This window comes from Streptomyces glaucescens (genome assembly GCF_002154375.1).
Lineage (GTDB): Bacteria > Actinomycetota > Actinomycetes > Streptomycetales > Streptomycetaceae > Streptomyces > Streptomyces glaucescens.
Window position 1 is genome coordinate 1 of record NZ_MUND01000058.1, and the last position, 54,325, is coordinate 54,325.

Genomic DNA, 54,325 nt, shown 5'->3' on the forward strand with positions numbered 1-54,325 from the left:
GGGCGTACGCCCCCCAGCAGCAGGAACCACACCACCGCGTACGCGAACGCCGCCTGCACCTGGGGGCCGGCCAGCCAGGACACCAGCACGAACAGGCCGCCCGTCAGCACCACGGTCAGCGCGCCGTACGCGTTGCGGATCATCACCAGCATCGCCAGCAGCAGCGCCGTCGCCAGCCACAGCAGCGACGTGATGCGCCCGGAGCCGAGGAGCGCCGCCCCGCCGAGGCCCAGCAGCGGGGGCGCGGTGTAGCCCGCGGCGGCCGTGAGGATCATGCCGAGGCCGTACGGCTTGCCGCGGCTGACGGTGAGGCCGCTGGTGTCGGAGTGCAGCCGTATGCCGGTGAGGGTGCGGCCGGTGAGCAGGGCGACCAGACCGTGGCCGCCCTCGTGGGCGATGGTGATCGCGTTGCGGGACAGCCGCCACAGGCCGTGCGGGACGATCACGGCGAGCGCGGCGACCAGGGTGGCGATCACCACCCACAGGTCGGGCTCGGGCTGGGTGCCGACGAGTTCGTCCCAGAGGGAGGTCGCTGTGGTGCTGTCCATGATGGCCGGTGTGCTCCCTGTGGTCGGGCGGAGTCTGGCAGTGTGGCACGTATGTGCGGACGGTATGCAGCGAGTCGTAGGCCCGAGGATCTCGCCGGGATCTTCGAGGTCGAGAAGTGGGAGCCCGAGGAGACCCTGGCGCCCGACTACAACGTGGCGCCGACCAAAGAGGTCTACGCCGTTCTCGACCGCCCTCTGAAAGACGCGGACGACCCCCGTCCGGTTCGGCAGCTGCGCACGCTCAAGTGGGGGCTCGTGCCGTCCTGGGCCAAGACCCCCGAGGGCGGCGCCCGGATGATCAACGCCCGCGCGGAGACCGTGCACGAGAAGCCCGCCTTCCGCCGCGCCTTCACCGCCCGGCGCTGCATCGTCCCCGCCGACGGCTACTACGAGTGGGTCACCGGCAGGCAGGAGCGGGACCTGGAGGTTGAGGGGAAGAAGAAACGGCCCCGCAAGCAGCCGTACTTCGTGCTGCCGGCCGACGGCTCGGTCTTCGCGATGGCCGGGATCTACGAGTTCTGGCGGGACCGCACCCTCCCCGACGACCACCCGCGGGCCTGGTGGGTCACCTGCTCGGTGATCACCACCGAGGCGGAGACGGACCCGCTCGCCGTCGCCCCCGCCGACGGCCCGCACGCGCTCGCCGAGATCCACCCCCGGATGCCGCTGATGCTGACCCCGGACCGCTGGGACGCCTGGCTGGACCCGTCCCGCACCGACCCGGACGACCTGCGCGAGCTGCTGGCACCGCCCCCGGCCGGCCTGATGCGCGCCTACCCGGTGAGCACGGCCGTCAGCAATGTCCGCAACAACGGGCCGGAGCTGCTGAAGGAACTGGAGGGCCCCGAGGAGGGCACACTCTTCTGATGTGACGACCGAGATCATCAGCACGGACGCGGGCGACGCCCGCGTCACCTGGCACCCGGCGCGCAAGGCCCGGCTCGTCCTCGCCGTGAGCCATGGCGCGGGCGGCGGCATCGAGGCCCGCGACCTCCAGGCGCTGGCCGCCGCGCTGCCCGGGCACGGGATCACCGTCGCCCTGGTGGAGCAGCCCTGGCGGGTGGCCGGGAAGAAGATGGCGCCCGCGCCGAAGACGCTGGACACCGGGTGGCGGGGCGTCTGGCCCGCTCTCGCCGGACAGGGCCTGCCGGTTGTCGCGGGCGGGCGCAGCGCGGGTGCCCGAGTGGCCTGCCGCACCGCCGCCGAGCTGGGCGCGGCCGGAGTGCTGGCGCTCGCCTTCCCGCTGCACCCGCCGGGCAAGCCGGAGAAGTCCCGCGCCGAGGAACTGCTGGGCGCGGGGGCGCCCACGCTCGTCGTGCAGGGCGGCAACGACCCGTGGGGGAGGCCCGCGGAGTTCCCCGACGGCGACTTCGAGCTGATCGAGGTGGCGTACGCCGATCACGGCCTCGCCGTGCCCAAGCGGGCGCCGCTGGATCAGGCGGAGGCGCTGGCGATGGTCACGGACGCGGTCGTGAAGTGGGCCGGCTCGCTCGGGTAGGGCACTCGGACAAGGGCGCGGGCGCGGCACTCGGGCGCGGGCGGGGCGCTCCGGTGAGCGCTCGGGCCCTCGGGCAGGGAACTCGGGCACGGCTTCGGAAGGAGTCCGGGAATGCTCCGCCCGCGGCCGCTGTTGAGGCGGACAGAAGTGCTGACCACCAGCACAGAAGTGCTGACCACCAGCACCGACGCCGTAGGAGAGGAAGTCCGCCGCATGGGTTCGACCTTCTGCCCGAGCCGCAGCAGCCGTGCCGACCTGGACTGGACGGTGCTGCATGCGGCCAAGACCGCCCCGATCCGGGCGGCGGGCGGACCGGATCGACAGGCGTCCCCGACCGTGGGTCGTCTATCCTCCGAAACGAGTGGGACCGGTTTGGGTCCCGTCCGGAACTTTCGGAGCTTTGAGGAGGTGGGTCCGGTCAGCGGTACCGACGCAGGGACCGACAACGGCCAGGCGGAGCTGCCCGAGGGCCAGGGCATCAGCGCGGACACGAACGCGGAGACCACCGCCGAGCGCAGCGCGCGCTTCGAGCGGGACGCGCTCGAATTCCTCGACCAGATGTACTCGGCCGCACTGCGCATGACGCGCAACCCGGCCGACGCCGAGGACCTGGTGCAGGAGACGTATGCCAAGGCGTACGCGTCCTTCCACCAGTTCCGCGAGGGCACCAACCTGAAGGCGTGGCTGTACCGGATCCTCACCAACACCTTCATCAACTCCTACCGCAAGAAGCAGCGGGAACCGCAGCGCAGCGCGGCCGAGGAGATCGAGGACTGGCAGCTCGCCCGTGCCGAGTCGCACATGTCGACGGGTCTGCGCTCCGCGGAGTCGCAGGCGCTCGACCACCTGCCCGACTCGGACGTGAAGGCAGCGCTCCAGGCGATCCCCGAGGAGTTCCGCATCGCCGTGTACCTGGCCGACGTAGAGGGCTTTGCGTACAAGGAGATCGCGGACATCATGGGGACACCCATCGGAACGGTGATGTCCCGGCTGCACCGGGGCCGCCGTCAACTGCGCGGCATGCTCGAGGACTACGCCCGCGAGCGCGGGCTGGTCCCGGCCGGCGCCGGAGAGTCGTCGAACGAAGCGAAAGGCTCGGGCTCATGAGCTGCGGAGAGCCGCACGAGACGGACTGCAGTGAGGTCCTGGACCACCTGTACGAGTTCCTCGACAGCGAGATGCCGCCCCTCGACCGGGACAAGTTCCAGCACCACTTCGAGGAGTGCTCTCCCTGCCTGGAGAAGTACGGGCTGGAGCAGGCAGTGAAGAAGCTGGTCAAGCGGTGCTGCGGGCACGACGAGGTGCCGACCGACCTGCGCGCCAAGGTCATGGGGCGGATCGAGCTGATCCGCTCCGGGCAGACCGTGCCCGAGCACGATGTGACGGCGACACCGCAGGACTCCTGAGCCTCGCCCCGTCCCGAGGGACCCCCCGCGCCGTCCCGAGGAACCCCGCACCGGTCCGCGTGGCACCCGGCGCGCGCCATCGCCGTCACCCGAACGTGCTAATCGGCCGACCATCGGTCCGCACCTTTCCCCCGGCCGTCCTAGGCTCCGAGCCAGGACGGCACGGACGGGGGCTGGGAGGGCGTCGGCATGGAGGCGGTTCCGGCTCGGGCACGGGTGTACGTCGCCGGTGTCGCCCTCGGCGCGCTGAGCTGTCTGGAACCGCTGTCCACGGGCCGCGCGCCCTGGTGGGCGATCGCGCTGCTGGCGGTGTTGCACGCCTGCGGTGAGCGGATCACCGGCCGTGGATCCCCCGGCACGTGCCACCCCGTACTGCTGGCCGGTGCCTTCCTGCTGTCGCCGCCCGCCGCCGCGCTGGTCGCGGTGCCGGGGGCGCTGCTGTCCCGGGTCGAACAGCGGCCCGTGCTGCTGCGCCGCGTCTGGCGGGCGGCCGAGCTGGTCCTCGCCGTCTGGGCCGCAGCCCGGGTGTTCCGGGCGCTGGGCGGGCCGGACGCGGTCGGGGCCGCCGACTTCCCGTACGCGCTGCTGCCCGCCGCGGCCGCGGTGCCGGTCTTCTGCGCGGTGCTCGCCTTCCTCGACGGCAGTGTCCTGGTGCTCGCCGAGCATGTGCCGCCCCGCCGGGCCTGGCGCGGGCTGTTCGCGCGCTCGCTCGCCCCGCTGGCCGTGCACGGGCTGGCCGGGCTGATGATGGCCGTGCTGTGGCGCAGCCCCTACGGGCCGGCCGCCGCGCTGCTGGTGCTGCTGCCGATGTGCGTCGCCTGGTGGGCCTTCGCCCAGTACCACCGGGAGCAGGCCGCCCACCAGGCCACCATCCGGGCCCTCGTACAGGCCGTCGACATCAAGGACGGCTACACCCGCGGCCACGGCGAGCGGGTCGGGCAGGCCTCGATGATGATCGCCCGCGAGCTGGGCATGGACGACGAGCGCGTCGAGGTCCTGCGGTTCGCGGGCATCCTGCACGACGTGGGCAAGCTCGGCGTCCCCACCCGGCTGCTGCGCAAGGACGGGCCGCTGACCCCCGAGGAGCGGCGGATCATCGAACTGCACCCGGAGTACGGGCACGAGATGGTGCGGGGCATCTCCTTCCTCGGCGAGGCCCGGGCCGCCGTGCTCCACCACCACGAGCGGATGGACGGCAGCGGCTACCCCTACGGGCTCGTCGGCAGCCAGATCCCCGAGTCCGCGCGGGTCGTCGCCGTCGCCGACGCCTTCGACGCCATGACCTCCACCCGGTCCTACCGGCGGGCCCGCCCGGTGCCGGCGGCGCTCGCGGAACTGGAGCGGTGCGCCGGGTCGCAGTTCGACCCCCGGATGGTCAAGGCGCTGGTCCAGGCCCTGGGCAAGTACGGCTGGCATCCCGCGGTGACCGCCGACGAGGTCCCGGCGCCCCGGCCTCCCGCTGCGTCCCTGCCCGGCCGGCAAAGGGCCCACCGGTGACGCCCGACGTGCCGGGAGGCGGACCGCCGGTGGCACCCGCCCTGCCGGGAGGCGGGCCCCGGGTGACACCCGCCCTGCCGCGCGTCCTGATCCACACCTGCGCCGCGCTGCTCGCCGCCGTCTCGCTCGCCGTCACGCTGCACTCCGGACTCGCCCAGCGCGGCGTCGCACTGGCGTTCGGCGCCTTGGTCGTGCTCGGTGAACTGACCAGGTGGACCGGGCCCGACCGGGTCCGCGAGGCGGCCCCGCTCGGTGCCGCGGGCGCGCTGTCGTACGCGCTGCTCGGCGAGCACGCCGGACGGCCCACCGGCCACGGCACCGCCCAGGTCGTCACGGTCGTCCTCACCGCCTCGCTGCTCGGCTCCGTCCCGCACCTCGCCCGCGGCCGGGGGCCGACCCACGACGACCTGGCCCGCCGCGTGCTCACCGCGGGCTTCGCCGCCGCCTGCTTCCAACCGCTCTACAACCGAGGCGTGTTCGACGGCTGGATCGGACCCGCCTACGCGCTGCTGCTGCTCGCGCTGCTCATCCTCACCGCGCTGTGCGACGCCGTGCTCGCCGCCGCGCTGGCCCACGCCCGCACCGGCTGGCCGTTCGGCCCGCTGCTCCGCGACGAGCTGCGGGCCATGCCCGGCGTCGGCTCCGCGGTGTGCGCCACCGGGGCCGTGATCGCGCTCGCCGTCGCGGTCGCCGGGCTGTGGGCGCTGCCGGTGTTCTGTGTGCCGCTGCTGCTCACCCAGGTCTCGCTGCGCCGGTACGCCGCCGTGCGCGCCACCTACCGGCAGACCATCGCCTCCCTTGCCCGCGCCACCGAGATCGCCGGCTACACCCCGGCCGGGCACGCCCGCCGGGTCGCCGCCCTCAGCCGCGCCGTCGGCCGGGACCTGGGCCTGTCCGGGCCCGAGCTGGCCGTGCTGGAGTACGCGGCGCTGATGCACGACATCGGGCAGCTCAGCCTGGTCGACCCGGTGCCGGCCGGGGCCACCGCCGTGCTGCCCGCCGCCGAGCAGCGCCGCATCGCGCTGCTCGGCGGGGCCGTCGTGCGGCAGACCGGGGGCAGCACGCAGGTCGCCGAGATCGTGGAGCGGCAGGCCGACCCGTGCGCGGAGCAGCCGCTCGCCGCGCGGATCGTGCGCGTGGTCAACGCCTACGAGGAGAAGGCCCGGGACGCCGGGCCCGGCGGACCCCTCACGGCCCTGGAGGAGCTGCGCCTCGCGACGGCGGGGGAGTACGCGCCGGAGGTGGTGGAAGCGCTCGCCCGGGTACTGTCCAGGGACGGTCTGACCCTGCCCATGAGTGGGTAACCCATGGGTAATGAGCGCCCCTGAAGGCGTACGTGGTTGGATGCGAAGGAGAGGGAGTCCGAGAGGCTGTCCGGGGGCACAGCCGGCCCACTCCACGGAACGGCAGGCGGGAATCGTGAGGATCTTCGGCAAGGGACGGCACCGGCCCTCCGCCTCCTGGCGGCAGGCCACCGACCGCGCGTTCACACTGATCGGCGACGGTCGGTACGAGGACGCGGGGGCGTTGCTGACACGGGCCGCCGACCTGGAACCCTGGCTGTCGGAGTCCTGGTTCAACCTCGCCCTGCTGCACAAGTTCCGGCACGACTGGGAGCAGGCCCGGGCCGCGGGCCTCAGGGCCGTCGCGCTGCTGGACCGGGAGACCGGGGCGCCCGACTGGTGGAACGTCGGGATCGCCGCCACCGCGCTCCAGGACTGGCCGCTGGCCCGGCGCGCCTGGCAGGCGTACGGGCTGCACGTGCCGGGGGGCAGCTCCCGGCCGAAGGCCGGGGGAGGCGCCACGGCCGCCGGCGAGCCCGTCGGCATGGATTTGGGCAGCGCGGCCGTACGGCTGTCGCCGGAGGGCGAGGCCGAGGTGGTGTGGGGGCGGCGGCTCGACCCCGCCCGGATAGAGGTGCTGTCCATCCCGCTGCCGTCGTCCGGGCGGCGCTGGGGCGAGGTCGTCCTGCACGACGGGGTGCCGCACGGGGAGCGGACCACGGCCGCGGGCCACTCCTATCCGGTCTTCGACGAGATCGAGCTGTGGGCGCCCTCGCCGGTCCCGACCTGGGTCGTGCTGCTGGAGGCGGCCACCGAGTCGGACCGGGACGCGCTGGAGCAACTGGCCGCGGAGGCCGGGTTCGCCGCGGAGGACTGGTCGTCGTCGGTGCGGCTGCTGTGCCGGATGTGCTCGGAGTCACGCATGCCGGCGGACGAGGGGGACGGGGAGCACCTGGATCCCCACGACCACAGCGAGCCCGGGCATCCGGGGCCGCTCGGGCATCGGACCGACGGACAGCTGTGGGTACCGGAGCGGGAGTGCGGCGTCGCCGCCCCGGCCTCCCTGGTACGGGGGCTGCTGGACGGGTGGGTCGCCGACAGCCCGGATTCGCGGGACTGGCGGGATCTCGAAGAAGTGTGCTGACGCCGCTGCCGGGGTGCGGGCCGTCCCGGGGCGATCGCGCAGTTCCCCGCGCCGCCGAGAGGCGCGTTGCCCGTACCCTGTAGTCGCATCGAACCCCTTGGTTTTTCTAGGAAGGCATACGTCGGTCATGGCGCAGCAGGACACCGATCAGCAGCACGTGGGCGTGCTCCCCGTGGACGACGAGGGCTTCGTCATCGACACGGAGGACTGCGAGGAGCGCGAGCAGGCGTACCGCGAGCGCGGCACCTCCCGGCCGATCACCGTCGTCGGTAACCCGGTGCTCCACAAGGAGTGCCAGGACGTCACCGAGTTCGACGACGAGCTGCGCAAGCTGGTCGACGACATGTTCGCCTCGCAGCGCACCGCCGAGGGCGTGGGCCTGGCCGCCAACCAGATCGGCGTGGACCGGAAGGTCTTCGTCTACGACTGCCCGGACGACGAGGGCGTGCGGCACGTCGGTGTGGTCTGCAACCCGAAACTGGTCGAGCTGCCCGCGGAGAAGCGCCGCCTGGACGACAGCAACGAGGGCTGTCTGTCGGTGCCGACCGCGTACATGCCGCTGGCCCGGCCCGACTACGCCGAGGTGACCGGGCAGGACGAGCACGGCAACCCGATCAAGGTGCGCGGCACCGGGTACTTCGCTCGGTGTTTGCAGCACGAGACCGACCACCTGTACGGCTACCTGTACATCGACCGGCTCTCCAAGCGGGACCGCAAGGACGCGCTGCGGCAGATGGCCGAGAACGAGCCCCGCTACCCCGTCGTCCCCAACGACTGAGGTCCACCCGCCCTTCGGGCATGTTTCGCACGGCGTCCGGCCAGGTTTCGTTTCCTGACCGGACGCCGTTCGTCTGTGCGTCGTACGTTCGCATCTCATCGCTTGCGAAGAGATCCAGAATCAGTCACGCATGAGGGGTGTCTCGGCAGTATGGCGTAGTGAGTGAAGCAAATCCGTTCCCAGACGGGTCAGTTGTAGTGCTGAATGGGATGTGCGGGGATACGCAACGGCGCACGCTCGGCACAACGGGAGGGGCGTGTGCCGACCGGCGGCTGAGAGGGGTTTGTTCGTGCCTTTCCCACACAGCACCACCGCGACCGCGGTCGCCGTTCCACCGTCGCTCGCACTACCGGTGATCGAGGCGGCGTTTCCAAGGCAATCGCATCCGTATTGGCCCAGGCTCCAGGAGAAGACCCGTAGCTGGTTGCTGGAAAAGCGGCTCATGTCGGCGGAGCAGGTGGAGGAACATGCCGACGGCCTCTGCTACACCGACCTCATGGCGGGGTACTACCTCGGCGCCCCGGACGAGGTCATGCAGGCCATCGGGGACTACAGCGCGTGGTTCTTCGTCTGGGACGACCGCCACGACCGGGACATCGTCCACCGCCGCCCCCTGGCCTGGGACCGGCTGCGCACCAGACTGCACACGGCACTGGACCGGCCCCAGGAGCACCTGCGGCACGAGGACCCTGTCGTGGCGGGCCTCGCCGACAGCGTGCTGCGGCTCTACCGGTTCCTGCCGGACACCTGGAACGCGCGGTTCGCCCGGCACTTCCACACGGTGATCGAGGCGTACGACCGGGAATTCCGTAATCGCATCGAAGGGTATGTGCCCGCCGTCCAGGAATACCTGGACCTACGCCGTCTCACCTTCGCCCACTGGATATGGACCGATCTGCTGGAACCGAGTGCGGGAATCGAACTCCCGGAATCCGTGAGGAAACACCCGGCATATCGCCGGGCGGCGCTGCTGAGCCAGGAATTCGCCGCCTGGTACAACGACCTCTGTTCCCTGCCCAAGGAGATCGCGGGCGACGAGGTCCATAATCTCGGCATCAGTCTCATCGCCCATGAGGGGCTCACACTCGAAGAAGCGGTCGCCGAAGTCCGGCGCCGGGTCGAGACGTGCATCACCGATTTCCTCGTCGCCGAACGGGACGCGCTGCGGTTCGCCGACGGCCTGGCCGACGGCACGGTGCGGGGAAAGGAACTGAGCCTCGCCGTGCGGGCCTGCCTCGCGAATATGCGGAACTGGTTCAGCTCCGTCTACTGGTTCCACCACGAGTCCGGCCGGTACCGGGTCGACAGCTGGGACGACCGGTCCACGCCCCCGTACGTCAACAACGAAGCGGCAGGTGAGAAATGACCGTCGAGTCCGTGAAGCCCGCAGCCCCCGGAGGGGCCCAGGCGCCGGCGCTGCGCGAACCGCCCCTCGCCGGAGGCGCCGTACCGCTCCTCGGCCACGGTCTGAAGCTGGTCCGGGATCCGCTGGCGTTCATGTCCCGGCTCCGGGAGCACGGCGACGTCGTACGGCTGAGGCTCGGCCCCAAGACGGTGTACGCGGTCACCACCCCCGCGCTGACCGGAGCCCTCGCGCTGAGCCCCGACTTCAAGATCGACGGTCCGCTCTGGGAGTCCCTGGAAGGCCTGCTCGGCAAGGAGGGCGTGGCCACCGCCAACGGCCCTCGCCACCGTCGCCAGCGGCGCACCATCCAGCCCGCCTTCCGGCTGGACGCCATCCCCGCGTACGGGCCGATCATGGAGGAGGAGGCGCATGCGCTCACCACCCGCTGGCGGCCCGGCGAGATCGTCGACTGCACCTCGGAGTCGTTCCGGGTGGCCGTGCGGATCGCGGCCCGCTGCCTGCTGCGCGGCGAGTACATGGACGAGCGCGCCGAGCGGCTGTGCAACGCGCTCGCGGTCGTCTTCCAGGGCATGTACCGGCGGATGGTGGTCCCGCTCGGCCCGCTGTACCGGCTGCCGCTGCCGGCCAACCGTGAATTCAACCGGGCGTTGGCCGATTTGCATCTCCTCGTGGACGAGATCATCGCCGAGCGCCGGGCGTCCGGTCAAAAGCCGGACGATTTGCTGACGGCATTGCTGGAGGCAAAGGACGAGAATGGTGAGCCCATCGGGGAGCAGGAGATCCACGACCAAGTGGTCGCGATACTCACCCCCGGAAGCGAAACCGTGGCTTCCACGATCATGTGGCTGCTCCAGGTGCTCGCGGAACATCCGGAACACGCGGACAAGATCCGAGAAGAGGTTGAGTCCGTAACGGGTGGCCGCCCGGTGGCATTCGAGGACGTCCGCAAGCTCCGGCACACCAACAATGTCGTCGTCGAGGCGATGCGTTTGCGCCCGGCCGTCTGGATATTGACCCGGCGGGCGGTCACCGACACCTCGCTCGGTGACTATCGCATTCCCGCCGGGGCCGACATCGTGTACAGCCCGTACGCGATCCAGCGCGATCCGCACTCATACCCGGAGCACCTCGACTTCGACCCGGACCGCTGGCTTCCGGAACGCGCCAAGGAGGTGCCGAAATATGCCATGAGCCCCTTCAGTGTGGGTAATCGGAAGTGCCCGAGCGACCACTTCTCGATGGCTCAACTGACGCTCATCACGGCTGCGGTGGCGACGAAGTACCGCTTCGAGCAGGTGCCCGGATCCGACGACGCCACCCGCGTGGGCATCACGCTCCGTCCGCAGCGGCTGCTGCTGAGGCCCGTGCTCCGGTGACGGACCAGGGGCCGGGGCCGGCCCCGGGCCGGCCCCGACCGCGGGACTCAGAAGTCCTCGTCGAGGTCCACCGTGCCCTCGACCGCCACCTGGTACGCCGACGGGCGCCGCTCGAAGAAGTTGGTCAGCTCCTGGACACCCTGCAGCTCCATGAAGGAGAAGGGGTTCTCCGAGCCGTACACCGGGGCGAAGCCGAGGCGGGTGAGCCGCTGGTCGGCGACGCACTCCAGGTACTGCCGCATCGACTCGGTGTTCATACCCGGCAGGCCGTCCCCGCACAGGTCACGGGCGAACTGCAGCTCGGCCTCGACGGCCTCCCGCAGCATGTCCGTCACCTGCTGCCGCAGCTGTTCGTCGAAGAGGTCCGGCTCCTCCTTGCGGACGGTGTCGACCACGTCGAACGCGAAGCTCATGTGCATCGTCTCGTCGCGGAACACCCAGTTGGTGCCGGTGGCCAGACCGTGCAGCAGGCCGCGGCTGCGGAACCAGTAGACGTAGGCGAAGGCGCCGTAGAAGAACAGGCCCTCGATGCAGGCGGCGAAGCAGATCAGGTTGAGCAGGAAGCGGCGGCGGTCGGACTTGCTCTCCAGCCGGTCGAGCTTCTCCACCGAGTCCATCCACTTGAAGCAGAACTCCGCCTTCTCCCGGATGGACGGGATGTTCTCCACGGCCGCGAAGGCCGCCGCCCGGTCGTCCGGGTCGGGGAGGTAGGTGTCCAGCAGCGTCAGATAGAACTGGACGTGCACGGCCTCCTCGAACAGCTGGCGCGACAGGTACAGGCGCGCCTCGGGGGAGTTGATGTGCTTGTAGAGGGTCAGCACCAGGTTGTTCGCCACGATCGAGTCGCCCGTCGCGAAGAACGCGACCAGGCGGCCGATGAGGTGCTGCTCGGCGGGGGTCAGCTTGGCGAGGTCGGTGACGTCCGAGTGGAGGTCGACCTCCTCCACGGTCCAGGTGTTCTTGATGGCGTCCCGGTAGCGCTCGTAGAAGTCCGGGTAGCGCATGGGGCGCAGGGTCAGTTCGAAACCCGGGTCGAGCAGGTTCTGGTTTCGGGTGGACATCACTGGCAGGCCTCGCAGGACTCGGGGTTTTCCAGGGAGCAGGCGACCGCTTCGGGGTCGGGGCCGGCCTGCACGGGGACGGTGGCCTGCGCCTGGGCGGCGCGGGCGATGCGCGTCGCGGGGCGCGAGCGCAGGTAGTACGTCGTCTTCAGCCCGGACTTCCAGGCGTACGCGTACATCGAGGAGAGCTTGCCGATGGTCGGCGTCTCCAGGAAGAGGTTCAGGGACTGCGCCTGGTCCAGGAACGGGGTGCGGGCCGCGGCCATGTCGATCAGGCCGCGCTGCGGGATCTCCCACGCCGTGCGGTACAGCCGCCGCACCTCCTCGGGGATCCACGCGAAGTCCTGCACCGAGCCGTTCGAGTCGCGCAGCGCCTCACGGGTGCGGGCGTCCCAGACGCCGAGCCGCTTCAGATCCGCGACCAGGTAGGAGTTGACCTGGAGGAACTCGCCGGACAGCGTCTCGCGCTTGAACAGGTTGGACACCTGCGGCTCGATGCACTCGTACGCGCCCGCGATGGAGGCGATGGTCGCGGTGGGCGCGATGGCCAGGAGGAGCGAGTTGCGCAGGCCGACCGACGCGATCCGCTCGCGCAGCGCCGCCCAGCGCTCCGGCCAGGTCAGCTCCACGTCGTAGTGGTCGGGGTGCAGCACACCACGGGCGGTGCGGGTCTTCTCCCAGGCGGGCAGCGGGCCGTTGCGCTCCGCCAGGTCGGCGGAGGCCTCGTACGCGGCGAGCATGATCCGCTCGGCGATCCGCGTCGACAGGGCCTTGGCCTCCGGCGAGTCGAAGGGCAGCCGCAGCTTGAAGAAGACGTCCTGCAGACCCATCGCACCGAGGCCGACGGGGCGCCACTTGGCGTTGGAGCGGCCCGCCTGCTCGGTCGGGTAGAAGTTGATGTCGACGACGCGGTCCAGGAAGGTGACGGCCGTGCGGACGGTCTCGTCCAGGCGCTCCCAGTCGAGGTCGCCGGTCGCCGGGTCGGCGAAGGCACCCAGGTTCACCGAGCCCAGGTTGCACACCGCGGTCTCGCCGTCGTCGGTGACCTCCAGGATCTCGGTGCAGAGGTTGGAGGAGTGGATGACGTGGCCCGGCTCGGCGGTCTGGTTGGCCGTGCGGTTCGCGGCGTCCTTGAAGGTCATCCAGCCGTTGCCGGTCTGCGCGAGGGTGCGCATCATCCGGCCGTACAGATCGCGGGCGGGGATGGTCTTCCGGGCGAGACCCGCCGCCTCGGCCTCGCGGTAGGCCGCGTCGAACTCCTCGCCCCACAGGTCGACCAGCTGCGGCACGTCGGCGGGGGAGAAGAGCGACCACTGCTCGTCGGCGTTCACCCGGCGCATGAACTCGTCCGGCACCCAGTGCGCGAGGTTGAGGTTGTGGGTGCGGCGGGCGTCCTCGCCGGTGTTGTCGCGCAGCTCCAGGAACTCCTCGATGTCGGAGTGCCAGGTCTCCAGGTAGACCGCTGCGGCGCCCTTGCGCCGGCCGCCCTGGTTCACCGCGGCGACCGAGGCGTCGAGGGTCTTCAGGAACGGGACGATGCCGTTGGAGTGGCCGTTGGTGCCGCGGATCAGGGAGCCGCGCGAGCGGATGCGGCTGTAGGACAGGCCGATGCCGCCGGCGTGCTTCGACAGGCGGGCGACCTGGTGGTAGCGGTCGTAGATGGAGTCCAGCTCGTCCTTGGGGGAGTCCAGGAGATAGCAGGACGACATCTGGGGGTGCCGGGTGCCGGAGTTGAAGAGGGTGGGGGAGGAGGGCAGGTAGTCGAGGCGGCTCATGAGCCCGTAGAGCGCCGCGACCTCCGTCAGCGCGTGGGTGGTGTCGTCCTCGGCGAGACCGGCGGCGACCCGCAGCAGGAAGTGCTGGGGGGTCTCGATCACCTTCCGGGTGAGGGGGTGGCGCAGCAGGTAGCGGCTGTGCAGGGTGCGCAGGCCGAAGTAGCCGAAGCGGTCGTCGGCGGCGCGGTCGACGAGGGCGTCCAGGCGCTCGGCGTGCAGCCGGACGAACGCGGCGGTACGGTCCGCGATCAGGCCCTCGCGGTGGCCGACGGCGACGGACTCGGTGAAGGAGGTGACCCCCTGTGAGGCGGCCTCGGCGGCGATGCCGATCGCCAGCAGCCGGGCGGCCAGCTTGCTGTAGGCGGGGTCCTCGGAGATGAGGCCGGCGGCGGCCTCCGTGGCCAGTTCCCGCAGCTCCGCCTCGTCCGCGTGCGCGGACCGGCCGCGCAGCGCGGCGGCGGCGACCCGGCCGGGGTCGGCGTAGGGGAGGTCGGCGGTCAGCTCGGTCAGGGTCCGCAGCAGTGCGGCGCCGGGACCGTCGTCGTGGGACGGGACCGCTGCTGAGGCCGGATCGGCGGGCGCGATGGTCACGTGGGGCTCTCCCTCGCTCGGCAAGGGGCCTCACCGAGGGCAGGGGGCAGCTCACGAGCGCGCGCGGCGTCGCGTCCACCGGCCCATTCCGCGAGGCCCGGACGTCAGGCACACCGGCCGGACGGCCGGGTGCACTGTCGGCAGGTCCTCGGACTGAACAGGCGTGCGGATGCACGCAAGTACACCGTTGCGGGACAGTTCCGGATTCGCACCGGATTCCCCTGCGGCGACAGCGAGCATGAGCATACATCTTGTGCCGGGCTGCCGTGCCACCCCCAGATGTTGTGTCGGGGCGGCTTCAGAGCGTCAACTCATAGGTGACGAGCGTGATGTCGTCCAGCTCCGGGAGCGGGTTCCAGTCCCGCTCGGGAGTGCGGACGAAGCCGAGACGTTCGTAGAGGCGATGGGCGGCGTGCATGGTGCGCTGGCTCGACAGCACGACACGGACACAGCCCTCCGTGGCCCGCGCCCGGTCCACACAGGCGCGGACGAGGGCCTCCCCGGCGCCCCGGCCACGGGCCGCACGGTCCACGGCGAGCATGCGGATCTCGGCTTCGCCGGGCCCGGCTATGTCGGCCATGGGGCCGCCGGAGGGCACGAAGGTCACGCCGCCGATGACGCGGTCGTGCTCCACGGCGACCAGCACCTCGGCGGCGGCCGCGCGCTTGGCGACGTCCCTCAGCTCGCCCAGGTACGCGTCGCTCTCGCCGAAGTCGAGGAGGCCGTCTTGGAGGTAGGCCTGCGCGGTGATCTCGGCGACGGTGTCGTGGTCGGCGGGGGTGGCGGGGCGGATGAGGAGGTCCATGGAGCCGAGTGTGCCGGACCGGCGCGAGAGGAGGCCCGAGTTTTCCACACGGCCGGTACGACAAGACGAAAAACCTGGTCGCTCCTGGGAGTTTGCTCGCTCCTGGGGGTCTGCTCGCTCCTGGGGTCAGCCGGAGGAAGGCGGGCAGAAGCCGCCTTGTGCGGTCATGAGCGGCTGATAGCCGAAGTTCGCCGCCTGTTGGTTGAACCGGTCCGCCATCTGCCGGGCGGTGAGGAGCGCCAGCTCCGGGCTGGGCGCGTTCAGCACGATCGAGAACGCCGCGCGGCCGCCGTACAGGAAGCAGACCGGCCAGGGCAGGACCTGCACGGTCGAGTCCTGGGACAGGATCGATAGCTGTTGACCGTCGAACGAGATGTCCGGATCCGCCGCGACGACGTCGTCGACGGTGGGAAGGGCGTCACCCACTGTTCTCCTCCTCACGGCACGCGAGGACAGTCGGGTTCCTCCCTTCCAGCGTTTCGCGTCCGGCGGCAGCTCCACCTGGACGCCCGGGTCGCCCGCGTCCGCCGTGTAGTCCTCCGGCCTGGTCTCGTCGACGCCCTCGGGCGCCTTGACCGCCTTGAGGACGAAGGTGAGGACCACGGTGACGACCACGTTGAGCACGAACGCCGTCAGACCGATGTAGCCGATCTCCCCGATGCCCGGGATCTCCTTCGACGAGCCGCCGAAGTGCTTCTGCGTCGGCGAGGCCACCCCGTACGCGGCGACCGTGCCGTAGACCATGCCGACCGCCCAGCCCGCGAGCAGCGCCCAGCGGTGGAACCAGCGGGTGAACAGGCCGCCGACGAGCGCCGGGAAGGTCTGCAGGATCCAGATGCCGCCCAGCAGCTGGAAGTTGATGGCGACGGTCTTGTCCATGGTCAGGACGAAGGCCAGCGCGCCGACCTTCACCAGCAGCGACACCAGCTTGGAGACCTTGGTCTCCTGCTCGGGCGTGGCGTCCTTGCGGATGAAGTCCTTGTAGATGTTGCGGGTGAAGAGGTTGGCCGCCGCGATGGACATGATGGCCGCCGGCACCAGCGCGCCGATGCCGATCGCCGCGAACGCGACGCCCGCGAACCAGTCCGGGAACATGGTCTCGAACAGCTGCGGGATGGCCAGCTGGCCGTTCTGCACCTTGATGCCGGCCGCGATCGCCATGAAGCCCAGCAGGGCCAGCAGGCCGAGCATCAGGGAGTACAGCGGCAGGATCGTGGTGTTGCGGCGGATCACCTCGCGGCTCTTGGAGGAGAGCGTGGCGGTGATCGAGTGCGGGTACATGAACAGCGCCAGCGCGGAGCCCAACGCCAGCGTGGCGTAGGTCCACTGGCCGGCCTCGGCCGGGACCAGCGCCCCGCGCGGCGCGCCGGTCGCCGGGTTGGTCTCGCCGAACGCCTCGCCCGCCTTGGCGAAGATCTCGTCGAACCCGCCGAGCTTGATGGGGATGTAGATGATCGCCACGGCGATGACGATGTAGATCAGGGTGTCCTTCACGAACGCGATGAGCGCCGGGGCCCGCAGGCCCGAGGAGTAGGTGTACGCGGCCAGCACACCGAAGGCGATGAGCAGCGGCAGGTCCTTGATGAACCAGTTGGTGTCCTCGCCGCCGCCGACGCCCATCACGTCCAGCACGGCCTGGATGCCGACGAGCTGGAGCGCGATGTACGGCATGGTGGCGAGGATGCCGGTGAGCGCCACCGCCAGCGACAGCCCCTTGGAGCCGAACCGGCCGCGCACGAAGTCCGAGGTGGTCACATAGCCGTGTTTGTGCGAGACCGACCACAGGCGCGGCAGGAACGTGAAGATGAGCGGGTAGACCAGGATGGTGTACGGCACGGCGAAGAAGCCGGCCGCGCCCGCCGCGTAGATGGCCGCCGGCACGGCGACGAAGGTGTAGGCCGTGTAGAGGTCGCCGCCGAGCAGGAACCAGGTGATCCAGGTGCCGAACGACCTGCCGCCCAGACCCCATTCGTCGAGGCTTTGCTCGTTCTCGGCCCTGCGCCAGCGCGCGGCCAGGAAGCCCATGACCGTGACGGCCAGGAAGAAGAAGATGAAGACGGCGAGTGCGACGCCGTTCACGCCGTCCTTCATCACCGCTCACCGCCCCGGCGGGCGCGCTGGTCACGCTGCCACAGCTTGAACGCGATCATGGTCAGCACGGTGGAGATGAGCACCCACGCCATCTGGTACCAGTAGAAGAACGGGATGCCGATGAACGTGGGGTCGGTCTTGGCGTACGAACCGACCCAGAGCATCGCCACGAACGGCGCTATGAGGCAGAGGGCGATGACGACGCGCACCGGCGTCACCACCGCTCCTCTGCCGACTTCTGGGGCTTGTGACATCGGCGGCTCCGTCCCCTCACTGATCACCTGCAATGTGCGGGAAATCTAGGTCAGGGAATGGCGCAGACGGAACCCCTCGTCCGCATATCGGTCGCAGCACGGTCGCCGAGACCAGCGGAAACCTTGACAAGGGGCCCTTTCCCGCCGGCCGGTCAGTCGGCGGGCCGCTTCAGCCGGGCCACGAACTTGTAGCGGTCGCCCCGGTACACCGACCGCACCCACTCCACCGGCTTGCCCTCGCGGTCCAGGGAGTGGCGGGAGAGCATCAGCATCGGCAGGCCTACGTCCGTGCCGAGCAGGCCGGCCTCGCGCGGGGTGGCCAGCGACGTCTCGATGGTCTCCTCGGCCTCGGCGAGGTGGACGTCGTAGACCTCGGCGAGCGCGGTGTAGAGGGAGGTGTACTTGGCCAGCGAGCGGCGCAGCGCGGGGAAGCGCTTGGCGGACAGGTGGGTGGTCTCGATGGCCATCGGTTCGCCGTTGGCCATGCGGAGCCGCTCGATGCGCAGCACCCGGCCGCCGGCGGTGATGTCGAGCAGCTCGGCGAGCCGGTCGTCGGCGGTGATGTAGCCGATGTCGAGCAGCTGCGAGGTGGGCTCCAGGCCCTGGGCGCGCATGTCCTCGGTGTAGGAGGTGAGCTGGAGCGCCTGGGAGACCTTGGGCTTGGCGACGAAGGTGCCCTTGCCCTGGATCCGCTCCAGGCGGCCCTCGACCACGAGCTCCTGGAGCGCCTGGCGCACGGTGGTGCGCGAGGTGTCGAACTCGGCGGCGAGCGTGCGCTCGGGCGGGACCGGGGTGCCGGGTGCCTGCGTCTCCGTCATGTCGAGCAGGTGTTTCTTCAGGCGGTAGTACTTGGGCACGCGCGCGGTACGGACGGTCGCCCCGCTCTCGTTCTCCGCACTGCTGACGTCGGTGCTCATGCTCCGCCTTCCGGGCTCCGTAGAGGTGTCGTCGGCACGCTCCGTGATCCCCTCTGTATACCGTCGCGGCCTGCGTTGGTCTAGTCCAGCACGCTGAAGTGGTCTACCCGAGTATGACGGGTGCGGCCCCTGTTTTCGTCGGGTTGTTACTTAAAGGTTCCTGCATATGTAGGTCCCATAACGGCTGGTCGGGCCGTACTTCAGACCCTTGACACACCTTTTGGTCTGGGCCAAGCTCCCCGGTACTGGTCTACACCATTGGTCCAGGTCCCGGCCCCATGGGCGGTACGTCGGTTCACCGCGGGGAGCAGGGGGGTTTGTGGCATCCCTGAGGAGGGTGGCGTGAAGCGCAAGCTGATATCCGCGATCGGTGTCGCGGGCATGATGATCTCGCTCGCTGCGTGCGGCGGCGACGACGGCGGCGACGAGGGCAAGACCGGGGCGGACGGCTACGCGGGCCAGACCCTGACCGTCTGGGTCATGGACGGCTCCTCGCCGGACCAGTGGCAGAAGGACGTGGCCGCCGCCTTCGAGAAGAAGACCAAGGCCAAGGTCAAGTTCGAGATCCAGCAGTGGAACGGCATCCAGCAGAAGCTGACCACCGCCCTGTCGGAGGAGAACCCGCCGGACGTCTTCGAGATCGGCAACACCCAGACCCCGGCCTACGCCAAGACCGGCGGCCTCGCCGACCTCGCGGACCTCAAGGCCGAGATCGGCGCCGACTGGACCGAGTCGCTCAACAACTCCTCGGTGTACGAGGGCAAGCAGTACGCGGCCCCCTGGTACTTCGCCAACCGCGTCGTCATCTACAACAAGAAGGTCTGGGCCGACGCCGGCATCAAGGACCTGCCCAAGACCCGCGACGAGTTCTACGCCGACCTCAAGCAGATCGACGCCAAGACCGACGCCGAGCCGATCTACCTGCCCGGCCAGAACTGGTACCACTTCGTCGGCCTGGTCGTCGGCGAGGGCGGCGAACTGGTCAAGAAGGACGGCGACAAGTACGTCTCCAACCTGGCCGACCCGAAGGTCGCCGCCGCCATGGAGACGTACAAGAAGTTCCAGTCCCTCTCCAAGGCCCCCAAGGACAAGGACGAGGCCACCCCGCAGCAGGGCGAGGTCTTCGGCAAGGGCAACGTCGGCGCCTTCATCGGCATGGGCTGGGAAGCCGGCATCGCCATCGAGGCCAACCCGAAGATCGAGAAGGAGATCGGCTACTTCACCATCCCCGGTGCCACGGCCGGCAAGCCCGAGGGTGTCTTCCTCGGCGGCTCCAACCTCGCCGTCGCCGCGGGCAGCAAGAAGCAGGAACTGGCCAAGGAGTTCCTGAAGATCGCCCTGTCCGACCAGTACGAGGGCCAGCTGGCCAAGCTCAACGGCGTCATCCCCAACAAGGAGTCGCTGCAGGGCAACGTCAAGGGCAACGCGGCCGCCGAGGCCATGGCCCCGGCCGCCGCGGGCGGTGGCACCACGCCGCTGATCCCGGAGTGGGCCGCGGTCGAGAACGCTCCCAACCCGGTCAAGACCTACATGACCGCGGTGCTGAACGGTAAGTCCCCGGCCCAGGCCGCCAAGCAGGTCGAGGACGAGTTCAACAAGCGCCTGGCACAGCAGCAGTAAGGCGCTCGCCGAGGGCGGGGGCCGCACGCGGACACGCGCCAGGGCCCCCGCCCCGCGAACAGTCGTAGGTCTAGAGAAGAGATGGCGAGCATGACCGTGCAGACCGAACGGCCGCCCTCCGGCCCGGCGGACGTCCGCAAGGGGGCGGACGTCGTGGGATCCGGCCGGCCCACCCAGCGAGCCGCGTCCCGCGCCGGCGCGCTCGGCCCCTACCTCCTGCTGCTGCCGGCCTGCGCGGCCACCGTGCTGCTGCTCGGCTGGCCGCTGGTCAAGGACGTCCTGCTGTCGTTCCAGAACCTCAACATGGCGCAGCTGATCCAGCACGTCACCGAGTGGAACGGCGTCGACAACTACAAGGAGGTCCTCACCGGCGAGGACTTCTGGCGGGTCACCCTCCGGTCGATCCTGTTCACGGCGGTCAACGTCGTCCTGACGATGCTCCTCGGCGCCCTGGTCGGCCTGCTGCTCGCCCGCCTCGGCAAGCGGATGCGCTTCACCCTGATGGTCGGCCTGGTGCTCGCCTGGGCGATGCCGGTGGTCGCCGCGTCCACCGTCTACCAGTGGCTGTTCGCCCAGCGCTTCGGCGTCGTCAACTGGGTCCTGGACAAGCTCGGCTGGCACTCCATGGCCGACTACAGCTGGACCAGCAGCCAGATGTCGACGTTCTTCGTCGTCACCGTGCTGATCGTGTGGCAGTCCATCCCGTTCGTCGCGATCAACCTCTACGCCGCGACGACCACCATCCCCACCGAGCTCTACGAAGCCGCCTCCCTCGACGGCGCGGGCGCCTGGCGCAGCTTCACCACGGTCACCCTGCCCTTCCTGCGCCCCTTCCTCTACGCGACGACCTTCCTCGAGATCATCTGGATCTTCAAGGCGTTCGTGCAGGTCTTCACCATCAACGGCGGCGGGCCCGACCGGCTCACCGAGATCCTGCCCGTCTACGCCTACATCGAGGGCGTCGGCAACCAGCACTACGGCATGGGCGCGGCGATCGCCGTCCTGACCATCCTGATCCTGCTCGGCCTCACCGCCTACTACCTGCGGATCGTGCTCAAGCAAGAGGAGGACGAGCTGTGAAGCGCTCGCTCTTCGGCCGCCTGTGGCCCAACGCCACGGCCGTCGTCCTGTTCATCGGCTTCGTCTTCCCCGTGTACTGGATGTTCGCCACGGCCTTCAAGCCGACCGGCGACATCATCTCCGAGGACCCGGTCTGGTTCCCGACCGACGTCACCTTCGAGCACTTCAGGACCGCGACCGGCGTCGACCACTTCTGGACGTACGTCACCAACTCGCTGACGGTGACGATCCTCGCGGTGGTCTTCTCCCTGATCATCGCGCTCGCCGGCTCCTTCGCCCTGGCCCGCATGCGGTTCAAGGGGCGGCGCGGCTTCATCATCGGCTTCATGCTGGCGCAGATGGCGCCCTGGGAAGTCATGATCATCGCGATGTACATGATCGTCCGGGACGCGTCGATGCTGAACAGCCTGGTCCCGCTGACGCTCTTCTACATGATGATGATCCTCCCCTTCACCATCCTGACGCTGCGCGGCTTCGTCGCCGCCGTCCCGCAGGAGCTGGAGGAGGCGGCCATGGTCGACGGCTGCACCCGCGTCCAGGCCTTCCGCCGGGTGATCCTGCCGCTGCTCGCGCCCGGACTGATGTCGACCTCGCTGTTCGGCTTCATCACCGCCTGGAACGAGTTCGCGCTGGTGCTGATCCTCAACAAGGAGGCCGAGTCCCAGACGCTGCCGCTGTGGCTGTCCAGCTTCCGCAGCGCCTTCGGCGACGACTGGGGCGCCACCATGGCGGCCTCCTCGCTCTTCGCGATCCCGATCCTCATCCTCTTCGTCTTCCTCCAGCGCAAGGCCGTCAGCGGCCTGACCGCCGGCGCCGTGAAGGGATAACCCCCTCGATGACGACATTCGCCAGCGAAACCGACACCCTGACCCGGGACGCGCTGACGGTCCTCCAGCCCGGCTTCACCGGCACCACCGCCCCCGACTGGCTGCTGCGCCGCCTCGGCGAAGGCCTCGCCTCGGTGGGCCTGTTCGGGCGCAACATCTCCTCCCCGGAACAACTGGCCGCGCTCACCGCGCAACTGCGCGCCGAACGGGACGACGTCCTGGTCGCCATCGACGAGGAGGGCGGCGACGTCACCCGCCTGGAGGTGGGCACCGGCTCCTCCTTCCCCGGCAACCACGCGCTGGGCGCCGTGGACGACGTGGAGCTGACCCGCGAGGTCGCCCGTGAACTCGGCCGCCGCCTCGCCGCCTGCGGCGTCAACTTCAACTGGGCCCCCTCGGCGGACGTCAACTCCAACCCGGGCAACCCGGTGATCGGCGTCCGCTCCTTCGGCGCCGACCCGGACCTGGTCGCCCGGCACACGGCGGCATACGTGACGGGCCTGCAGTCCGCCGGTGTCGCCGCCTGCACCAAGCACTTCCCCGGCCACGGCGACACCGCCGTCGACTCCCACCACGCGCTGCCCCGCATCGACGTGGACCCGGTGGTGCTCGGCGACCGTGAACTGGCCCCCTTCCGCGCCGCCATCGCGGCCGGCACCCGGGCCGTGATGAGCGCCCACATCCTGGTCCCCGCCCTGGACCGGGACCGCCCGGCAACGTTGTCCCGCCGCATCCTCACCGACCTGCTGCGCGGCGAACTCGGCTACGACGGCCTGATCGTCACCGACGGCATGGAGATGCAGGCCATCGCCGCCACCTACGGCATCGAACGCGGCAGCGTGCTCGCCATCGCCGCGGGCGCCGACGCGATCTGCGTGGGCGGCGGGCTCGCCGACGACGAGACGGTACGCCGCCTGCGCGACGCCCTGGTCGCCGCCGTACGCTCCGGTGAACTCGCCGAGGAACGGCTGGCCGACGCGGCGCGCCGGGTCCGGGAACTGGCCCGCTGGACGGCGGGGGCCGCCACCGAAGCCGGGCGGGACGGTTCCGGTGACGTCGGACTCACCGCGGCCCGGCGGGCGGTGCGGACCACCGGCGCGGACGGTTTCACCCCGCTCACCGAGGCGCCGTACGTGGCCGCGTTCACCCCGGTCGCCAACATCGCCGTCGGCGACGAGACCCCCTGGGGTGTGGCCGCCGAACTCGCCGGGCTCCTCCCCGGCACCGAGGCGGGCACCTTCACCGGCCCCGACGCGGGCGGCTCGGCCCTCGCGGCGGCCGGTGAACGCCGCATCGTCGCCGTCGTGCGCGACGAACACCGCCATCCCTGGATGGCTGCGGCCCTCGACACCCTGCTGACCGCCCGCCCCGACACCCTCGTGGTCGAGATGGGCGTCCCCCAGGCCCCGGCCCGAGGCGCCCTGCACATCGCCACCCACGGCGCGGCCCGGGTGTGCGGACGCGCGGCGGCGGAGATCATCGCGGGCGCGTAGCCGCCGCGCCCAGGGCCCGCCACCGGGCCCTGGGCGGTGCGTGGCGCGGGCCGGTGCGTCGGGGGGCGTTGCCGGCACGACGCCGAAGACCTCGGCCGCGGCGCGAAGGGCCTCGGCCGCGGTGCCGGCAGGGCCGCGCCGGGTTCTGTCGTCGGTCGGCTGCGGGTGGGGCGTGGCTGGTCGCGCGGTTCCCCGCGTACCTGGGTGGGCGGGGTGGCCGTCGGTCTGCCTGCGCAGGCAGTCTCCGCGGGCCTCGTCGCGGTGTCGAGGGCGCCGGTCACCTGAAGAAGGTGGCCGGCGCCCTTCCGCGCGGCGGGCGCGGGACCCGATGCGCGGCAGGGGCAGGGCACGGACACGGGCACGGCGAGCGGCGGGGTCAGGGCACGGGCACGGACACGGCGAGCGGCGGGGTCAGGGCACGGGCACGGCGACGAGGGCACGGACGAGCCGCTCGACCCGGTCCCGCGCATCCGGTGCGTCCGCCCCGTCCGTCATCAGCAGGTGATGCAGCGTCCCCACCAGGGCGAGTGCGACGGACTGCGGGTCGACCCCGGTGCCGACCCGCCCCAGCCGCCGCTCCTCCCTCAGGTAGCCGTCGACCGATGCCTGGACCACGTCGAACCCCGGGGCGCCCGCCCGCCACGCCTCCCGGATCCGCCGGGACGCGGCCGGACGGGTGACGGCCAGTCCCACGACGCCGGGATCCAGGGACAGCACGGCCGACGCCACGGCCATGAGGTTGCCGGCCACCGTGCCCGTGCCCGCCCGGGCCGGCAGTGCCGCCGCGAGGGCCGAGGCGCGCGCGAACCGGTCGAGCACGAGGTCGGCGACGAACTCGTCGAGGCCCGTGAAGTGGGTGTGCAGCACCCCCTTGGCGCAGCCGGCCTCGTGTGTGACCGCCCGGCTGGTGAGGGCGGCGGCGCCGTCCCGGGCCACGACCCGTTCCGCGGCGTCGAAAAGGCGCTCCCGCAGATCCGGAATCGCGACTCCACGCGGTGACATCAAGTTCCTCCAGAGACCCGGCCGTTGCAGTATGGGCGATTGCCCATTGCCAGTGCGGGCGTGTGCCCGTACGTTGGGCGGACGCCCATTCTAGGCGGTCGGACTACTCGCGCGGGAGGTCACCGCATATGCACGGCATCGCCAACACCGCACAGGCGCAGGCATGGAACGGCTACGAAGGGTCCCACTGGGCCGCCCACCAGGACCGCTGGGACGCCGTCAACGCCGGCTTCGGTCAGCTCCTGCTCGACGCCGCCGCCATCCGTCCCGGCGACCGCGTCCTCGACATCGGCTGCGGGGCCGGAGCCACCACCCGGCTCGCCGCCCGAGCGGCGGCCGGCGAGTCCGACGATGCCGCTCCGTCCCGGGACGGTCACGCCCTCGGCGTGGACATCTCCGCCCCCATGCTGGGGCGCGCCCGGGCCAGGGCGGAGCAGGAAGGGCCCGCCAACATCGCTTTCCTGCACGGCGACGCCCAGGTCCACCCCTTCGCCCCCGGCTCCCACGACGTGGCGATCAGCCGCTTCGGCATCATGTTCTTCGCCGACCCGGTCGCCGCGTTCGCCAACATCGCGACCGCGCTGCGCCCCGGCGGACGCATCGCCTTCCTCTGCGCCGCCGAACCCGAGGGCAACGAGTGGCTGCGGGCCCTCACCGCGCTCGGCGACCTCCTGCCGATGGAGGGCTTCGGCGCGCCCGGCGGACCGGGCATGTTCTCGCTCTCCGACGCCGGCACCGCGACCGGACTGCTCACCGCCGCCGGCTTCGCGGACGTGCGCGCCGAGCACGTGCAGGCGTACGGCACCTGGGGGAGCGACGCCGCCGAGGCGGCCGGCTTCCTGCTCGACTCCGGCCCCGGCCGCCACCTCCTCGGGCGCGTCGATCCCGGCACCCGGGACCGCGTCCGCAGCCGCCTCATCGACCGGCTCCGGCCGTACGAGACGCACGGCGCGCTCCGGCTGCGCGGCACCGCCTGGCTGCTGACCGCCACCCGCCCGGCCCCTCCCGCCGAGCGTGCGTGCCCGGCGTCGCGGGGCAGGCGGGAATCGCCGGACGCCCCCTAGATCCCCTGCCACTCCGGCTTGTTGGCGTACGTGTGCCGGAAGTAGTCCGCGAGCTTCAGCTTGGACGCCGCGGCCTCGTCGACGACGACCGTGGCGTGCGGGTGCAGCTGCAGCGCGGAGGCGGGACACACCGCGGCGACCGGCCCCTCCACCGTCGCGGCGACCGCGTCGGCCTTGCCCTCCCCGGTGGCCAGCAGTACCAGGTGCCGCGCCTCCAGGATCGTCCCGATGCCCTGGGTGATGACGTGGTGCGGGACCTGGTCGATGTCGCCCTCGAAGAAGCGCGCGTTGTCGACCCGGGTCTGCTCGGTCAGCGTCTTGATCCGGGTGCGCGAGGCGAGGGAGGAGCAGGGCTCGTTGAACCCGATGTGCCCGTCGGTGCCGATCCCGAGCAGCTGCAGATCCACCCCGCCGGCCTCGGCGAGCGCCCTGTCGTACGCCTCGCAGGCCGCCTGGACGTCCTCCGCCTCGCCGTCGGGTCCCATGAACGCGTCCATCGACAGCCCCAGCGGCTCCAGCACCTCGCGCCGCAGCACGGAACGGTACGACTCCGGGTGCGACGCGGGCAGCCCGACGTACTCGTCGAGCTGGGCGATCCGTGCGCGCGAGGCGTCCACGGCCCCGGAGCGCACCTTGGCCGTGAGGGCCTGGTAGATGGGCAGCGGCGTGGAGCCGGTGGCCACACCGAGCAGGGCGTCGGGCTTGCGCCGGAGCAGCTGAGCCATGGCCTCGGCAATCAGCTCGCCGCCGGCCTGTGCGTCCGGAACGATGACAACTTCCACGCTGGGCCTGCCGATCTGAAGAGGGACTCGAAGGCACCCGGGAGGGGCCATGTGGTTTAGACCAATCTAACAGAGCGGGGGTGCCCGTCCCAGGTGTCGCGGGCCGTTCGACGCAGGCGTGACGGCGGGATGAACGCCAGGGATCGCACCATCCGTGCCGCCCGGCCGTGCCACTCGTCCGGCGGCCGTACGTCACCGCGCCCCGCCCGTTCGGCCGTCCCCCGCTCTGCCCCGGAGATCCGCCGTGAGCGGGCGCGCCGTCGCGCGGCGGAGTGGAATGGGAGCTGCACCCATGTCACCTCCGGAGGCCCCATGACCGCCACTCCACCGGCCCGCCGCACCGACGCGCCCGGCCGGATCATGTCCCGCGAGATGGGCGAGCAGCCGGCCGTGCTGCGGCGGATCCTGGAGGGCGGCGCCCCGGACATCCGCCGGGTCGCCCAGGAGATCGCCGCCCGCGAACCCCGCTTCGTGCTGCTCACCGCCCGCGGCACCTCCGACAACGCGGCCCTCTACGCCAAGTACCTCGTGGAGATCCGTCTCGGTCTGCCCTGCGGTCTCACCTCCATGTCGACCATCACCGCCTACGGCGCCCGTCCCGACCTCACCGACGTCCTGGTGATCACGGTGAGTCAGTCCGGCGGCTCCCCGGACCTGGTCGCCTCCACCCGGGCCGCCCGCCAGGCCGGTGCGATCACCCTCGCCGTCACCAACAACCCCGACTCGCCGTTGGCCGGCGTCGCCGAGTACCACCTCGACATCCTGGCCGGGCCGGAGAAGGCGCTGCCCGCGACCAAGACCTATACGGCCTCCCTCCTCGCGCTCTACCTGTTCGTCGAGGGCCTGCGCGGCGGCGACGGCACCGCGGCGCAGCCGCTGCCCGGTCTCGTCCAGCAGCTGCTCGCCCGGCAGGACGAGGTGCGCGCCCTCGCCGGCCGCTACCGCTTCGCCGAACGCATGGTCATCACCTCGCGCGGCTACGGCTACCCCACGGCCAAGGAAGCCGCGCTGAAGCTGATGGAGACCAGCTACATCCCCGCCCTCTCGTACTCCGGTGCCGATCTGCTGCACGGCCCCCTCGCCATGGTCGACAACGTCTCACCGGTCATCGCCGTCGTCACCGAGGGCCGGGGCGGCGAGGCCCTCCAGCCGGTGCTGGACCGGCTGCGCGGGCGCGGCGCCGATCTGGTCGTCTTCGGCCCCAGGCGTCAGGTCGAGGAAGCGTCGGCCGGGTTCGTGCTGCCCACGGAGGGCGTCGCCGAGGAGGTGCAGCCGATCCTGGAGATCGTCCCGCTCCAGCTGCTGGCCTACGAGGTCACCATCGCCCGCGGCCAGGACCCGGACGCCCCCCGCGCCCTCGCCAAGGTGACGGAGACCCGCTGACGCCTCTCCACAGGCCCCACCGGCCCCACCGGCTCAGGTCAGCGACCCTCCCGTCGCGTCCACCCAGCTGCCCGTGATCCACCGGCCGCCGTCGGAGGCGAGGAACGCCACCACGTCCGCGACATCCGCCGGCACGCCCGCCCGGCCGAGCGCCGATATCGCCGCGGCCTGGGCCCGCCCTTCCTCCGTGCCGAGGAGCGCGGCCGTGTTGTCGGTGTCGATGATGCCGGGAGCCACCGAATTCACCGTGATGCCCCGGGGGCCGAGCACCTTGGACAGGTCCCGGGTGAAGACGTCCAGGGCGCCCTTCGTCATCGCGTAGGCCATCTTGTCCGGCATCACCGCCGTGCGGGCGAGCCCCGACGAGATGTTGACGACCCGGCCGCCGTCGCGGAGCCGGGGGAGGCCGTGCTGGACAATGAAGTGGGGTGCCTTCACGTTCACCGCGAAGACCCGGTCGAACTCCGCCTCGTCGATCTCCTCCAGGGCCGGCGCGGTGCCGATCCCCGCGTTGTTCACGATGATGTCCACGCCGTCCGCGTGCCGGTCGAACTCGGCCCACAGCGCCTCGGCGTCTCCGGGCCGCCCCAGTTCCACACCGAGCGGGAAGGCCGAGCCGCCGTCCGCCTCGATCGCCGAGACCGTCTCCTTCGCCGCCGCCTCGTTCGTGCCGTAGTGCACCGCGACGCGCGCACCGTCGCGCCCCAGCCGCTCGGCGATCCCGCGCCCGATCCCCCTGCTCGCCCCCGTGACGAGTGCCGTCCTACCGCTCAGCGCACCCATGCCGACGCCCCCTCCGCAATTTGCTAGTGGTCGATACAGAAATGACCGTAGAGCAAGGCTCTGTCATTTGTCTAGCGTCCGCTATAAAATGCACTCCATGGTGAGCGCGCAGGAGAACAAGGCGCGGAGCCCGTCGGCCGCCGGGCAGCGGGGCCGAGGCCGGCCCCGCTCCTTCGACCGGGAGACCGCCCTGGAGAAGGCGATCATGGCCTTCTGGGAGCACGGGTACGAGGCCACGTCCGTCTCCGACCTCACCCGCGCCATGGGTATCGGTGCCCCCAGCCTCTACTCCGCGTTCGGCGACAAGCGGGCCCTGTTCGACGAGGTCGTGCAGGTGTACGGCGTGCGGTACGGCTCGTTCGCCGGGCGCGCCCTCGCCGAGGAGCCCACCGCCCGGGCCGCCGTCGAGCGCACCCTGCGCGAGGCCGCCGCCGAGTACACCGCCCCCGGCCGCCCGCACGGCTGCCTCGTCGTCCACGCGGCGACCAACTGCACCACCCCGGAGGTGGAGCAGTCCCTGCGGGAGCGGCGCAACGCCAACATCGCGGCGTTCGAGAGCCGGATAAGAGCGGACATCGCCTCAGGGGCGTTGCCGCCCGGCACCGACGCGGCGGCGCTCGCCCGGCACACCGGGGCCATGATCCAGGGCATGTCCCAGCAGGCGCGCGACGGCGCGAGCCGGGCGGAACTCGAAGCGCTCGCGGAAATTGCCATGTCTGTTTGGCCCCGCGGATGACCGGGGCGGGTTAGGCTTCCCAAGGCCGGGAAACGGCTGTCGGCCCCGTGCCGCACTGGTCTTCAGACAACAAACGCTTCCGACGCATGGACACGTGGAGTGGTCTAGTCCACAATCGTTGCAGACCGCCGTCATGGAACTTGCTGTGCGGTAGTCCCGCAACGGCAGGACCATGCGTGGGAACCAGCATCCGTCTTCCCCGCACAGGAAGACGGACCGAGGAACCGGAGCTCTCTGCCCTGACTGCCCCGGCTCCTCATCCTTCGGCCGACCGGGACCGCACACCCCACGGCCGATATTGCTCCGGGCTGCGGTGCCGGGAGGGTTGAGGGTCCCTCCCAGGCGCCGCGGCCCGCGGGTGTCTCCGGGCCCGTGCGGGGCCGTACGGCAGCGCCCGAGGCCGCACATTTCAGTGCCGTACAGACCCCCGGGTACGCTCGCACCCGTGCCCTCCATGAACGAACTGGTCCGCCAGCACACCGCCCTCGACGACTCCGACCTCGAGTGGCTGCATCTGCTGGTCTCGGAGTGGCAGCTGCTCTCCGACCTCTCCTTCGCCGACCTGGTCCTCTGGGTCCCCACCCGCGACGGCACCCGTTATGTCTCCGTCGCCCAGATGCGGCCGAACACCGGCCCGACCTCCTACCAGGACGACATGGTCGGCCACCTGGTCCCCCGTGGCCGCCGCCCCATGCTGGACGTGGCGCTCGACGAGGGCCGGATCGTGCGCGAGGGCGACCCGGAGTGGCGCGAGGAGGTCCCCGTCCGGGTCGAGTCGATCCCCGTACGGCGGGAAGGGCGCGTCCTCGGCGTCATCGCCCGCAACACCAACCTGCTCACCGTGCGCACCCCGAGCCGACTGGAGCTGACCTACCTCCAGTCCGCCTCGGACCTCGCCCAGATGATCGCGGCCGGCGCCTTCCCCTTCGCCAACCAGCAGGTCGACATGGACGCCTCGCCCCGCGTGGGCGACGGCCTGATCCGGCTCGACGCGGACGGCATCGTCCAGTACGCCTCGCCGAACGCCCTCTCCGCCTACCACCGCATGGGCCTCGCCGCCGACCTGGTCGGCCACCACCTCGGCCGGACCACCGCCGAACTGGCCCCCACCCGCGGACCGGTGGACGAGGCACTGGCCAAGGTGGCCAGCGGATGGGCGCCCCGCGAGTTCGAGATCGAGGCCAAGGACGGGGTGATCCAGTTCCGGGCGATCCCGCTCAAGCCCAAGGGGACCCGCATCGGTTCCCTGGTGCTGCTCCGGGACGTCACCGAACTGCGCCGACGCGAACGCGAGTTGATCACCAAGGACGCCACCATCCGGGAGATCCACCACCGGGTGAAGAACAACCTCCAGACGGTGGCCGCCCTGCTGCGCCTCCAGGCCCGGCGGATCGAGTCGGAGCGGGGCCGCGCGGCGCTCGAAGAGGCCGTACGGCGTGTGGGCTCGATCGCGATCGTTCACGAGACGCTGTCCCAGAACCTGGACGAGCGGGTGGAGTTCGACGAGATCGCCGACCGCGTCCTGGCCATGGTCGCCGAGATCTCCCCGGGCAAGGTCACCGGCCGGCGCACCGGCCGCTTCGGCATCCTCGACGCCGAGGTCGCCACCCCGCTGTCCATGGTGCTGACCGAAGTGCTGCAGAACGCCCTGGAGCACGGCTTCCGGGAGGGCGACACCGGCACCGTGGAGGTCTCGGCGGTCCGCGGCGGCACCTCGAAGGAGGCCCGCCTCCTGGTCACCGTCCAGGACGACGGCGTCGGCCTGCCACCCGGCTTCGACCCGCGCACCTCCGGCAACCTGGGCCTGCAGATCGTGCGGACGCTGGTCGAGGGGGAGTTGGGCGGCACTTTCGACATGGTCCCGGCTCCGGAGCGCGGCACGCAGGTGATCCTGGACCTTCCGGTACGGGCGCAGAAGTAGGACGGCGAGCGGGAAAGCAAAGAGCCCCGGACCTTGGCGGGTCCGAGGCTAGTGCTCGCTGCTGCTCTGCTCGTTTGCTAAGCGCATCGGGGTACTGCGCGCTGCGTGCTCGGGGGCGGGAGTTGCGTACTCGCTGTACGCGCCGCCAAGCTCAGGCTGTCAGCGGGGTGGGTGTGTCAGGCGGAGGCCTGACGGGCCCGGTTGCGGGCGGCGCGGCGCTTCATCGCGCGGCGCTCGTCCTCGCTGAGACCACCCCAGACGCCGGAGTCCTGGCCGGACTCGAGCGCCCACTGCAGACACTGCTCGATCACCGGGCAGCGACGGCAGACGGCCTTGGCTTCCTCGATCTGCAGCAGCGCAGGACCGGTGTTGCCGATGGGGAAGAAGAGCTCGGGGTCTTCCTCGCGGCAAACGGCGTTGTGACGCCAGTCCATGGCTGCTACCTCTCCTTGGTATTACGTGCAGGGTTGCTTGTGAATGTGAACGCTTTCACGAATCCCTCAACAAGTGAAGGGCCGACTGCCAGGTTCTCTGGCGTGGTCCTTGGTTTGAGGAGGGGTTCCGGTGATCTGTGGGGGCCGTTCCTGCGGGCCGTCCCGATCGCCACGTAGAGACTCGCAAACCTCAGCGGCGGATACAACCCCTTCCGGAAAGTTTTTTTTGATTCCTCGGTGTCGACTAGGTCACAGCCGTACTTCCATGGGGTGGATCCTGGCCTAAACGTTCGAGTGAAAGGACTTTAGCCCCTTCTGCTCACACAATCACACGCAGTGCACGGCGTACGCCTGTGAACGTCACGCTCGTACGCAGCCCCAGGTGGTCACCGTCCATCTGGAGGGGCAGGGGCACCTTCGAATGCAAGGTGAACTCGGTCAGGTCGTGCAGGGACACGGCGTGCCTGCCCCGGGGTCCCCGCTCGGGGGACGAAGTGAGCAACTGGGTGCCATACCGGGCAACCGAGGCCGTGGACAGGCGGCTGAGACCGAATACGTCGAGGCCCGTGTCGAACGATGCCTTAGGTGACGCATACATGGGGCGATTGCCGAGGAACGTCCACGGGGCGGTGTTCGAAACTATGGACAGCACCAGATCCGTCGCCAGTTCCTCGCCGCCCCGCTCCAGGGAGATCGTGCCGTGCCGGCGATGCGGCTCGCCGAGGAGCTGGCGCACCACCTGGCGGACGTAGAGGGCGTGCGTCGACTTCTTGCCGCGTTCGCGCTGCTGCTCGACCCGGCCGACCACACCCGCGTCGAAGCCCAGTCCCGCGTTGAAGGTGAACCAGCGCGACGGGACGGACTCGTCCTCGGAGCCCGGGGTCCCGGAGGTCAGTCCCAGTCCGACCGTGCGCTCCCGGCCCTCGCGCAGCGCGTCCAGCAGGGCGCCGGTCGCCTCCACGGCGTCATTGGGCAGGCCCAGTGCGCGGGCGAAGACATTGGTGGAGCCGCCGGGAACCACGGCCAGGCCGGGCAGCCGGTCGGGGTCGGGGCCGGCGTGCAGCAGGCCGTTGACGACCTCGTTGACCGTGCCGTCGCCGCCGAGGGCCACGACCAGTTCGATGTCCTCGCTCTGCGCCGCGTGCCGGCCGAGGTCACGTGCGTGACCGCGGTACTCGGTGGTGACCGCCTCGAGCTTCATCTCGCTCGCGAGCGCGTGGATCAGGACATCGCGCGTACGTGCGCTTGTGGTGGTTGCCGCCGGATTGACCACGAGAAGTGCACGCATGGATGGCAGCGTACCTACTGGGGGGTACTTGGCCCAGACCGGAGTGGGGATCACGTGAGAGTTCCCGGCGTGAACCTCGACACGAGGGCGCGAGGGGAGTAAAGGCGCCTGCCCGGCCCCATGCGCGCCCGGGTCCGCCTGCGCCACGGTGCTCCGCCTTCCACCGCGCGGAGCGCCGCACCTCGCCCACGGGGGCTCCGCCCCGGCCGCTACCCTGCAAGGGTGAGCTCTGCGCAGAACCCCAGCCCTGAGACCGCCGATCAAGCGGGCCCGCGTCCCGTCCGGCTGACCGCCGCGGCGGCCCTGGCCGGGCTGGAGGGCCTGGCGCTGGTGGTCGGCGGCGTCTGGATGCTCGTCCTCGGGCTGACCGGCGAGCCGGACGACCGTCAGCAGGCCGTCACCGGCGGTGTGACCCTGATCGTGCTCGCGCTGCTGCCGCTGCTCGCGGCCCGGGGTCTGCTGGCCCGGCGCAGCTGGAGCCGCGGACCCGCGATCATCACCCAGATCATGGCGCTGCCCGTGGCGTACAACCTGCTCCAGGCCGACAGCATGTCCATCCCGGCCGGAATCGCGCTGGCCGTCGTCGCCGTCGCCGCGCTCGTGCTGCTGATCAACGCCGAGACGACCCGGGCCCTCGGCATCCGCGGGCCCGGCAACGCCGAGAAGTAACCGGCCCCCGGCTACTCCTCCACCAGCAGCTTCTCCCGCAGCTGCGCCAGCGTGCGCGCCAGCAGCCGGGAGACGTGCATCTGCGAGATGCCGACCTCCTGCGCGATCTGCGACTGGGTCATGTTGCCGAAGAACCGCAGCAGAAGGATGCGCTTCTCGCGCGGGGGCAGGTCCTCCAGGAGCGGCTTGAGCGATTCGCGGTACTCGACGCCCTCCAGTGCCTCGTCCTCCGCGCCCAGCGTGTCCGCGACCGCCGGGGACTCGTCGTCGGTGTCGGGGACGTCCAGGGACAGCGTGGAGTACGCGTTGGCGGACTCCAGGCCCTCCAGGACCTCCTCCTCCGAGATCGCCAGCTTCTCCGCCAGCTCGTGCACCGTGGGGGAGCGGCCGTGCAGCTGCGACAGCTCCGCCGTGGCCGTGGTCAGGGAGAGGCGCAGCTCCTGCAGCCGGCGCGGCACCCGCACCGCCCAGCCCTTGTCGCGGAAGTGCCGCTTGATCTCGCCGACGACCGTCGGGGTCGCGTAGGTCGAGAACTCCACGCCGCGGTCCGGGTCGAAGCGGTCGACCGACTTGATCAGACCGATGGTGGCGACCTGGGTCAGGTCGTCCAGCGGCTCGCCCCGGTTGCGGAAGCGGCGCGCGAGGTGCTCCACCAGCGGCAGATGCATCCGGACTAGCCGGTTGCGCAGCTCCGCGTACTCCGGGCTGCCCTGCGGCAGCGAGCGCAGCTCGACGAACAGGGCACGTGCCCCGCTGCGGTCCTGAGGGTCGTGGTGCGCGGGAGACGCGCCCCGCGCGGCCACCGCGTCGTCCTCGGAATTTCGCTCGTGCTCGCTCATCGTCCCGCCCGTCGCCCTTCCCCGAGCCCGCGCCTCGGCCCGGACAGGGGAGCCCCCGTTCCGCCGCTCCAGAGGCGCGCCCTGCACGGCACTGTCCTGATCCCGCTGCCCGTCGCCGGGGAAGTCCGTCCGAGGGGAGTCCTCCTCCGGATGCGGCCGGGCCTGCTCGGGGATGCCGTCGATGCCGTCCGCCATGCGTCGGGAACCGCTCGGGCCGCCCGCACCCGCCGGACCGCCCGCACCCGCCGAACCGTCCGGTCCGGCCGGCCGGACCGTGCCCTCGGCCGGCAGCTCCCGTGTGCCGCGCTCTTCGTCCCGCACCGGCCCGTCCCCGTTCCTCACGCCGGCCCGGGTCCCGCGCCGCGCTGTTTGTAGAGGCTGATCGAAACGGTCTTGTCGTCGTCCACGGCGGAGGAGACCTTGCCCGCCAGTGCGGACAGCACGGTCCAGGCGAAGGTGTCGCGCGAAGGGGCGTGACCGTCCGTGGTGGGCGCGGAGACGGTGACCTCCAGCGAGTCGTCGACGAGCCGGAAGACACAGCTGAGCACCGAGCCGGGCACGGCCTGCTGAAGCAGGATCGCGCAGGCCTCGTCCACCGCGATGCGCAGGTCCTCGATCTCGTCCAGGGTGAAGTCCAAACGGGCCGCGAGGCCGGCCGTGGCCGTCCGCAGCACCGACAGGTAGGCACCCGCAGCCGGCAGCCGGACTTCGACGAAGTCCTGGGTCGCGGGCTCGCCTGCGATCTGGGACACCCTCACCTCCAAGGTGGTACAAGCTCAACGGGGCCGAGGGTCGCCCCCCGGGGGTAACGCGATGTGTGGTTCAGCGGTGACGCTACCGCGCTCTCGATTTTCCTGTCCCCGGGACCCCAACCCCCTGCTGTCACTCATAGTAAACACATGAACACGCACAGTGGCTAGAGGGTGGGCGGACCCAATTCGGAACAGGGGGCGCCGGGTTGACGTACCCCGGCGTCAGACGCTCGAACCGTCCGGATCCGAGCCTCCGGAGCCGGGGTCACGAACGGATCACACCAGCACGTGGTCGACGAAGCACCAACGCCAATTCTCACCCGGTTCGAACGTTCGCATCACCGGGTGGCCGGACTTTTCGTGGTGCTCCGTGGCGTGCCGTCCCGGCGAGGAGTCGCAGCAGCCGACGTGACCGCAGGTGAGGCACAGCCGCAGCTGCACCGGATGCGTACCGGCCGCCAGGCACTCCGGACAGGTCTCGCTCAGCGCGGAAGGTTCCGGGTGCGGCAGCGCGTCGGCATGCGTGCACTGTTTCATGATTGCCAGATTACGACGGGTGTGCGGATGACCGCGCGGAAAACGAAGGCGGGCGAGAGCCATGGACGTGATGCCCCTGCTGTTGCTGGTGGCCGGGAGCGCCGTGATCGCCGCGGCCGGCCGCCGCACGCCGGTGCCGGCACCGCTGCTGCTGGTCGCGGCCGGACTGGCGGTGTCGTCCGTTCCGGGCGTCCCCGAGTTCGCCCTCGACCCGCACATCGTCCTGCCGCTGCTGCTGCCCCCGCTGCTGCACACCGCGGCCACCGACAGCTCGTACCTCGATCTGCGCGCCCAACTGCGGCCGGTGGCCCTGCTCTCGGTGGGCTACGTCCTCTTCGCCACCGTGGCCGTCGGCTGGGCCGCCTATCTGATCGTGCCCGGGCTGCCGCTGACCGCCGCGCTGGTCCTGGGTGCCGTCGTGGCACCGCCGGACGCGGTCGCCGCCACGGCGATCGCCCGCCGGGTGGGGCTGCCCTCCCGGATCACCACCATCCTCCAGGGCGAGTCCCTGGTGAACGACGCCACCGCGATCACCGCCTACCGCGTGGCCCTCGCCGCGGCCGTCGGCGAGGGCGCCACCTGGGCCGAGGGGGTCGGCGACTTCCTGCTCGCGGCGGTCGGCGGCATCGGCATCGGACTGCTGCTGATGGTGCCGATCCACTGGCTGCGCACCCGCCTCAAGGAGGCGCTGCTGCAGAACACGCTCTCCCTGCTGATCCCGTTCGCGGCGTACGCCGTCGCCGAGGAGGTGCACGCCTCCGGAGTCCTCGCGGTCGTGGTCGTCGCCCTCTATCTCGGCCACCGCGCGTGGGAGGTCGACTTCGCGACCCGGCTCCAGGAGGAGGCGGTGTGGAAGATGGTCGCCTTCGTCCTGGAGTCGTCGGTGTTCGCGCTCATCGGACTCCAGCTGCCGGTGGTGCTGCGCGGCCTCGGGGACTACGAGGGCGTCGACGCCGCCTGGTACGCGGTCGCCGTCTTCGTCGTGGTGGTCGTCGCGCGATTCGTCTGGGTCTACCCGGCGACGTTCCTGCCCCGGGCGCTGTCCCCGCGGATCCGCAAACGTGAGGACAACCCCACCTGGAAGGGGGCGTTCATCATCTCCTGGGCCGGGATGCGCGGCGTGGTCTCCCTGGCCATCGCCTTCTCCATCCCGATGACGGTGCACGGCGAGGACTTCCCCGGCCGCAACCTCATCCTCTTCCTGACCTTCACCACCGTCATCGGCACCCTCGTCGTCCAGGGCCTCACCCTGCCGCCGCTCATCCGCCTGCTGCGCCTGCCCGGCCGCGACCCGCAGGCCGAGACCCTGGCCGAGGCCAACGCCCAGGCGCAGGCCTCCCGCGCCGCCGAGCAGCGCCTCGACGCACTCCTCGCCGACGAGCGCAACGCCCTCCCGCAGCCGCTCGCCGACCGGCTGCGCACCGTCCTGGAACGCCGCCGCAACGCGGTGTGGGAACGCCTCGGCCAGCCCAACCCGATCACCGGGGAGACCGCCGACGACACCTACCGCCGGCTCGCGCGGGAGATGATCGGCGCCGAGCGCGAGGTGTTCGTCAAGCTGCGCGACCTGCGCTACATCGACGACGAGATGCTGCGGACCCTGCTGCGCCGGCTGGACCTGGAGGAGGCGGCGGCGTACCGGGAGGCCACGTGATGAGCGCCGACCCGTGCGCCGATCGGGGCGCAGGGGGATCATTGGCCCCGCGACGCGGGAACTGCGCAGCCGCGGCGATCGTGGAACACCTGGGAAGCGCGGACACGCGGGGCACGAGCGGGACTTGGCGACTCGGAGGGGCGCGGTGAGCGGCACCACACAGCGGTACTTCATCAGTTACGCGGGCGTGGACCGCTCCTGGGCCGAGTGGGTGGGGTACCACCTGGAGCAGGCCGGCCACCGGGTCACGCTCGACGTGTGGGACTGGCGCACCGGCGACGACTTCGTGCAGCGGATGGACGAGGGGCTGGTGCAGGCCGACGCGGTCGTGGCGCTGTTCTCCAAGTCCTACTTCGAGCCCGGCCGGTGGACCGGCGAGGAATGGTCCGCCGTGATCGCACGCCGCGACCGCATCATCCCGCTCGCCATCGAACCGCTCACCAACCGCGACATCCCCCCGATGCTCGCCACCCGGGTCCGCATGGACCTCCACGGGCTGGACGAGAAGGACGCCGTCGCGGCCCTGCTGGCGGCGGTCGGCGGAGGCGTACGGCCGAGCAGCCCGCCACCGTTCCCGGGCGGGCCCGCCGCGCCGCGCCAGTCGAGCAGCCCGCCGCCGTACCCGGGGACCGCCGCGGCTGCGACAGCGGCGGCCGCGCCGGCGAAGCCGGACCAGCCGAAGACCGGGACGGCCTGAACCAGCCGAAGGCCGAGACGGCCAGAGGTCACGGCTGAGGCGCGCCGGTGATCACGGCGGCCACCACCGTCCCCGGCGCGAACGCGCCCTCGTCCGCCAGCGCGACAAGGCCGTACAGCATCTTGGCGACATAGAGACGCTCCACGCCTGTCCCGTGCCGTCTCTCGAAGTCGTCGGCGAACCGGTGGAGTCCGGGCGTGGTCCGGGCGTACCCCCCGAAGTGGAACCGCTCGTCGAGCCGCCAGTCGCCCTGCGGCCCGCCGAACGTCCGCTCCTGCAACGTCCGTATCTCGTCGCCGAGGAAGCCCCCTTTGAGCACGGGGATCCCCAGCGCCCGCTGTCCCGGTGCCAGGCCCGCCGCCAGTCCGGCCAGCGTGCCCCCGGTGCCGCAGGCGACCGCCACCACGTCGGCCCGCCCGCGCAGTTCCTCGCCGAGGGCCCGGCAGCCGCGGACCGCGAGGGCGTTGCTGCCGCCCTCGGGAACGACACAGGCCTCCTCGGCGCCGGCCGCGCGCAGCACACGCGCGAGAGTGGCCGGATTCGTCTTGTGGCGATACGTCGATCTGTCGACGAAGTGCAGCCGCATGCCGTCGGCCGCGCACCGGGCGAGGGAGGGGTTGAGGGGGCGGTCGGCCAGTTCGTCGCCCCGGACGACGCCGATCGTGGGGATGCCGAGCAGGCGGCCCGCGGCAGCGGTGGCGCGCAGGTGGTTGGAGTACGCGCCGCCGAAGGTGACGATCGGCCGGCCGTCCGCCGCCGCCAGATTGGGCGCGAGCTTGCGCCACTTGTTGCCGATCAGGTCGGGGTGGATGAGGTCGTCCCGCTTGAGCAGCAGCCGCACACCGAGCCGGGCGAACCGGTCGTCCCGCACCTCCTGCACGGGGGAGGGCAGCCGCGGGTGCAGGGCGGCGAGGGTGTCGTGGCTGGTCACCGCACCATTGTCACCCTGCCCGTGGCCCCCGTCCCGGCGGTCTCACTTCAGCCGGGCGCGGATCCGCTCGCGCATCGACTCCATGGTGAAACCGCGCGGATCGACCTTCCCGGGCTGCCACTCCTTGTGCCCGATGACCGACCGCTCCGTCCACCCGTGGTGGCGGCAGATCGCGGCGGCGGCCCGCTCGACGGCCTCCAGCTGGGCGTTGGGCCAGGGGTCCTCGCCGTCGCCGAGGTTCTCGCACTCGAAGCCGTAGAAGTGGCGGTTCCCGTCCGTGTTCGCCTCGTTCTCGCGCGGCAGCGCCTTCTCCGCGATCACCGCGCGCAGGACCTCGTCGTCGCCCATCCCGGCGTGGTTGGCCCGGCCGTGGCCGACGAGATGGACGGTGCCGTCCTTGGTGATGACGCCGTGGCACAGCGGCCCCGGCAGGTCCGCGTGGCCCTGCCGGCACAGCTCCACGGTGTGTTCGCTGCCCCGGGTGACCGTGTGGTGCAGCATCACACCGTGGACGGGCCCCCACGGGCCCTTGTGATCGCGGTTGTGATGCCGCCAGTCGCCGACTTCGACGACCGTGACGCCTTCCGTCCGCAGGACGTCGAGGAACCGGTCCGCGGACATGGGTGAGGCCATGCGCGCCCCTTTCGCTGGTGCGGGGCGGCCGCGCGCCGCGACCTCCCGTACCGCTGCTTCTACCGAAGCGCGATGACGCGGAACCATCCATTCGCACAGCGTGCGAGCCGATCCGGACAGTCGGCTTCCGGCTACGCCCCGAAACGAACCCGTCGAAGGTCCCTATGTGTGCCCCGGCGCGCGTTGATCCATTCCCGCTCTTTCGGGTAATAGCACGAGCACGTTGGGTGATGGAAGGGTTGGTCGCGAGATCGGTGCCCGGCGCAGATCGCTGCCAGGCATGACCGGGAGGGGTAAATCTTCTATGTCGGTAGGCGAAGAGGTCCGCACGGAGCAGGGCAGGCCTCAGCAGAGCCTCGGGACCGCTGCCGCGCGAAACCTGGCCACCACCACCAAGTCCGTCCCACAGATGCAGGAGATCAGCTCCCGCTGGCTGCTGCGCAATCTGCCCTGGGTGGACGTACAAGGCGGTACGTACCGGGTGAACCGACGGCTGACCTTCGCAGTGGGCGACGGGCGCATCACCTTCGTGAAGACCGGTGACCGTGTCGAGGTCATCCCCGCGGAGCTCGGCGAACTGCCCGCGCTGCGGTCGTACCAGGACGAGGAGGTGCTGACCGAGCTGGCCCGGCGCTGCGAGCAGCGGGAGTTCTCCGCGGGCGAGGTGATCGCCTCCTTCGGCAGCCAGACCGACGCGGTCTATCTCCTCGCGCACGGCCGGGTGGAGAAGGTCGGTACCGGCCCTTACGGCGAGGACGAGAGCCTGGGCGTCCAGGCCGACGGCTCCTACCTGGGCGATCAGGCGCTGCTCGGCGGGGACGGCATCTGGGAGTACACGGCCCGCGCGATCACTCCGTGCACCGTCCTCGTGCTGTCCCGGCAGCACTTCGAGCAGGTCGCCGAGCGCTCCGAATCCCTCCGCGGCCACCTGGAGCAGCTGCGCTCGCTGCCCCGGCAGCGCACCAACAAGTACGGCGAGAAGGAGATCGACCTGGAGGCCGGTCACACCGGTGAGCCGGACATCCCGCACACCTTCGTCGACTACGAGGCCCGGCCCCGCGAGTACGAACTGAGCATCGCCCAGACCGTGCTGCGCATCCACTCGCGCGTGGCGGACCTCTACAACCAGCCGATGAACCAGACCGAGCAGCAGCTCCGGCTCACCGTGGAGGCGCTGAAGGAGCGCCAGGAGCATGAGCTCGTCAACAACCGGGAGTTCGGCCTGCTCCACAACTGCGAGTACGACCAGCGGATCCAGCCGCACGACGGAGTGCCCAGCCCCGACGACATGGACGAGCTGCTCAGCCGACGGCGCGGCACCAAGATGTTCCTCGCGCACCCGCGCGCCATCGCCGCGTTCGGGCGCGAACTGAACAAGCGGGGCCTGGTGCCGGAGACGATCGACATCGGCGGCAACCGCATCCCCACCTGGCGGGGTGTGCCGATCTACCCGTGCAACAAGATCCCGGTCACCGAGGCGCGCACCACCTCGATCATCGCGATGCGTCTCGGCGAGGCCGACCAGGGAGTCATCGGACTGCGGCAGTCCGGCATCCCGGACGAGATCGAGCCGAGCCTGTCGGTACGGTTCATGGGCATCAACGAGCAGGCGATCATCAAGTACCTGGTGACGGCGTACTACTCGGCGGCCGTCCTCGTCCCGGACGCCCTCGGTGTCCTGGAGAACGTCGAGATCGGCCGCTGGCAGTGACCTTCCTGGCCGTGCGTCCGTGTCCCCGCGCCGTCGGGCGGGTAGATCTCCCGGGTACGCGCCTGTCCGGAGCGGACACGCCACCGTCCGCGCGGCCCGCGAGGGGGATCCTGTGACCGAGTCCATGACGCAGGCCGAGCCGCGCCGCGCCGGGACGCGCGGCGGCGTCACCGGTCCGCGCCCTGCGGCTTCGCACCGGGACATCGACACGCGCGAAAGGCGGATTTCCATCGCGACGGACCCGGACCCGGACCCGGTCGCCGAGTCGGACCCGGTCGCCGAGTCGGGCACGGACACCGAGTCGGACCCGGTCACCGAGTCGGGCACGGTCACCGAGTCGGACCCGGACACCGATACGGGCACGGACACCGATACGGGCGATACCGGTTCGGGCACGGACACCGGCACGGACAGCCGGCCGGGCCGGTCCACCGGCGACGAGGCTGCGGTGATCCTGGAGAGCGCCCGGGCGTCGGTCGATCCCCAGCTGCGCGCGGCCGTGGACTCCTTGCCGGGTGCGATGCGCCGGATCGCGCGCTACCACTTCGGCTGGGAGCACGCTGACGGCACCCCGGCAACGGGCAACGCGGGCAAGGCGATCCGGCCCGCCCTCGTCCTCACCGCGGCGGCCGCGCTCGGTGGCCCCGCTGCCCACGCGGCGGCCGTGCGGGCTGCCGTGGCGGTGGAGCTGGTGCACAACTTCACGCTGCTGCACGACGACGTGATGGATCGGGACACCACCCGCCGGCACCGTCCCACCGCGTGGACGGTGTTCGGCGACGCCGACGCGATTCTCGCCGGTGACGCACTCCAGGCCCTCGCCCTGCGGCTGCTCGCCGAGGACCCGCACCCGGCGTCGGCGCCCGCGGCGGCCCGGCTCGCGGCCTGTGTGGTCGAACTCTGCGAGGGCCAGCACGTGGACACCGCGCTGGAGCGGCGTGCCCCCGCCGAGGTCGCCCTGGACGAGGTGCTGGGCATGGCCGAGGCCAAGACCGGGGCGCTGCTGGGCTGCGCGTGCGCGCTGGGCGGACTGTACGCGGGGGCGGCCGCCGAGGACGTCGAGGCGCTGGACGCGTTCGGCCGGGAGGCCGGGCTCGCTTTCCAGCTGATCGACGACGTCATCGGCATCTGGGGCGACCCCAGCCGCACAGGGAAGCCGGCCGGGGCGGATCTCGCGGCCCGCAAGAAGTCCCTGCCGGTGGTCGCCGCGCTGGCCTCCGGCACCCCTGCGGCGGCGGAACTCGCCGAGCTGTACCGAGCGCCGTATGACGGCGAGGACCTGGAGCCGATCGTCCTCGCCGTGGAACGGGGGGGCGGCCGGGACTGGGCCCAGGTCCAGGCGGCCGACCACATGGCCCGGGCGATGCAGGAACTGGCCCGCGCCATCCCGGATCCGGAGGCGGCGGGCGGACTCCTCGCCCTCGCCGAGTTCGTCACCCGCAGAACCGCCTAGACCCCGGGGCGCCCGGCACCGCGCGGCTCCTGACCCCGCACGGTGACCGGGGGCTCCGGCCCATGGGTCCCGCACTTCCCCACGGTGTGCGGGACCCGCGCCGTCCCCCGCCCCGCGACCGGCTACGCTCAACGGCCGTACGACCTGGGCAGGTTGAGACAAAGGGGCGGGCATGGGCGTGGCCATCCGGACGGCGGGGGAGAGCGACCGGGAGCTGGTCGTCCGGCTGCTGGACGAGTCGTTCCGGGAAGACCCGGTCAGCCGCTGGGTCTTCCCCGGCGACGCGTACCTCGCCCGCACCCATCACAAGCTCATGGCCGCCTTCACCGACATCGTGCTCGCCGAGGGGTGGGTGGACGTCACCGAGGACGGCTCGGCCTGCGCGCTCTGGCTGTCGGTGCCCGCGGCCGACCCGGCCGGCGCCGGGCACGACGAGGGCCCCGCCCAGGTCCGGGCGGCCGTCGACCCGGCGAACGAGCGCGTGGAACTGATCGGCCGGCTCACCGGGGAGATCCACCCCGCCGGCCGCGCCCATGAGTACCTGTGGATGATCGGCGTGACGCCGGACCGCCGGGGCGAGGGCCTCGGCACCGCGCTCATGATGCCGGTCCTCGACGGCTGCGACCGCGAGGGACGGCCGGCCTACCTGGAGGCGAGCAACGCCGACAGCCGCCGGCTGTACGAGCGGCTCGGCTTCACCGTGATGACCGACCGGGTGCTGACCCTGCCCGACGGCCCCACGATGTGGCCGATGTGGCGCGAGCCGCGCGGCTGATCCCGGGTCATCCCTCCGGCACCACCGCCGTCACGATCCGGGCGACCAGCCCGTCCGGGACGGATGCCCCCGCCAGCACGCCGTCCAGTACGCCGGGGAGCGTGGTCAGCTCGACCATCAGCCCGAGCATGGCCAGGTAGAGCACGACGACCGTCGTGTCGCCGCCCGGCAGCCCCGCCTCGCGGTGGAACTCCATGCCGTACTCCAGCTGGGAGCGCACCGACTTGGTGTACGACTCGCGCAGCGCGGGGCGGCGGGTCGCTTCGAGGCGCAGTTCCAGGAGGGCCAGATAGCCGGTGCGGTCTCGGGCGATCCGGCCGATCAGGTCGTGCATCAGTGCGGTGACCAGGGCGCGGTCCTTCGGTGCTCGCATCAGTCCTTCCAGCACCTGTGGGTCGGGCGCCAGCCGGGCGTGCACCCGGGCGTCGATCTGGCGCAGCAGATCGTCGCGCCCGGCGAAGTAGTTGGAGGCGGTGCCCACCGGCACTCCGGCCTCGGCGTCCACCGCGCGGAACGTGAGGCCGCGTGCCCCCTCACGGGCGAGTACCTCGATACCGGCGTCCACGAGGGCGGCCCGGCGCTCCGGATTGCTGGCCATGCGGAACTTCCTCTCCCACTTGTCCCCGACTCGGAAAAACCCTTGCAACCACTACAGGCGGAGTACTACAACTGGAGTGGTCATCACAGCCTACGAACAGAGGCCGGCTTGCGAAAGCTCACGTACTTCATCGCCTGCTCGATCGACGGGTTCATCGGGGACCCGGAGGGCGACGCGTCGACGATGTTCCGCTTCATCGACGAGGAGTTCCTCTCCTTCATCAAGGAGGAGTATCCGGAGACCATGCCGACCCTTGGCCGCCGGGCGTTCGGCATGGACGACCTGCCGAACAAGCGGTTCGACACCATCATCCAGGGCCGCGGCAGCTACGACCTGGCCCTGAAGGAGGGCATCACCAGCCCGTACGCCCATCTGCGCGAGTACGTCGCCTCGCGCACCCTGACCGAGTCCCCGGACCCGAACGTCGAGATCGTCGCCGACGACCTGGTGGGCAGGGTCCGCGCGCTCAAGGCGGAGGACAGCCCGCTCGGCATCTACCTGTGCGGCGGCGCGCAGATCGCCGGTGAGCTGATCGACGAGGTCGACGAGATCGTCATCAAGACGTACCCCCTCGTGTACGGCTCGGGCATGCCGATGTTCGGCTCGGGCTTCGCCGCCACCGAGTTCGCCCTGGAGTCGGTGCGCGGCCTGAACAACGGCATGGTGGTGCGGACGTACAGCAGGAAGCGGTGAGGTACGGGCGTACGGCGGCGGGCGCGCGGCCGTCGGCCGTCCTACCCTGAGGGCATGGACAGCGAACAGCACGCCTGTCCGGTCTGCGGGCAGCCCGTCGAAACGGTCGTCCGGCGGCACAAGACGCTGGGCGCATGGGTGCCGACCTGGGTGGCGGGCCCGTGCCGGAACCCCCAGTGCGCGGCCGGTGCCCAGGGGGGCGCCGAAGCCGCCGCCGGGCGGCCCGGGCGCCCCGCCGGGCCGGCACCGCCCACCCGGGAGGTGCGGCACGCCGGGCACGCCGGTCCCGCCCGGGGTCTGAACGAGAGCCCAGGGCCAGGTCCCGGACAGAGCCCCGAGGCGCAGCGCTGAATCCGTATCCGAAGCAAGGAGCGCGCCCATGAAGTACCTCGTCGTCGTACAGGGCACCCAGGCGGACTACGAGGGCATGCGCGGCCGGGCCACCCCGCACGCCCCCGTGTGGTCCGAGGACGACTTGAAGTCCATGTACGCGTACATGGGGGCGATCAACGCCGAGCTGGCCGAGACCGGTGAGCTGATCGACGCCCAGGGCCTGGCCGAACCCGCCCGCATCCGGCTGGTCACGCGGGGCGCGCAGGGCCGTACGGTCATCGTCGACGATCCGTACGACGTGGTGGAGGTGCTGCCGGCCGGCTACTGGGTGCTGGACTGCGCGAGCCTGGAGCGGGTCACGGAGATCGCCGAACGCGTCACGCGCTGCCCCGCTCCGGACGGAGTCCCCGACCTGCCGGTGGTGATCCGGCCCCTCCTGGACGGCGCCGACGACATCCAGACCACCCCGGACCGTTAGGGCCTGTCGTTCGGATCACCCCGGCGTCGCGGGGTCTGGCACGCGCTCCCCCATGGCACGCACTCCCCCAAGCTCTGCGAGCAGGGGGCACCCCCAGGCCGCGTTGTCGTCGGTCGCCGACGCTCCGCGTCGAGCCAGCCGCGTCACCAACCTGTCCGAACAGCACACCTAGACCGCCGGCAGGCCGCCGGTCTCCGGGTTCCGGCCCGTCAGGCAGTAGGTGCCGCCCGCCGGGTCGCGCAGCACCGTCCAGTGGGCGCCCCCCGCCACCGGTACCGCGCCGAGCCGTTCGTGGTCCGCGCGGGTCGCCTCGACGTCCGCGCACGCGAGGTCGAGGTGGGCGGAGACCGGCCGCTCGTCACCGAGGCGCTGCAGCAGCACCCGCACCGGCAGCCCGGCCGGCGGCACCACCGCATGGAACTCCGGCAGCGATCCCGGCCGGGACGTCCAGTCGGACAGCAGCGCGCTCCAGAAGGCGACCTCGGTGGCGTAGCGCGACGGCGGGACGTCGAGGCACACCTGGTCCAGACGGCTGCCGCGCACCACGGGGGGCCGGACCGCCTCCCCGTCCCAGGGCACGGCGCAGAACGCCTGCCCGGCAGGTGACCGCAGCACGGCCCAGTCCTGGTGGTCGGCGACCGTCCGCGCGCCCAGCCGCAGCGCGCCGTCGACGAACCGCCGGACGTCCTCCACGGCGAGGTCGAGATGGGCCCCGCCATCCCCGGATTCCACCCCCTGGAGCTTCACACAGGCGTCCGCCCCGCCGCCCGGCAACAGCGTGGCGAACTCGCCGCGCTCGCCGCGGGGCGCGGACATCCGGGTGTCCGTGACGGCCGTCCAGAAGTCGCGGGCCCGGCCCAGGAGGGGAGCGGGGCGGTCGATGAAGGCGTATGTCCAGCGGATGGTCATGCGCGTGATCGTAGAAGGAAGCACCGCGCGGGCCCCGCGAATATCCCGCGCGATCCGAGGAGAGGACTCCCGATGGAACCCTGCGCCTTCTGCGCCGTCGTCGCCGACCCGGACCGTGCCCGGGTCGTCCACGAGGACGCCCACACGGTCGCGTTCTTCCCGCTGACCCCGGCGACCTGGGGACACACCCTGGTGGTGCCGCGGGCGCACTCGGCGGATCTGTGGGAGATGACCGGGGCGGAGGTGGGGCGGCTGATGGACGCCGTGCTGACGGTGGGCGGGATACTGCGCTCCGTCCTCGCCCCGGAGGGCATGAACGTCATCAACTCGGCCGGGCGGGCCGCCACCCAGACGGTCTTCCACACCCATGTCCACCTGCTGCCGCGGCACTCCGGCGATGCGATGGGGGACTTCTGGCCACCGCGCCAGGCGCCCCGTGACGAGGCTGCCCTGGACGGGCTGGCCGAGCGGCTCAGAGCCGCAGGCCTCAGCTCAGGACGATGACGAGCGCCAGTTCCGTGAGGACCAGCGCGCCGTAGAACAGTCCGAGGCTGTCGGACAGGACGGCGCGGTACAGCGGTGCGTCCGGGCGGAACGGCCGTACGTCCATGGACAGCACCTCGACCGTGCTGTCAGGGCGGCGTGCGGCGTCGTAGAGCCGCCGGTAGAGCCGTTCCTGGCGCAGGAAGTGCGCGTCGAGGAACCAGAAGCACAGCAGCGGCACCACCCCCGCGCCCGCCACCGTCCCGCTCTTCTGGCCGGCCGACAGCGCGAGGAAGCCCGCGCCCAGCGTGAGCGCCCAGCCTTTGACCAGGAACGAGTTGGTGCCAAGGCGGGCGATCGTCGCCTGGATGAACTCCAGGTGCTTGACCCGGTCGGCGTCCAGCGGCTGCCGGCCGACGCCGTCGGCTCCGCCCGTACCGTCGGCTCCGCCGACACCGTCGTTCAAGGCGGTCACGCGTGAAGTCCCCCGTCCGGACGCCGGTTCGTCCCTGCCGTTCGATGCTAGCGAACACCGAAGGGGGCCGGTCGGTGTTCCGACCGGCCCCCTGGCATGCCCGGTGACCTGCGATGGTGCACCGATCGCGGGTCGAGAGCGGGGCCCTTGGGTCAGGCCTTCTTGGTCTCCCAGAAGATCTTGTCGATCTGGGCGATGTAGTCCAGCGCCTTCTGGCCGGTCGCCGGGTCGGTGGACGCCTTGGCGGCCGAGAGGGCCTTCAGGGTGTCGTTGACCAGCTGGTGCAGCTCCGGGTACTTCTCGAAGTGCGGGGGCTTGAAGTAGTCGCTCCAGAGCACCGAGACGTGGTGCTTGGCGAGCTCCGCGCGCTGCTCCTTGATGACCGTGGCACGCGCCTGGAAGTGCGGGTCGTCGTTGGCGGCCATCTTCTCCTGGACGGCCTTCACCGACTCGGCCTCGATGCGGGCCTGGGCCGGGTCGTACACACCGCAGGGCAGGTCGCAGTGCGCGCTGACCTTGACCTTGGGGGCAAACAGGCGGGAAAGCATGGAGCGTTCCTTCCTCGTGATCGTCTTCTCAGGTGGGACATTACTCCCTGCGGGACGGGTTTTCGCGAGTGCCCCCTTGGGCTTAGGACAAAAGTCCGGGGTGAGACTGAGACTGGTGGAGGATCGAACCGGGGAGGTGCCGGGTATGCGGGAGCCGTCGCGAGGGACCGAGCGCGAAGGGGCGGTGGCGCCCTTCGGGCTGGCCGAGGTGACCGGGCCGTCCATGGTGCCCACGCTGCTGCACGGGGACCGGCTGGTGGTGCACTACGGTGCCCGGGTACGGCCCGGTGACGTGGTGGTCCTGCGCCATCCGTTCCAGCAGGACCTGCTGGTGGTGAAGCGGGCCGCGGAGCGCCGCGACGGCGGCTGGTGGGTGCTCGGCGACAACGCGTACGCGGGCGGCGACAGCACCGACTACGGCACCGTCCCGCAGGAGCTGGTGCTGGGCCGGGTCCGCTTCCGGTACCGGCCGCGCAAGCCGGATCAGCGCTCGCCGCTGGCGGTGCTGCGCTGGGCGCTGTCGGCGGCCAGGCCGGTCTTCTGCGACCGGTCGGCCTCCAGGCGCTTGCGGGCGCGGTAGGCGGCCACGTTCGCCCGGGTGGCGCAGCGGTCGGAGCAGTAGCGCCGGGAGCGGTTGGTGGAGGTGTCGAGGTAGGCGTTGCGGCACGGCGCCGCCTCGCACAGGCCGAGGCGGTCCACGCCGTACTCGGTGAGGTGGAAGGCCAGGCCCATCGCCGCGATGGCCGCGTAGCCGGCGGTCGCGTTCGACGGGTGGTCGGCGAGGTGCATGTGCCACAGGGGGCGGCCGTCCTCGTCCCGGAAGTCGTGGCCGGAGATCTGCGGGCTCACCGGGAACTCGAGGAGCAGCGAGTTCAGCAGGTCCACCGCCAGGGTCTCGTCGCCGTCGTTCGCCGCCTCGAAGACCGCGCGCAGCCGGGCCCGGACCGAGCGGAAGCGGGTGACGTCCGCCTCGGTGGCGCGCCGGGCGGCCGACTGGTTCTCCACGAAGAGGCCGCGGACGGCCTCGACGGACGTCAGCGAGTCCTTGCCCCGGGCCGGCTCCTCGCTGTTGACGAGACGTACGGCGTAGTCCGAGTAATAGGCCAGTTCCACTTGTAGTCCTTACGCGGGCGCTCTAAGGTCGTGCTTGCGGTCGGGTAACAGACGATCGTGCTTCCAGGGTATTACGTACGCGTACGTCAGGGAGGGCGACGATGACGGAGACGGGCACCACGGACACCACCGCGGCCACCGGCACCGACTGGCAGGCCTGGCAGGACAGCTGGGACCGCCAGCAGGAGTGGTACATGCCCGACCGCGAGGAGCGGTTCCGGATCATGCTGGACATGGTCGAGGCGCTCGTCGGCCGCGCACCCCGCGTCCTCGACCTCGCCTGCGGCACCGGCACCATCACCGCCCGGCTCCTCGCCCGCTTCCCCGAGGCCACCAGCACCGGCGTCGACCTCGACCCGGCCCTGCTCACCATCGCCGAGGGCACCTTCGCGGGCGACGACCGGGTCACCCTGGTCACCGCCGACCTCAAGGACCCGGACTGGCCTGCCGGGCTGCCGTACGACTCCTACGACGCCGTCCTCACCGCGACCGCCCTGCACTGGCTGCACAGCGAACCCCTCGCGGCCCTCTACGGTCAGGTCGCGGGGCTGGTCCGCGACGGCGGTGTCTTCATGAACGCGGACCACATGATCGACGACGGCACGCCCCGGATCAACGCCGCGGAGCGCGCCCTGCGCCACGCCCGGATGGATCAGGCCAAGCAGGGCGGCGTGCTGGACTGGGCCGAGTGGTGGCAGCTGGCCGCCGAGGACCCGGTGCTCGCCGGGCCCACCGCCCGCCGCTTCGAGATCTACGGCGAGCACGCCGACGGCGAGACGCCGCCCGTCGCCTGGCACGCCCGTGTCCTGCGCGAGAAGGGCTTCGCCGAGGCCCGCCCGGTGTGGTGCTCGCCCTCCGACACCCTGCTGCTCGCCCTCAAGTGACCCGTACGCGAGGAGGGGCGGCACGGGTGCTCCGTACCGCCCCTCCTCGTACGTGACGCTTACAGCACCTTGGACAGGAACGCCTTCGTCCGCTCGTGCTGCGGGTCGGTCAGGACGTCGCGCGGGTTGCCGGACTCGACCACCACACCGCCGTCCATGAAGACCAGGCTGTCGCCGACCTCGCGGGCGAAGCCCATCTCGTGCGTGACGACGACCATCGTCATGCCGGACTCGGCCAGGTCGCGCATGACGTCGAGGACGTCACCGACCAGCTCCGGGTCGAGCGCCGAGGTCGGCTCGTCGAACAGCATCAGCTTCGGGTCCATGGCCAGCGCGCGGGCGATCGCCACGCGCTGCTGCTGGCCGCCGGAGAGCTGCGAGGGGTAGTTCCCGGCCTTGTCGCCGAGGCCCACGCGCTCCAGGAGCGCCATCGCGCGCTCCTTGGCCTCCGCCCTGCCCTTGCCCCTGACCTGGATCGGGGCCTCCATGACGTTGTCCACGGCCGTCATGTGCGGGAACAGGTTGAAGCGCTGGAAGACCATGCCGATGTCCCGGCGCTTGAGGGCGACCTCGCTGTCCTTCAGCTCGTACAGCTTGTCGCCCTTCTGGCGGTAGCCGACCAGCTCGCCGTCGACGTACAGCCGGCCGGCGTTGATCTTCTCCAGGTGGTTGATGCACCGCAGGAAGGTCGACTTGCCGGAGCCGGAGGGGCCGATGAGGCAGAACACCTCACCCTGCTTGACCTCCAGGTCGATGCCCTTGAGGACCTCGACCGAGCCGTAGCTCTTGTGGACGCCCTCGGCCTTGACCATGGGGACGGCGGCCTGCTTCACGGGCGCGTCCGTCTTGCTGAGCTTCTCGGTCATGCCATGCCCCCCTTCGGGCGGCCAAGGGACAACATGTTGGCCCGTACCTTCTGCCACGGCGTCGGCGGCAGCTGGCGGGAGGAACCGCGGGCGTAGTAGCGCTCCAGGTAGTACTGGCCGACGCTGAACACCGAGGTCAGCAGCAGGTACCAGGCCGCGGCGAGGAACAGCATCTCGGCTGGGGCGCCGGAGGTCTGGCCGATGTCCTGGGCGACGCGGAACAACTCGGAGTACTGGACGACCGAGACCAGCGAGGTCGTCTTCAGCATGTTGATGACCTCGTTGCCCGTCGGCGGCACGATCACCCGCATCGCCTGCGGGATCACGATCCGCCGCAGGGTCTTGGAGTGGCTCATGCCCAGGGCGTGCGCCGCCTCGGTCTGGCCCTCGTCGACCGCGAGCAGACCGGCGCGGCAGATCTCCGCCATGTACGCGGCCTCGTTGAGGCCGAGGCCGAGCAGCACGGTCAGGAACGGGGTCATGAAGTCCGACCACTCGTCCTTGTACACCGGACCGAGGTTGATGTACTCGAAGACCAGGCCCAGGTTGAACCAGACGACGAGCTGCACCAGGACCGGCGTACCGCGGAAGAACCAGATGTAGAACCACGCGATGGTCGAAGTCACCGGGTTGCGGGAGAGCCGCATGACGGCGAGCAGGATGCCGCCGACGATGCCGATCGCCATGGACAGGACGGTCAGCAGAAGCGTCTTGCCGACGCCTTCGAGGACACGGTCGTCGAAGAAGTAGTCGGGGATCGCGTCCCAGTTGATCTTGCCCTGGGAGAACGCGTACACGACCGCGCCGAACAGCGCGAGCGCGACGACGGCGGAGACGTACCGCCCGTAGTGCCGGACCGGGATGGCCTTGATGGCCTCCGGTCCGGCCGGGGGCGTGTCGGCCGGCCCCGTCGTCTTGTCGATGTCAACAGTCACGGGTGTTGCCTTTCAGTGCCCGCAGTGCGGTGGTCACGCCGTCACTTGCCGCCGTTGATGACGGCTTCCTCGACGGCGCCCTCGGCGACGCCCCACTTGTCGAGGATCTTGCCGTACTCGCCATTGGCGATGATCGCGTCCAGGGCGGCCTTCAGCGCGTCCCGCAGCTGGGCGTCGTTCTTGGCGACCGCGATGCCGTACGGCGCCGCTTCCACCTGCTCGCCGACCAGCTGGAAGTCCTTGCCGCCGCCGGAGGTCTTCACGGCGTACGCGGCGACCGGGAAGTCCGAGGAGCCGGCGTCCGCGCCGCCGCCGCGCAGGCGGGTCTGGGCCTGCTGGTCGTTGTCGAAGGCCTCGATGGAGAGCTTCTTGTTCTTCGGGCACTTCTTCGCCTCGGCCTTGGCCAGGTCCTCGGAGACCGTGCCCCGCTGCACCACGACCTTCTTGCCGCACAGGTCGGACCAGGCCTTGATGCCCTGGTCGTCACCCTTCTTGGTGTAGATCGAGACACCCGCGGTGAAGTAGTCGACGAAGTCGACGCCCTCGCCGACCTTCTTGCCGGTGTCGGAGTCGATGCCCTCCTGGCGGTCCTTGGTGTCGGTCATCGCGGACATGGCGATGTCGTAGCGACCCGAGCGCAGACCGGTGATCAGGGAGTCGAAGGTGCCGTTCTCGAACTGGAACTCGACACCGAGCTGCTTGCCCATGGCGGCGGCGATGTCCGGGTCGATGCCGACCGTGTTGCCGGAGGCGTCCTTGAACTCGACGGGCGCGTACGCGATGTCCGAACCGACCTTGATGGCGCCCTTGTCGCGGATCTCCTGGGGGAGCCGGTCGGCCAGCGGCGCCTCCACGGTCCTCGTCGCGGTGTCCGTGCTGCCCGAGCCGCCGGCCTTGTCCGTCTGGTCGCCGCAGCCGGTGAGCAGCAGGGCGCCTGCGACCGCGATCGAGCCGACCGCGGCTAGCCGGGAACGCGCGGCGGTCGGACGACGGGTGGAGCTTGCGGTCATTTTGGGTTCCTCCGGCGGATGGGTGGAGTTGCCGATGGGTCGACGAGAACACACACCTTCGGGTGTCGCGACCTCGTGTGATTACGGCATCTTGCCATTCGGACTGAGCCATTCAGGGGACTCGCCATGTCAAAATCGGATAACGGGTGACCCCCGAACCGCATCACTCCGGACAACACGGCCGCACCTTCTGCGGGAATCCCTCCCTCCGGCCGGAAGATCTTCAGCTCGTCTCACGATGTGGATGTTCGAAACCTGCGCTATGCCGGTTGTCGATCGTTTGTCAAGGGTTTGTCGAGCCCTTGTCCCCATATTCATCCATGAGTCGCGGCACCGGCATGTGACCTTCGTGTTATGGACTCGTCGGCGATGCCCTCTGTCCGGTAAGAAGGTTCTTTACACCCCTCATCCGGGGCAGGGCGCGTGTGCGGCGCGCCCGTCGCGTAGGAGCCCGACGCATCCGTCACGGGGTCCTCGCGGTGCCCGCCCACCCCTCACCAGGAGTGGAACCAAACCCTCAAATCAATGAACACTTAAGGGGTAAAACGAAGTGGCAGCGGAGATCGTCAATCCTCGCAGCGAGACTCATACGGATCAGGAGGGCGGTGCGGAGCCCCTCGATTCCTTCGACCCGGCCTTCGCGCTGCACCGCGGCGGCAAGATGGCCGTGCAGGCCACCGTGCCGGTCCGGGACAAGGACGACCTGAGCCTGGCGTACACGCCCGGCGTCGCGAAAGTGTGCACCGCGATCGCCGAGCAGCCGGACCTCGTGCACGACTACACCTGGAAGTCGTCGGTCGTGGCCGTCGTGACGGACGGTACGGCCGTGCTCGGCCTCGGCGACATCGGACCCGAAGCCTCCCTTCCCGTGATGGAAGGCAAGGCCATCCTCTTCAAGCAGTTCGGCGGCGTCGACGCGGTGCCGATCGCGCTGGCCTGCACCGACGTCGACGAGATCGTCGAGACCGTGGTGCGGCTCGCCCCCTCCTTCGGCGGTGTGAACCTGGAGGACATCTCGGCACCCCGGTGCTTCGAGATCGAGCGCCGGCTCCAGGAGCGGCTCGACATCCCGATCTTCCACGACGACCAGCACGGCACGGCCGTCGTCACGCTGGCCGCGCTGCGGAACGCGGCCCGGCTCAGCGGACGGGAGATCGGGCAGCTGCGGGCCGTCATCTCGGGCGCCGGCGCGGCCGGTGTCGCCATCGCCAAGATGCTGGTCGAGGCCGGCATCGGCGATGTCGCGGTGGCCGACCGCAAGGGCGTCGTCTCGGCGGACCGGGAGGACCTGACGGACGTCAAGCGCCAGCTGGCCGGGTTCACGAACAAGGCCGGTCTCAGCGGCTCGCTGGAGGACGCCCTCGCGGGCGCCGACGTCTTCATCGGCGTCTCCGGCGGCACGGTCGCGGAGGAGGCCGTCGCCTCCATGGCCGAGGGCGCGTTCGTCTTCGCCATGGCCAACCCGAACCCCGAGGTGCACCCGGACGTCGCGCACAAGTACGCGGCCGTCGTCGCCACGGGCCGGTCCGACTTCCCGAACCAGATC

The 54,325-nt window shown here is 71.0% G+C and carries 55 protein-coding genes, 1 pseudogene and 1 riboswitch; of the genes and pseudogenes, 31 read left to right on the top strand and 25 right to left on the bottom strand.

The annotated features are described in order from the left end of the window. Positions 1-548 (bottom strand): M50 family metallopeptidase (locus CCN42_RS04555; protein WP_086733182.1); only part of this gene is annotated, 548 nt, incomplete at its 3' end. Between the two features lie 51 nt (positions 549-599). Here CCN42_RS04555 and CCN42_RS04560 point away from each other — a divergent pair. The 10 genes from CCN42_RS04560 (at position 600) to CCN42_RS04605 (ending at position 10,896) form a co-directional block, all read left to right on the top strand. After that, entirely contained in the window at positions 600-1,415 is an 816-nt protein-coding gene (locus tag CCN42_RS04560) for an SOS response-associated peptidase (RefSeq protein WP_086733183.1), read from the top strand. A gap of 1 nt (position 1,416) precedes the next feature. Further along, positions 1,417-2,046 carry an alpha/beta hydrolase family protein gene (locus CCN42_RS04565; protein WP_086733184.1) on the top strand — a complete coding sequence of 210 codons (630 nt, stop codon included), beginning with the start codon at positions 1,417-1,419 and terminating at the stop codon, positions 2,044-2,046. 408 nt (positions 2,047-2,454) lie between these two features. Then, positions 2,455-3,153: a sigma-70 family RNA polymerase sigma factor gene (locus CCN42_RS04570; protein WP_043506901.1), complete on the top strand. Its 699-nt coding sequence runs from the start codon at positions 2,455-2,457 to the stop codon at positions 3,151-3,153. Continuing rightward, entirely contained in the window at positions 3,150-3,452 is a 303-nt protein-coding gene (gene rsrA / locus CCN42_RS04575) for a mycothiol system anti-sigma-R factor (RefSeq protein WP_086168823.1), read from the top strand. Before CCN42_RS04570 ends, rsrA begins: the two co-directional genes overlap by 4 nt. A 189-nt stretch (positions 3,453-3,641) precedes the next feature. Beyond that, the gene (locus tag CCN42_RS04580; RefSeq protein WP_086733185.1) at positions 3,642-4,949 is read left to right on the top strand and encodes an HD-GYP domain-containing protein; all 1,308 of its coding nucleotides are present in this window, start codon (positions 3,642-3,644) and stop codon (positions 4,947-4,949) included. A 62-nt stretch (positions 4,950-5,011) separates the two neighbouring features. Beyond that, the gene (locus CCN42_RS04585) at positions 5,012-6,253 is read left to right on the top strand and encodes an HD-GYP domain-containing protein (protein WP_211294631.1); all 1,242 of its coding nucleotides are present in this window, start codon (positions 5,012-5,014) and stop codon (positions 6,251-6,253) included. Between the two features lie 115 nt (positions 6,254-6,368). Continuing rightward, complete coding sequence (locus CCN42_RS04590) at positions 6,369-7,376, top strand: tetratricopeptide repeat protein (protein WP_086733186.1); 1,008 nt, start codon at positions 6,369-6,371, stop codon at positions 7,374-7,376. 127 nt (positions 7,377-7,503) lie between these two features. Continuing rightward, a complete protein-coding gene (gene def / locus CCN42_RS04595) occupies positions 7,504-8,154 on the top strand; it encodes a peptide deformylase (RefSeq protein ID WP_086168827.1) in 651 nt (216 codons plus the stop codon). A 283-nt stretch (positions 8,155-8,437) separates the two neighbouring features. Then, positions 8,438-9,520 carry an epi-isozizaene synthase gene (cyc1, locus tag CCN42_RS04600; protein ID WP_422641218.1) on the top strand — a complete coding sequence of 361 codons (1,083 nt, stop codon included), beginning with the start codon at positions 8,438-8,440 and terminating at the stop codon, positions 9,518-9,520. Then, positions 9,517-10,896, top strand: coding sequence for a bifunctional albaflavenone monooxygenase/terpene synthase (locus CCN42_RS04605; protein WP_086733187.1), 1,380 nt, complete (start codon positions 9,517-9,519; stop codon positions 10,894-10,896). Before cyc1 ends, CCN42_RS04605 begins: the two co-directional genes overlap by 4 nt. 47 nt (positions 10,897-10,943) lie before the next feature. Here CCN42_RS04605 and CCN42_RS04610 read toward each other — a convergent pair whose 3' ends face one another. From CCN42_RS04610 to CCN42_RS04635, 6 genes and pseudogenes are all read right to left on the bottom strand, one after another. Continuing rightward, positions 10,944-11,957 (bottom strand): ribonucleotide-diphosphate reductase subunit beta, encoded by a 1,014-nt coding sequence (locus tag CCN42_RS04610; protein ID WP_086733188.1) that lies wholly within the window; start codon positions 11,955-11,957, stop codon positions 10,944-10,946. Beyond that, a complete protein-coding gene (locus CCN42_RS04615) occupies positions 11,957-14,323 on the bottom strand; it encodes a ribonucleoside-diphosphate reductase subunit alpha (RefSeq protein ID WP_086733189.1) in 2,367 nt (788 codons plus the stop codon). Before CCN42_RS04615 ends, CCN42_RS04610 begins: the two co-directional genes overlap by 1 nt. 122 nt (positions 14,324-14,445) lie before the next feature. Continuing rightward, positions 14,446-14,569, bottom strand: a riboswitch (cobalamin riboswitch). Between the two features lie 52 nt (positions 14,570-14,621). Continuing rightward, positions 14,622-15,128, bottom strand: a complete 507-nt coding sequence (locus tag CCN42_RS04620) for a GNAT family N-acetyltransferase (protein WP_086733216.1) — start codon at positions 15,126-15,128, stop codon at positions 14,622-14,624. Between the two features lie 486 nt (positions 15,129-15,614). Next, positions 15,615-17,219 (bottom strand): annotated as a pseudogene (mctP, locus tag CCN42_RS04625) (monocarboxylate uptake permease MctP); the annotation flags it as partial. Beyond that, the gene (locus CCN42_RS04630) at positions 17,219-17,473 is read right to left on the bottom strand and encodes a DUF3311 domain-containing protein (RefSeq protein ID WP_169731402.1); all 255 of its coding nucleotides are present in this window, start codon (positions 17,471-17,473) and stop codon (positions 17,219-17,221) included. The pseudogene mctP and the gene CCN42_RS04630, both read right to left, overlap by 1 nt. A 152-nt stretch (positions 17,474-17,625) precedes the next feature. After that, positions 17,626-18,390 carry a GntR family transcriptional regulator gene (locus tag CCN42_RS04635; protein WP_086168834.1) on the bottom strand — a complete coding sequence of 255 codons (765 nt, stop codon included), beginning with the start codon at positions 18,388-18,390 and terminating at the stop codon, positions 17,626-17,628. A gap of 342 nt (positions 18,391-18,732) precedes the next feature. Here CCN42_RS04635 and CCN42_RS04640 point away from each other — a divergent pair, with 342 nt between their 5' ends. The 4 genes from CCN42_RS04640 to CCN42_RS04655 all read left to right on the top strand — a co-directional run bounded on the left by CCN42_RS04640 (position 18,733) and on the right by CCN42_RS04655 (position 23,410). Beyond that, positions 18,733-20,010 (top strand): extracellular solute-binding protein, encoded by a 1,278-nt coding sequence (locus CCN42_RS04640; protein ID WP_086733190.1) that lies wholly within the window; start codon positions 18,733-18,735, stop codon positions 20,008-20,010. A 90-nt stretch (positions 20,011-20,100) separates the two neighbouring features. Beyond that, positions 20,101-21,090: a carbohydrate ABC transporter permease gene (locus tag CCN42_RS04645; protein WP_086733217.1), complete on the top strand. Its 990-nt coding sequence runs from the start codon at positions 20,101-20,103 to the stop codon at positions 21,088-21,090. Continuing rightward, the gene (locus tag CCN42_RS04650) at positions 21,087-21,917 is read left to right on the top strand and encodes a carbohydrate ABC transporter permease (RefSeq protein WP_086733191.1); all 831 of its coding nucleotides are present in this window, start codon (positions 21,087-21,089) and stop codon (positions 21,915-21,917) included. Before CCN42_RS04645 ends, CCN42_RS04650 begins: the two co-directional genes overlap by 4 nt. Before the next feature lie 8 nt (positions 21,918-21,925). Continuing rightward, on the top strand, positions 21,926-23,410 hold the full coding sequence (locus CCN42_RS04655) for a glycoside hydrolase family 3 protein (RefSeq protein ID WP_086733192.1): 1,485 nt from the start codon (positions 21,926-21,928) through the stop codon (positions 23,408-23,410). A 411-nt stretch (positions 23,411-23,821) separates the two neighbouring features. Here CCN42_RS04655 and CCN42_RS04660 read toward each other — a convergent pair whose 3' ends face one another. After that, a complete protein-coding gene (locus CCN42_RS04660; RefSeq protein WP_086733193.1) occupies positions 23,822-24,412 on the bottom strand; it encodes a TetR family transcriptional regulator in 591 nt (196 codons plus the stop codon). Between the two features lie 128 nt (positions 24,413-24,540). On the opposite strand from CCN42_RS04660, the gene CCN42_RS04665 reads away from it, so the two are divergent. After that, on the top strand, positions 24,541-25,476 hold the full coding sequence (locus CCN42_RS04665) for a class I SAM-dependent methyltransferase (RefSeq protein ID WP_086733194.1): 936 nt from the start codon (positions 24,541-24,543) through the stop codon (positions 25,474-25,476). Here CCN42_RS04665 and nagB read toward each other — a convergent pair. Then, positions 25,473-26,258 (bottom strand): glucosamine-6-phosphate deaminase, encoded by a 786-nt coding sequence (gene nagB / locus CCN42_RS04670; RefSeq protein WP_086168691.1) that lies wholly within the window; start codon positions 26,256-26,258, stop codon positions 25,473-25,475. The two genes, CCN42_RS04665 and nagB, sit on opposite strands and share 4 nt — an antisense overlap. 312 nt (positions 26,259-26,570) lie before the next feature. Here nagB and CCN42_RS04675 point away from each other — a divergent pair, with 312 nt between their 5' ends. Further along, a complete protein-coding gene (locus CCN42_RS04675; protein ID WP_086733195.1) occupies positions 26,571-27,641 on the top strand; it encodes an SIS domain-containing protein in 1,071 nt (356 codons plus the stop codon). A gap of 33 nt (positions 27,642-27,674) precedes the next feature. On the opposite strand, the gene CCN42_RS04680 is transcribed toward CCN42_RS04675, so the two are convergent. Next, positions 27,675-28,424 (bottom strand): SDR family oxidoreductase, encoded by a 750-nt coding sequence (locus tag CCN42_RS04680; protein ID WP_086733196.1) that lies wholly within the window; start codon positions 28,422-28,424, stop codon positions 27,675-27,677. A 97-nt stretch (positions 28,425-28,521) separates the two neighbouring features. On the opposite strand from CCN42_RS04680, the gene CCN42_RS04685 reads away from it, so the two are divergent. After that, on the top strand, positions 28,522-29,160 hold the full coding sequence (locus tag CCN42_RS04685; RefSeq protein WP_086733218.1) for a TetR/AcrR family transcriptional regulator: 639 nt from the start codon (positions 28,522-28,524) through the stop codon (positions 29,158-29,160). A 454-nt stretch (positions 29,161-29,614) separates the two neighbouring features. Further along, a complete protein-coding gene (locus tag CCN42_RS04690) occupies positions 29,615-31,081 on the top strand; it encodes a sensor histidine kinase (RefSeq protein WP_086168694.1) in 1,467 nt (488 codons plus the stop codon). Positions 31,082-31,257: 176 nt separating this feature from the next. Here CCN42_RS04690 and CCN42_RS04695 read toward each other — a convergent pair whose 3' ends face one another. Both CCN42_RS04695 and CCN42_RS04700 read right to left on the bottom strand, forming a co-directional pair. Next, the gene (locus tag CCN42_RS04695; RefSeq protein WP_003992873.1) at positions 31,258-31,515 is read right to left on the bottom strand and encodes a WhiB family transcriptional regulator; all 258 of its coding nucleotides are present in this window, start codon (positions 31,513-31,515) and stop codon (positions 31,258-31,260) included. A 319-nt stretch (positions 31,516-31,834) separates the two neighbouring features. Further along, entirely contained in the window at positions 31,835-32,803 is a 969-nt protein-coding gene (locus CCN42_RS04700; RefSeq protein ID WP_086733197.1) for a diacylglycerol/lipid kinase family protein, read from the bottom strand. A gap of 222 nt (positions 32,804-33,025) precedes the next feature. Between CCN42_RS04700 and CCN42_RS04705 the strand changes: the two genes are divergently transcribed. Then, positions 33,026-33,472, top strand: coding sequence for a hypothetical protein (locus CCN42_RS04705; protein ID WP_086168696.1), 447 nt, complete (start codon positions 33,026-33,028; stop codon positions 33,470-33,472). An 11-nt stretch (positions 33,473-33,483) separates the two neighbouring features. Here CCN42_RS04705 and CCN42_RS04710 read toward each other — a convergent pair whose 3' ends face one another. The 3 genes from CCN42_RS04710 to CCN42_RS04720 all read right to left on the bottom strand — a co-directional run bounded on the left by CCN42_RS04710 (position 33,484) and on the right by CCN42_RS04720 (position 35,600). Continuing rightward, complete coding sequence (locus CCN42_RS04710; RefSeq protein WP_169731403.1) at positions 33,484-34,632, bottom strand: RNA polymerase sigma factor SigF; 1,149 nt, start codon at positions 34,630-34,632, stop codon at positions 33,484-33,486. 17 nt (positions 34,633-34,649) lie between these two features. Continuing rightward, a complete protein-coding gene (locus CCN42_RS04715; protein WP_015657891.1) occupies positions 34,650-35,063 on the bottom strand; it encodes an ATP-binding protein in 414 nt (137 codons plus the stop codon). 276 nt (positions 35,064-35,339) lie between these two features. Beyond that, entirely contained in the window at positions 35,340-35,600 is a 261-nt protein-coding gene (locus CCN42_RS04720; protein WP_086168698.1) for a UBP-type zinc finger domain-containing protein, read from the bottom strand. Positions 35,601-35,661: 61 nt separating this feature from the next. Here CCN42_RS04720 and CCN42_RS04725 point away from each other — a divergent pair, with 61 nt between their 5' ends. Together CCN42_RS04725 and CCN42_RS04730 are read left to right on the top strand one after the other, a co-directional pair. Then, a complete protein-coding gene (locus CCN42_RS04725; protein WP_086733199.1) occupies positions 35,662-37,254 on the top strand; it encodes a Na+/H+ antiporter in 1,593 nt (530 codons plus the stop codon). A 145-nt stretch (positions 37,255-37,399) separates the two neighbouring features. Further along, positions 37,400-37,951: a toll/interleukin-1 receptor domain-containing protein gene (locus CCN42_RS04730; RefSeq protein WP_086733200.1), complete on the top strand. Its 552-nt coding sequence runs from the start codon at positions 37,400-37,402 to the stop codon at positions 37,949-37,951. 28 nt (positions 37,952-37,979) lie between these two features. Here CCN42_RS04730 and CCN42_RS04735 read toward each other — a convergent pair whose 3' ends face one another. Further along, positions 37,980-38,882 (bottom strand): 1-aminocyclopropane-1-carboxylate deaminase/D-cysteine desulfhydrase, encoded by a 903-nt coding sequence (locus CCN42_RS04735; RefSeq protein WP_086733201.1) that lies wholly within the window; start codon positions 38,880-38,882, stop codon positions 37,980-37,982. 42 nt (positions 38,883-38,924) lie between these two features. After that, positions 38,925-39,515, bottom strand: a complete 591-nt coding sequence (locus CCN42_RS04740) for an N-acetylmuramoyl-L-alanine amidase (RefSeq protein ID WP_086733202.1) — start codon at positions 39,513-39,515, stop codon at positions 38,925-38,927. Between the two features lie 304 nt (positions 39,516-39,819). Between CCN42_RS04740 and CCN42_RS04745 the strand changes: the two genes are divergently transcribed. The 3 genes from CCN42_RS04745 to CCN42_RS04755 all read left to right on the top strand — a co-directional run bounded on the left by CCN42_RS04745 (position 39,820) and on the right by CCN42_RS04755 (position 43,454). Beyond that, on the top strand, positions 39,820-41,226 hold the full coding sequence (locus CCN42_RS04745) for a family 2B encapsulin nanocompartment shell protein (RefSeq protein WP_086733203.1): 1,407 nt from the start codon (positions 39,820-39,822) through the stop codon (positions 41,224-41,226). Positions 41,227-41,338: 112 nt separating this feature from the next. Continuing rightward, the gene (locus CCN42_RS04750; protein ID WP_245877148.1) at positions 41,339-42,679 is read left to right on the top strand and encodes a family 2 encapsulin nanocompartment cargo protein polyprenyl transferase; all 1,341 of its coding nucleotides are present in this window, start codon (positions 41,339-41,341) and stop codon (positions 42,677-42,679) included. Positions 42,680-42,851: 172 nt separating this feature from the next. Then, positions 42,852-43,454 carry a GNAT family N-acetyltransferase gene (locus CCN42_RS04755; protein ID WP_086733204.1) on the top strand — a complete coding sequence of 201 codons (603 nt, stop codon included), beginning with the start codon at positions 42,852-42,854 and terminating at the stop codon, positions 43,452-43,454. Positions 43,455-43,461: 7 nt separating this feature from the next. Here CCN42_RS04755 and CCN42_RS04760 read toward each other — a convergent pair whose 3' ends face one another. Beyond that, the gene (locus tag CCN42_RS04760; protein WP_086733205.1) at positions 43,462-44,052 is read right to left on the bottom strand and encodes a TetR/AcrR family transcriptional regulator; all 591 of its coding nucleotides are present in this window, start codon (positions 44,050-44,052) and stop codon (positions 43,462-43,464) included. Between the two features lie 108 nt (positions 44,053-44,160). Here CCN42_RS04760 and CCN42_RS04765 point away from each other — a divergent pair, with 108 nt between their 5' ends. The 3 genes from CCN42_RS04765 to CCN42_RS04775 are packed head-to-tail and all read left to right on the top strand — an operon-like array spanning position 44,161 to position 45,556. Continuing rightward, entirely contained in the window at positions 44,161-44,745 is a 585-nt protein-coding gene (locus CCN42_RS04765; RefSeq protein ID WP_086733206.1) for a dihydrofolate reductase family protein, read from the top strand. Between the two features lie 54 nt (positions 44,746-44,799). Next, on the top strand, positions 44,800-45,096 hold the full coding sequence (locus tag CCN42_RS43660; protein WP_086733207.1) for a hypothetical protein: 297 nt from the start codon (positions 44,800-44,802) through the stop codon (positions 45,094-45,096). Positions 45,097-45,124: 28 nt separating this feature from the next. Next, a complete protein-coding gene (locus tag CCN42_RS04775) occupies positions 45,125-45,556 on the top strand; it encodes a YciI family protein (RefSeq protein WP_086733208.1) in 432 nt (143 codons plus the stop codon). Positions 45,557-45,724: 168 nt separating this feature from the next. Here the strand turns inward: CCN42_RS04775 and CCN42_RS04780 are convergent, their stop codons facing one another. Continuing rightward, complete coding sequence (locus CCN42_RS04780; protein ID WP_086733209.1) at positions 45,725-46,465, bottom strand: VOC family protein; 741 nt, start codon at positions 46,463-46,465, stop codon at positions 45,725-45,727. 72 nt (positions 46,466-46,537) lie between these two features. Between CCN42_RS04780 and CCN42_RS04785 the strand changes: the two genes are divergently transcribed. Further along, positions 46,538-46,969: an HIT family protein gene (locus tag CCN42_RS04785; protein WP_086733210.1), complete on the top strand. Its 432-nt coding sequence runs from the start codon at positions 46,538-46,540 to the stop codon at positions 46,967-46,969. On the opposite strand, the gene CCN42_RS04790 is transcribed toward CCN42_RS04785, so the two are convergent. Continuing rightward, positions 46,953-47,423: a hypothetical protein gene (locus CCN42_RS04790; RefSeq protein WP_245877149.1), complete on the bottom strand. Its 471-nt coding sequence runs from the start codon at positions 47,421-47,423 to the stop codon at positions 46,953-46,955. The genes CCN42_RS04785 and CCN42_RS04790 overlap by 17 nt on opposite strands. A gap of 152 nt (positions 47,424-47,575) precedes the next feature. Continuing rightward, complete coding sequence (sodN, locus tag CCN42_RS04795) at positions 47,576-47,971, bottom strand: superoxide dismutase, Ni (protein ID WP_020136639.1); 396 nt, start codon at positions 47,969-47,971, stop codon at positions 47,576-47,578. Positions 47,972-48,116: 145 nt separating this feature from the next. Here sodN and sodX point away from each other — a divergent pair, with 145 nt between their 5' ends. Then, a complete protein-coding gene (gene sodX / locus CCN42_RS04800; RefSeq protein WP_086733211.1) occupies positions 48,117-48,551 on the top strand; it encodes a nickel-type superoxide dismutase maturation protease in 435 nt (144 codons plus the stop codon). On the opposite strand, the gene CCN42_RS04805 is transcribed toward sodX, so the two are convergent. Further along, on the bottom strand, positions 48,455-49,084 hold the full coding sequence (locus CCN42_RS04805) for a CGNR zinc finger domain-containing protein (protein WP_086168712.1): 630 nt from the start codon (positions 49,082-49,084) through the stop codon (positions 48,455-48,457). The genes sodX and CCN42_RS04805 overlap by 97 nt on opposite strands. Before the next feature lie 101 nt (positions 49,085-49,185). Between CCN42_RS04805 and CCN42_RS04810 the strand changes: the two genes are divergently transcribed. Then, positions 49,186-49,968 carry a class I SAM-dependent methyltransferase gene (locus CCN42_RS04810; protein ID WP_086733212.1) on the top strand — a complete coding sequence of 261 codons (783 nt, stop codon included), beginning with the start codon at positions 49,186-49,188 and terminating at the stop codon, positions 49,966-49,968. 59 nt (positions 49,969-50,027) lie between these two features. Here the strand turns inward: CCN42_RS04810 and CCN42_RS04815 are convergent, their stop codons facing one another. From CCN42_RS04815 to CCN42_RS04825, 3 genes are read right to left on the bottom strand one after another with little or no spacing between them, the layout of a single operon-like run. After that, positions 50,028-50,834, bottom strand: a complete 807-nt coding sequence (locus CCN42_RS04815) for an amino acid ABC transporter ATP-binding protein (RefSeq protein WP_281259467.1) — start codon at positions 50,832-50,834, stop codon at positions 50,028-50,030. Continuing rightward, positions 50,831-51,769 carry an amino acid ABC transporter permease gene (locus CCN42_RS04820; RefSeq protein ID WP_086168714.1) on the bottom strand — a complete coding sequence of 313 codons (939 nt, stop codon included), beginning with the start codon at positions 51,767-51,769 and terminating at the stop codon, positions 50,831-50,833. The genes CCN42_RS04815 and CCN42_RS04820 overlap by 4 nt, the downstream gene beginning before the upstream one ends. 41 nt (positions 51,770-51,810) lie before the next feature. Then, the gene (locus CCN42_RS04825; protein WP_086168715.1) at positions 51,811-52,779 is read right to left on the bottom strand and encodes an ABC transporter substrate-binding protein; all 969 of its coding nucleotides are present in this window, start codon (positions 52,777-52,779) and stop codon (positions 51,811-51,813) included. A 550-nt stretch (positions 52,780-53,329) separates the two neighbouring features. Here CCN42_RS04825 and CCN42_RS04835 point away from each other — a divergent pair. Beyond that, the coding region (locus CCN42_RS04835) for an NAD(P)-dependent malic enzyme (RefSeq protein ID WP_086733213.1) at positions 53,330-54,325 on the top strand (996 nt) is incomplete at its 3' end.

Bases quoted from the DNA above. Each gene is read 5' to 3' on its own strand.
- CCN42_RS04560 (WP_086733183.1), top strand. From the start codon at position 600: ATGTGCGGACGGTATGCAGCGAGTCGTAGGCCCGAGGATCTCGCCGGG.
- rsrA (WP_086168823.1), top strand. From the start codon at position 3,150: ATGAGCTGCGGAGAGCCGCACGAGACGGACTGCAGTGAGGTCCTGGAC.
- CCN42_RS04580 (WP_086733185.1), top strand. From the start codon at position 3,642: ATGGAGGCGGTTCCGGCTCGGGCACGGGTGTACGTCGCCGGTGTCGCC.
- def (WP_086168827.1), top strand. From the start codon at position 7,504: ATGGCGCAGCAGGACACCGATCAGCAGCACGTGGGCGTGCTCCCCGTG.
- CCN42_RS04605 (WP_086733187.1), top strand. From the start codon at position 9,517: ATGACCGTCGAGTCCGTGAAGCCCGCAGCCCCCGGAGGGGCCCAGGCG.
- CCN42_RS04610 (WP_086733188.1), bottom strand. From the start codon at position 11,957: ATGTCCACCCGAAACCAGAACCTGCTCGACCCGGGTTTCGAACTGACC.
- CCN42_RS04620 (WP_086733216.1), bottom strand. From the start codon at position 15,128: ATGGACCTCCTCATCCGCCCCGCCACCCCCGCCGACCACGACACCGTC.
- CCN42_RS04630 (WP_169731402.1), bottom strand. From the start codon at position 17,473: ATGTCACAAGCCCCAGAAGTCGGCAGAGGAGCGGTGGTGACGCCGGTG.
- CCN42_RS04635 (WP_086168834.1), bottom strand. From the start codon at position 18,390: ATGAGCACCGACGTCAGCAGTGCGGAGAACGAGAGCGGGGCGACCGTC.
- CCN42_RS04645 (WP_086733217.1), top strand. From the start codon at position 20,101: ATGACCGTGCAGACCGAACGGCCGCCCTCCGGCCCGGCGGACGTCCGC.
- CCN42_RS04655 (WP_086733192.1), top strand. From the start codon at position 21,926: ATGACGACATTCGCCAGCGAAACCGACACCCTGACCCGGGACGCGCTG.
- CCN42_RS04660 (WP_086733193.1), bottom strand. From the start codon at position 24,412: ATGTCACCGCGTGGAGTCGCGATTCCGGATCTGCGGGAGCGCCTTTTC.
- CCN42_RS04665 (WP_086733194.1), top strand. From the start codon at position 24,541: ATGCACGGCATCGCCAACACCGCACAGGCGCAGGCATGGAACGGCTAC.
- CCN42_RS04675 (WP_086733195.1), top strand. From the start codon at position 26,571: ATGACCGCCACTCCACCGGCCCGCCGCACCGACGCGCCCGGCCGGATC.
- CCN42_RS04680 (WP_086733196.1), bottom strand. From the start codon at position 28,424: ATGGGTGCGCTGAGCGGTAGGACGGCACTCGTCACGGGGGCGAGCAGG.
- CCN42_RS04685 (WP_086733218.1), top strand. From the start codon at position 28,522: ATGGTGAGCGCGCAGGAGAACAAGGCGCGGAGCCCGTCGGCCGCCGGG.
- CCN42_RS04690 (WP_086168694.1), top strand. From the start codon at position 29,615: ATGAACGAACTGGTCCGCCAGCACACCGCCCTCGACGACTCCGACCTC.
- CCN42_RS04695 (WP_003992873.1), bottom strand. From the start codon at position 31,515: ATGGACTGGCGTCACAACGCCGTTTGCCGCGAGGAAGACCCCGAGCTC.
- CCN42_RS04700 (WP_086733197.1), bottom strand. From the start codon at position 32,803: ATGCGTGCACTTCTCGTGGTCAATCCGGCGGCAACCACCACAAGCGCA.
- CCN42_RS04720 (WP_086168698.1), bottom strand. From the start codon at position 35,600: ATGAAACAGTGCACGCATGCCGACGCGCTGCCGCACCCGGAACCTTCC.
- CCN42_RS04725 (WP_086733199.1), top strand. From the start codon at position 35,662: ATGGACGTGATGCCCCTGCTGTTGCTGGTGGCCGGGAGCGCCGTGATC.
- CCN42_RS04740 (WP_086733202.1), bottom strand. From the start codon at position 39,515: ATGGCCTCACCCATGTCCGCGGACCGGTTCCTCGACGTCCTGCGGACG.
- CCN42_RS04745 (WP_086733203.1), top strand. From the start codon at position 39,820: ATGTCGGTAGGCGAAGAGGTCCGCACGGAGCAGGGCAGGCCTCAGCAG.
- CCN42_RS04755 (WP_086733204.1), top strand. From the start codon at position 42,852: ATGGGCGTGGCCATCCGGACGGCGGGGGAGAGCGACCGGGAGCTGGTC.
- CCN42_RS04760 (WP_086733205.1), bottom strand. From the start codon at position 44,052: ATGGCCAGCAATCCGGAGCGCCGGGCCGCCCTCGTGGACGCCGGTATC.
- CCN42_RS43660 (WP_086733207.1), top strand. From the start codon at position 44,800: ATGGACAGCGAACAGCACGCCTGTCCGGTCTGCGGGCAGCCCGTCGAA.
- CCN42_RS04775 (WP_086733208.1), top strand. From the start codon at position 45,125: ATGAAGTACCTCGTCGTCGTACAGGGCACCCAGGCGGACTACGAGGGC.
- CCN42_RS04780 (WP_086733209.1), bottom strand. From the start codon at position 46,465: ATGACCATCCGCTGGACATACGCCTTCATCGACCGCCCCGCTCCCCTC.
- CCN42_RS04785 (WP_086733210.1), top strand. From the start codon at position 46,538: ATGGAACCCTGCGCCTTCTGCGCCGTCGTCGCCGACCCGGACCGTGCC.
- sodN (WP_020136639.1), bottom strand. From the start codon at position 47,971: ATGCTTTCCCGCCTGTTTGCCCCCAAGGTCAAGGTCAGCGCGCACTGC.
- sodX (WP_086733211.1), top strand. From the start codon at position 48,117: ATGCGGGAGCCGTCGCGAGGGACCGAGCGCGAAGGGGCGGTGGCGCCC.
- CCN42_RS04810 (WP_086733212.1), top strand. From the start codon at position 49,186: ATGACGGAGACGGGCACCACGGACACCACCGCGGCCACCGGCACCGAC.
- CCN42_RS04815 (WP_281259467.1), bottom strand. From the start codon at position 50,834: ATGACCGAGAAGCTCAGCAAGACGGACGCGCCCGTGAAGCAGGCCGCC.
- CCN42_RS04825 (WP_086168715.1), bottom strand. From the start codon at position 52,779: ATGACCGCAAGCTCCACCCGTCGTCCGACCGCCGCGCGTTCCCGGCTA.